The sequence below is a fragment of the Bradyrhizobium sp. CCBAU 45394 genome, from assembly GCF_028128655.1.
Taxonomy (GTDB): Bacteria; Pseudomonadota; Alphaproteobacteria; order Rhizobiales; family Xanthobacteraceae; genus Bradyrhizobium; species Bradyrhizobium diazoefficiens.
In genome coordinates this window covers 94,622-149,775 of sequence record NZ_LBIX01000008.1, presented here as the reverse complement: position 1 = coordinate 149,775, position 55,154 = coordinate 94,622, and the positions used below count along the sequence as shown (strand labels likewise).

The window sequence follows — 55,154 nt, the reverse complement described above, 5'->3', positions numbered from 1 at the left end:
GACCCGTATTATTATGGTACCGGCTACGATAACGGCGGCTATGGCGGCTGCTATGTCGTGCGCAAGCGCGTGATGACGCCTTCGGGATGGCGATACCGGCGCGTCGACGTCTGCGAGTGAGGCGGGAAGACCTGCCAGCCTGCTAAAAAACAAGGTCGTTGACGCAGTATACCGTCAACGACCTTGCCAGCCCCGGATATTGAAATCGGCTCACGCCATCCGGTAGCGGAGAGCATGGCGTGGAATCATACGGGCAAATGTGATCCAGTTCACAAGTGGAGAAAATTAAACCCGCAGGCCGTGATCCGCTCAGCCGCGCGAGCGCTTGCGCGCGCTGGCATGGACGCGGTGGCGTGCCGGTTTCCTGCGGGTAACCGACGGCGTTTCGGCCTCGGTGGCCCGGGCGCTGGCAAAGGACTGGCGCAGGCCGTCGATGGACTCGTTCAGGGTCGCCACCTGCTCCGACAGGCGCTTGGTATCGGCCTGTTGAGCTGCGAGCAGCCGCTTCACGGTCTGGAGCTGGTCCTGCACGACCTGGAGCTGGTCGATCGATTCCTGCTGGGTTGCCTCCAGCCCCTTGGTCTTCTCGACCAGCTGCTCGGAGGCCTGGGCGGTGCGGGCCTGGAGCTGCCGTGACGCGACCACCCGGTCGGCCTCCGGCGCAGCGCCGGTATAGGCGCGCCAGATCGCGATCGAAGTCACACCGGCGATCAACAGGAGAAGGGCGGCGGCGGTCAGCGCGATGGGCTGGGCGCCGAGGCGAAGCAGGGGGTTGGACGGTGTGTCCTGTGCGAGATCGATCATCGCTGACAAAACCCAAATTGAAACTTGGTGAGTGGCGAAGACCGGCAGCCCAAGGGCCGCCGGGATGTCCCGAAAACGTAACAGTTCGGCAACAAATGGGACCAAAAAGAGGCTGAGGGCGAAAAAACCAGCGATCTTCTGGCCTTGAGACCTCCTAAGGCCCCCGCCGGAAGCAGCGATCAGGGCTGAAACGGCGAAAACGGCCCGGAATAGGTCTTCGATCGTGGCGCAGCGTAGGGCCCGAGCCGGGACGTCTTCAGGCCGAGTCGCACCAGCGCTTCCGCCAACGTCACGGCGGCGGCGACGCCGTCGACCACGGGCAGGCCGTGCGTCGCGGCGAGCTCAGCGGCGAGATCCGCCATGCCGGCGCAGCCGAGCACGACAGCCTCCGCACGGTCGTCGCGGATCGCGGCCGTGATCTCCGCGGAGATCTTTGCGAGCGCATCGGCATTGCGCTCTTCGAGCGCGAGTACCGGCACCTCGGCGGCGCGGACGCGGGCGCAGCGCCCGGCGAGACCGTACTTCGTCAGATTGTCCTCGATCGGCACGATGGAGACACCGAGCGTCGTTACCACGGCAAAGCGCGCCGCGATCAGGCTCGCCATGTGAAAGCCCGCTTCGCCGATGCCGATCACCGGCGCCTTCGCCACCGCGCGTGCCGCGTCGAGGCCGGTGTCGTCGAAACAGGCGATGATGTGCGCGTCCGCGCCGTCTCGGTCGGCCTCGCGGATGCAGCCGAGCATGCCGGGCACGGCGAAGGCCTCGTCGTAAAAGCCCTCGATCGAGACCGGGCCCATCGTCGGCTGGCGCGCATCGATCTCGGTGCCGGGCAGGGCGACGCTGCGTGCCGCAGCGGCGATCTTCGCCGTCATCGACGCGGTGGTGTTGGGATTGACGACGTGAAGTCGCATCGGATCAGACCAGCCCCTTGCCGGCGTCCGAGCCCTTGGCCGCCTGCCGCTTGTTCAGCACGTGGATGGTGCCGAGCGCAAGCGTGATCACCGTGAACGAGACGGCGGAGATCACGGTGCCGAGCGCGTAGATGTCGGGGTTCGTCACGGTGGTGGTGAGGCCCTGGAGATCGAGCGGCAGAGTGTTCACCGCCCCGATCGCCTGGCTGGAGCGCGCGAGCTCGTCCCAGGACAGCGTGAAGCCGAACAGGCCAATGCCGATCACGGAGGGCAGGATGATCGGCAGCACGACATGACGGAACGCCTGCCACGGCGTCGCACCGAGATCGCGCGCTGCTTCCTCGAGCCTGGGGTCGAAGCGGTTGAAGATCGCGAACATGATGAGCAGCCCGAACGGCAGCGTCCAGGTCAGATGCGCGCCGAGCCCGGAGGTGAGCAGGCCCATCGAGGTCTCGAAATTCTCGTTCCAATGCGCCTTGATCAGATCGTCGATGATGCGGAATTCAAGCGAGATGCCGAGCGAGGTGATGATCGAGGGGACGATGAGGCTCGCGATCGCCGAGTAGAACAGGATGCTTTGCGCCTTGAACCTGCGGCGGAAGGCCATACCGGCTGCGACGGACAGCACGACGGTGACGATCATCACGATGAGACCGAGCAGCAGTGAGCGGCGGAAAGCCGCGCCGAGATCGACGATGCCGGTGCCCTGGAATAATTTCGCGATCCAGAAGGTCGACACCCCGTTCATCGGGAAGGTGAGGCCGCCCTGCGGCCCCTGGAACGACAGCACGTAGATCGCGATCATCGGGCCGTAGAGAAACAGCACATAGGCCGCGAAGAAGATCGCGAGCACGTAGAAAGAGCGCGGGCGTCCTTCCTTCATGCTCAGAGCTCCTTCTTGATGTCGACGATGCGCGACATCATGGTGATGATCAGGAAGGTGATCGCGAGCAGGATGACGGCGTTGGCCGCTGCCGCGGGGAACTGCAGCGCGTTCACCCGCGTCTCGATGATCTTCCCGGCCGCCGCAATCTGCTGGCCGCCCATCACGCCGATGGTGATGAAATCGCCCATCACGATGGTGATGACGAAGATCGAGCCGATCACGATGCCGGGCTTGGCGAGCGGAATGACGACGTTCACGAGCGTCTGGAAGCCGGTGGCGCCGGCGTCATAGGCGGCCTCGATCAGCGACTTGTCGATGCGCACCATCGAATTGAAGATCGGAACCACCATGAAGAAGGTGAAGAGGTGCACCAGTGCCAGCACGACCGAGAACTCGGAGAACAACAGCCATTCCAGCGGCTGGTTGATGAGACCTGTCTTGACGAGGCCGGAATTGACGAGGCCGTTGCGGCCGAGCAGCGGAATCCACGCGATCATGCGGATCACGTTGGAGGTCCAGAACGGGATCGTGCAGAGCAGCGACAATCCCATCTGCCAGGTCTTGGACTTGATGTGGAAGGCGAGGAAATAGGCGACCCAGAAGCCGATGAACAGCGTGATCGCCCAGACCAGGAAGCACAGCTTCAGTGTCATCAGATAGGTCTTGCCGATCGTGCAGAGATCGGGGAGCTGCGCGATGCAGCCTTCGAACGTGTCGGTGTAGCCGCGGCCCGAGAAGGCCGGCAGCAGCTGGTATTCGTTGTAGTCCCAGAACGAGACGATGACGACGAATACCAGCGGGATCAGGAAGAAGGCGAGGAACACCAGCATCATCGGCCCGGCCTGGAGCCAGGAGATGAAGGACGGCGACAGGCGCGTCGGCTTTGCGGCGCGCGCTGTGCCCGACCCCGGGATCAATCCCGGGGACGCCTGTTGCAGGATGTCCTCTGACGTGTCCATCAAATTACGCCGCGATGAACTCGTTCCACTTGCGGACCATGTAGTCGTTCTCGTCCATCACCGCGTTCCAGCAGGCGACGCCGCCCATGCGGTCCTCGTAGGAGCCGCCGTCGCGCACCGCGCCGGCTTTCTCCAGCAGCGAGCCGTCGGGCGCCTTGATGTCCTTCTCGGCCGGCTTGCCTTCCATCCAGTAGGCCCACTCGTAGGGCTCCATATGCGCCTTCGCGGTGGAGAGCACGGCGGAGTAGTAGCCCTGGCGGTTGAGATAGGCGCCGGCATAGCCGGACAGGAACCAGTTCACGAACTCGTAGGCCCATTCGAGCTTGGCGCCCGACACGCCCTTGGAGACGCAGAAGCCCGAGGCCCAGGAGCGATAGCCCTCCTTGAGCGGCTGGAAGGTGCAGGGGATGCCCATCGAGCGCACCTTCGTGACTGCCGGCGACCACATCGACTGGATCACGGTTTCACCCGAGGCCATCAAATTGACGCTCTCGTTGAAGTCCTTCCAGAAGGCGCGGAACTGACCGGCCTTCTTGGCCTCGGTCATCACCTTCATGGTGAGATCGATCTCTTCCTTGGTCATGTTGCCCTTGTCGGCATATTTGTACTTGCCGGTGGCTTCGACGACCATCGCGGCGTCCATGATGCCGATCGAGGGGATGTTGAGGATCGACGCCTTGCCCTTGAATTCGGGATTGAGCAGCTCGGACCAGGAGCTGATCGGCCGCTTGATCAGGTCGGGACGGATGCCGAGCGTGTCGGCGTTGTAGACGGTGGGGATCAGCGTGACGAACTCGGTCGCCGAGGTGGCGAACTTCTTGGAGTCCTTGCCTTCGAGATAGAGCACCTTCCAGGGCGCGGTGCCCTGGTTGCCGATCTTCTTGCCGCCGGGCGTCTGGCCCTTGGTGAAGACCGGCGTGATGTTGTCGAATTCCTTGATCTTTCTGGCGTCGAGGGCAAGGATGTTGCCGGACGGCACCAGCTTCTTCAGCGAGAAATATTCGGTGTCCAGCACGTCGAAGGAGTTCGGCTGGGTCATCACGCGCTTGGTGACGTCGTCGGTGGTCGCGGTGATGTATTCGATCTTGATGCCGGTGTCTTTCAGGCACTGCTTGGAGATGTCGTCACCCTCGTTCACGGCGGTGCCGAGATAGCGCAGCACTTTCGCATCGGCCGACTTCACATAGGGAAAGCCGGTGATGGCGCCGGAGCCGGCGGCAAGGCCGGCGAGACCCGCGGTGCCCTTGAGCAGCGTGCGGCGGCTGACGCCCTTTGTCCTGGTGGTCTCGGTCATATCAGTCACTCCTCTGTTGCGCATTCCAGTGATCGATCGGCGCTATTGCAGGCGCTGCGCCTTGGCGGGATCCCAGGTGGCCAGCACGCGATCGCCCGGTCGGAACGGGTGAACGTCGAAGGCAGCCTCGGGGAGGTGGGAGAACAGGGCGGTGCCGTCGTCGAGCGTGAGCGAGACGGCGATGTAGGAGCCCTGGTACTCGGTCTGGGTCAGCAGCGCCGGCGCGCCGTACGCACCGTCGGCGAACGGCACGATGCCGAGCTGATCGGCGCGCACGGCGATGAGTTTGCCGGCGTCGCTGAGGACGTTGTGGCCGCCGATGAAGCGCGCCACGAATTCGGTGCGGGGATGGTGGAAGATGTCGCGGGCGGTGCCCTGCTGCTCGATCTTGCCGTGGTTCATCACCACGATGTGGTCGGCGAGCGCCATCGCCTCTTCCTGGCCGTGGGTGACCTGAATGAAGCTGATGCCGAGCTCGCGCTGCAGCCGCTTCAGCTCGCCGCGCATCTTCACCCGCAGGAACGGATCGAGCGCGGAGAGCGGCTCGTCGAGCAACAGGATCTGCGGCTCGGTGATCAGTGCGCGGGCGAGCGCGACACGCTGCTGCTGGCCGCCGGAGAGTTGCGCCGGCAGCCGGGCCGCATAGGGGGTCATGGCCACCAGCTCGAGCAGTTCGCCGGCACGCTTGTGCCGCGTCGCCCGGTCGATCCCGCGCATTTTCAGGGCGAATGCCACGTTGTCGAGCACGGTCAGATGCGGAAACAGCGCGTAGGACTGGAACATCATCGCGGTGCCGCGCTTGGCGGGCTCGAGATCGGTGACGTTCTGCGCACCAAGGATGATGTCGCCCTCGCTGACCGCCTCATGGCCCGCGATCATGCGCAGGGTCGAGGTCTTGCCGCAGCCGGAGGGGCCGAGCAGGCAGCAATAGGTGCCGGCCGGGATCTTGAGGTTGACGTCGTCGACCGCCAGCGTCGTGTCGTAGCGCTTGGTGACGGCGACCAGTTCGAGAGCGGCAGGAGTGGCCATGGCGTGTCCGCTGGGAGGGCGATGCTCCGGCTTTCTCCGCAAGGTCCGTGCCAACCGCCCGGAGACTGCCGAATTCCAAAACTGTGCAGTGGAGTCAGGTCGTTAGATCGAATCCGGCGCAGCGGCGCGGCTCGCCGGGTAGGCAGTAATATGCACACAAAATGTGCTCAGATTGTATAAAGTTTCGCCTGTGATTGGATACAGCTGGTCGACTACCATGCGGGGCCGAACGTCGCCGATCGAGCCCTCAAACCCAAGCCCCTCGAACCGATGGCCGCCAAGACCCGCCAGAAATCCGATGCGCCAGACGCGAGCGATCGCGTCAGCCGGATCAGGGAGGGCGTGACCGCGGCGATCCTCGAGCATCGTCTGCTGCCGGGCACGAAGCTCGGCGAGGACGAGATCGGCGAGATCTACGGCGCGAGCCGCACGCTGGTCCGCACCGCGCTCCAGCAGCTCGCGCATGAGGGCATCGTCAACATCGAGAAGAACCGCGGCGCCTTCGTCGCGCGCCCGACGCCCGCCGACGCGCGCGAAGTGTTCGAGGCGCGCCGCCTGATCGAGCCCACTATCGTCGACCACGCGTGTGAGGCGGCGTCGCCGGCCTGGCTCGAGCGCCTCGGCCGACATCTCGCTGAAGAGCGCGAGGCGGAGCTGCGCGGTGACGCGCGCGCCTCGGTCCGCCTCTCCGGCGAATTTCACAAGCTCGTCGCCGAGATGAGTGGCCACAGCATCTATCTCGGCTTCCTCAAGGAGCTGATCGCGCGCTCCTCGCTGATCATCCTGCTCTATCGCCGCCACGACACGCCGGCCTGCGGCACCGATCACCACGCCGGGATCGTCGCGGCGATCCGCAAGCGCGACAAGCAGGCCGCCCGCGCGCAGATGCTGTCGCATCTGAACGAGATCGAAGCCGAGCTGTTCCTGAAGGATCCCGCCGCCGACGAGACGCGGCTCGCGGATGTGCTGGGCACCTAAGCGAGCCGCACGGTCTTCTATGGCAGAGAAGATCCTTCGTTTCGCCTGACGATCTTCAGCACGAGCAAACCAGCGCCAAGCACCAGGAAGAGGACGCCGACGAAAGTCGTGCCGCTGGATTCAAAGGTCACGCCGACCGCGGTCAGCAGGCATCCGATGATGATTGCGAAGAGTCCGCCGAGCTTCTTGACCAGCAGGACGTGTCCGTCACTCGTTTGTGTCACCATGTTACGCCTCGTCATTTGAGATGCTGCAAAATCCCCTCTGCCAAAAATCCCCCTGCCAAGTGCCCGCAGTCGCGTAGATCGCGCAGGATCGTACTCCTGAGCGAAGACGTTGCAATCTGTCGTTGATCACGCGCCTGGTCGGATATTCGCGTTTTGATTTGAGTTCGACGCATGTGCGGCAGTCGCGCTTACCCATTGTCTGTAGAGCTTGACGCCGGGCAGGTCGCTCATCGCGTCGTATGGCTGATTTGCATAATCTCCTGTGGTTGCAAATTGACTCGATGCGGTTTGCGGGCATCAATCCGCAGATAACATCGCACACCGCGCGGCTGGCTGATTTTCGCTCCGGCAACTTGCGGCCAGAACTGCGCAGCGGCGTATCTGCGTGGAGATTGGATATGCGGAATTTGACCACGCCGGCCGGACTCTTCAGAGTCGCCGCACTGCTCATGTCGGTTGGAACGAGCCTCTGTCTCTCGTCGCAAACGCGGGCCCAACAGGACTCCGCCGTTCTGTTCCGCAACGTCCGGATATTCGACGGAAAGAGCGGTGCGCTCTCCGCCGCGTCCAATGTTCTCGTCAGGAACACGAAGATCGAGAAGATATCGACCGCGAACATCACGGCTGACGCCCAGGCAATCGACGGCGGCGGCCGGGTGCTGATGCCGGGGCTGATCGACGCGCATTGGCACGCGATGCTGGTCCGTCCGACGCCGGCCGCAGCCCTCGGCGACGTCGGCTACAACAATCTGCTCGCCGCGAGCGAGGCGACCGCGACGCTCATGCGCGGCTTCACCACGGTGCGTGACATGGGCGGGCCGAGCTTCGGCCTCAAGCGGGCGATCGACGAGGACCTCGTCGTCGGTCCGCGCATCTATCCCTCCGGTGCCATCATCACCATCACCAGCGGTCATGGCGACTTCCGGCAGCTCTCCGACCTGCCGCGAACGATCGGCGGCATGCTCAGCCGCATGGAGCAGGTCGGCGGCAGCATGGTCGCCGACAGTCCCGACGAGGTGCGCGTCCGGGCGCGCGAGCAGCTCATGCAGGGCGCCTCGCAGGTCAAGCTCACGGCGGGCGGCGGCGTCGCGTCGCCCTTCAGTCCGCTCGACGTCTCCACCTTCACCGAGCCGGAGCTGCGCGCGGCGGTCGAAGCCGCCGACAATTGGGGCACCTATGTCGCCACGCACGCCTATACGCCGGTCGCGATCCAGCGCTCGATCGCAGCCGGCGTGAGATGCATCGAGCACGGTCATCTCATGGACGAGGCGAGCGCGAAGCTGATCGCGGAGAAGGGCATCTGGCTCAGCACCCAGCCGTTCCTGGATATGTCCATGGCTGCCGCGCTCGGACCTGCGGAGCAGGACAAGATGCGGCAGGTGGTCACCGGCACCGACCGCGTCTATGCGCTGGCGAAAAAGTACGGCATCAAGACCGCGTTCGGCACCGACGTCCTGTTCTCGAAGGCATTGGCGGACAGACAGGGCTCAATGCTGGCCGCACTGACGCGCTGGTACACGCCGGCCGAAGCGCTGGCCATGGCGACGTCGGCCAATGCCGAATTGCTGAGCCTGTCCGGTCCGCGCAACCCCTATCCCGGCAAGCTCGGCGTGGTCGAGGAGGGCGCGCTCGCCGATCTCCTCCTGGTCGACGGCAATCCGCTCGACAACATCACCCTCGTTGAAGATCCCGCGAAGAATTTCGTCGTGATCATGAAGGGCGGCAAGGTCTACAAGAATATCGTTCCGCGCTGAAAACCGTGTTTCCCAAGAAAGTTGCGGCCAGCCATTGGGGGATGGCTGGCCGCGCGCGAACCGGTCTGGGACGGGGAGGGGTGGGGATGTGACCGGGTCGCGTAACTCGCTTGTTCCTGACTGCTAGTCCCTGGCGCTGGCGGTGGAGACCGCCGGCCGGGTATCGCCGAGCGAGACCCAGACATTGGGATCGCTCTGCGACTGGCGCTTGACGAAGCGGTAGCCGGTCTCCGTCCAGGCAACGACGTTCTCGTTCTGATTGTCGAGAACGAACTCGCCCTTGTCGGTCTTCACCGTCAGCACCGCGTGCCCTTCGCCCTTCTTGTCGCGCACGACGGTGATGAGCAGCGCCTCGCGAGGCCAGCCGGCATCCATCAGCATCTTGCGCTTCAACAGCACGTAGTCTTCACAGTCGCCGTAACCGTCCGATGGCAGCGACCACTTCTCGATCACGCCCCAGTGCTCCTGGTCGGTCAAAGGCTTGACGGTCTCGTTGACCCAGCGATTGACCTTGACGAGGTCGCGCCATGCGGTCTGCGACATCACGATGTCGCGCGGTTGCGTCGACCCGCCCTGGCACTGAGCGGCATTGTCGGCACAGAACTCGACCCAGCCGATCGGCGCACGCGTGGTGTCGCCAAGGCTCGCGTAGAGCAGACGGTTCTCACCGGCCTGCACCGTCGCGCTGATTCCGAAGAGCATGGCGGCGATCGCCAGCCTCTTCCCCTGTCCCCTGAAATCAAACATTGCGGCCCCCGTTTCTTGTTGGGACCACATTTCGCACGGAGCTTTTGCGTTGCCGCTAAGTCAGCCAAGTCAAGTCGAGACGAATGCAAGTAAAATGAGCGGCGAATTCGATCTATACTTGAATCGAATTCGAATAAAATTTGAAATGACTGCAATTGATTCAAGTTTTATCGATTAACGCGGAAACGCTGGCGGAACGGCCGTTCCGAGGCGCAAACAGGTCCCGCGTTAACCCGCACAGACCCGTCCCCGCGCACGAAAAAGGCGGCGTCCGCATCGCGGAGGCCGCCTTTGAGGCTGGAAAATCAGTGGTTTTGGCGCGCTTTCGCTTTACCGCGCGGTAACGCTCTCTTCGAGTGTCTCGATCGGCTGCTCGTGCATGAACTCCAGCGCGAAGCCGTCTTCGAGGTTCCGGACCACGCGGCCCTGGACCCGGCCGAGCAGCACGATCGATTTCAGTGGCGGGCGGTTCTCGGCGGCGATGGCCGCGCCCGACAGCGACAGGTCGATGATGCGGCAGGTCATCTTGGTGCCGTCCTCGAGCGTCAGCACCGCGATCGGGTTGCGCGGCACGATACGGTCGTGGCGGCGATCCTCCGGCAGGTTGAGGATGTCGCGGTTGGCGAGCCAGGTGAGCTGGGCGGCGAGCTTGTCGCGCTTCCTGGGCGTCGCCCCGATCGTCATGGCGAAGCCATTGTCGATGATACGGGTGATCTTGCCCTCGACGCGGCCGATATGGTCGAGATAGGCGACCACGCGGTCGCCGACATTGCCGATGCCGGGGGCGAGCAAAGCGAGGCCGCCCGGCGACATGTTGATCACCTGGCAAGGGAATTCCCGGCGGTCCGGCAGCATGTAGCGGCCGAGCAGGTGCACCTTGACCCGCTGGAAACGCCGACGTTCCTCGGCGGCCGGAAGAAATTTTTTGTTCGCCAACGCCATTTTCACAACCCGACCCCCCGCCTGGCGGAGTCCGGGACGACCCTAAGGTGCATAGGGTTAATGCCGCGTTAGGATCGGGTGCAGCGATGTTGGACGCACGCAATACGCGCGAAAAGCCACATCGGCGGCCGCCAGGCCGGCCACCGTCAGCGCGACCGGGGTCGAGGGAGACCGGTCAGGCCTGTCTTGTCCCCCGCCGATACAGCCACAGCAGCAGCGCCAGCAGTACCGCGGCCGAGAGGCCGAGCGACCAGTGAATGCCGATCGCCGCGCCGAACAGCCCGACGGTGATGCCGCTGAAGGCCCGCATCCCGAGCCCGGCCATATTATAAAGGCCGACGACGCGGCCGCGGATGTCGGACGGCGCGTTCAGCTGCACCAGCGCCTGCGCCATGGTGTTGAAGGACAGTTCGAAGAACCCCGCAAAGAACAGCAGCACGATCGCGATGGGATAGATCCGCACCGCGGCGAAGCCGAGCAGCGCGGCGCTCCACAGCATCGCCAGCAGGATCGCGGTGCGCGGCGTGCCCTTCAGCCGCCCCCAGGATTCCAGCGCGATGCCGGCGAGCAGCGCGCCGGCGGCGTCGGCCGCGAGCAGCACGCTGTAGGACACGCCGGGATCGCCATGGCCGAGATCGCCGGCAAAGCCCGGCATCTGGGCGTGATAGGCGTTGCCGATCATGAAGGAGGTGAGGCCGGCGAGCCACGTCATCGCCGTCAACACCGGCTGGGTGCCGATGGCGCGCATCGTCAGCACGATGTCGGCGAGACCGCGCACGGCGAAGCGCCGTACCGCGACGCTCTTGTCGCGGACCGGCGCCCAGAACAGCCAGATCAGCATCGGCAGGTAGAACAGCGTGTTGAAGATGATGCCGTGCGAGGTGCCGAGCGTCAGCATGATGACGCCGCCGACCGCCGGGCCCACCAAAATGCCGAGATAGCGCGCCATCGCGTTCAGCCGCACCGCGCTCGGCAGATCGGCGGGGCCGACGAGGTCGTAGAGCAGCAGCTGGTTCGGCGTCTGCCACAACACGCCGGCGCAGCCGTGGATCACCAGCAGCAGCATCGCGTGCCACATCTGGATGCTGTCGGTGATGAAGAAGAAGCCCCAGCCGCTCGATGCCACGATGAACAGCAGCATGCCGCACTGGATGATGCGGCGCGGATCGAACCGGTCGGCGAGCCCGCCGACGGCGACGGAGAACAGCAGGAACGGCAGCCAGTGCGACAGCACGGCAAAGCCCCCCAGCGTCGGCGAATGGAATTTCTGGAACACCACCCAGTAGCTGATCACGTGCTCGATATTGTCGGCCATCATCGCCAGCACGTAGGCGATGAACTGGAGACGATAAGGCACGGACTTCATCGCCGCGAACGAGCCGGACGCGACCACGGGATTTTGGGGAAGGGGGTTCAAGGGGCACCTGGGTGGGACTTAAGTCGTCCCTACACGGTCGGCGCCGACCGCTCAAGACACTTGGGTGTGCTTGAAGATCAGCCATGCACTGCGGCCGCAAGCTCAACCGTCATCCTGACGCAGACGCGTCGCAAGGCTCGCACCTCGTGACGGTTGAGCTTGTGGCAGGCAGGCGCTGTAGCCCGGATGGAGCGCGGCGAAATCCGGGACCGCTGCTCCCGCGTGTCGCTTTGCTCATGCGGGCTGCGAGACTCGCGCTTGGCACGACTGCGCATCTCACATACGCTTTGCCTCAGCCCGCGCCAATCAATCATAACAGACGGGCATCGAGGACACACCATGGAGCACATCCGCGTCTGCATTCACGCAGGACCGGGCTCGGAGCCTGTGATCCGCACCGTGCCGTGGCCGAAGGTCGGCCGCAAGGCTGCGCTGATCAAGATCGGCGCCTGCGGGGTCTGCGGCACCGACCTGCACATCCTCAAGGGACACTGGCCGAAGCCGCTGCCCTGGCCGTTCACGCTGGGACATGAGCTCGGCGGAATCATCGTCGAATGCGGCGACGAGTTCACCGAGGACTTCATGAGCAAGCCGCTGACCGTCGGCTCGAAGGTGATGATCCCGCCGCTGATGCCGTGCGGCCGCTGCTATTACTGCATCCATTATCCGCAGACCGCCAACAAGTGCCTGACGCCGGTCTATTACGGCCGCTATCTCGGCTTCGACAAGGCGCCGCACATGTGGGGCGGCTGGGCCGAATATGTCTATGTCGACCTCGACATGCTGCCGGGCACCAAGATCTACAAGCTGCCCGACGACATGTCGTTGCGGCTGGGCGCGCTGTCGGAGCCACTGACTTCCTGCATCCGCGCCTTCAACCGCGCCAGCCGTGCCGGCGGTTTTTCCTGGGGCGACACGGTGGTGATCCAGGGCTCCGGCCCGATCGGCATTCTCGCAGTCGCGGCCGCAAAAGAGATGGGGGCAGGGCGGGTGATCTGCGTCGGCGCGCCGGAGGAGCCGCGGCTCAAGCTCGCGCGTGAGTTCGGCGCGGAGGCGACGGTGAATATCGACGAGCTGAAGTCACCGCAAGAGCGCATCGCGCACGTGCGCGAGATCGTCGGCGGCTTCGGCGCCGATCTGGTGATGGACTGCTCGGGCCATCCGACCGCCGGCCCCGAAGGCATCGAGATGCTGCGCGACGGCGGCACCTATGTCGAGATGGGCCAGTTCACCGATGCCGGCTCGATCGAGACCTCATGGCATCGCATCTGCACCAAGGACCTCAACGTGCTCGGCTCCTGGGGCTTTACCGGCAACGACCTGCCGCTCGGCGTGGACATGCTCTACCGCACGGCGGGCAAATACCCCTGGCTGAAGATGCAGACGATTTACCCGTTCACGGAAGAGGGCGTCGCGCAGGCGGTGAGGGATGCGATGGCGATGAAGACGGTGAAGTCGACGATCGTGCCGTGGCCGGAACTGGTGGAGTGAAGATCTGTAGCTCGGATGAGCGAAGCGATATCCCGGGCCTTGGCGGGGATTTCCTGCTTCCGCGACCCAGACGGCAATCTATTGGAGGCTACGCGGAGATCTGAGCAGGAGCGATGCCCCAAAAGTTCCATCCGATATCCCCGAACTATCCACGCAGAGGTGAAACTTAGGCCCAAGTTCCGACTTTCACTTCGCGGGAGAGGTGCCGTGAAGCAAATCCTGAAACCTGTCACTTACATCCTGGCTGCGATCTACTTCCTGGTGGATGCGGTCTTCATGGCCGTGGCGAGGCCGATTGGGCGCTGGATCGGGGGGCATTTCGAATTCAGGCGATTGCGCGCCTGGATCAAATCGCTGCCGCCTTATCCGTCGCTCGCCTTGTTCTCCGTGCCCGTCGTTCTTCTGGAGCCGGTCAAGCCGGTTGCTGCGTACCTCGCCGCAACCGGTCAGGTCCTCAGCGGTGCCGTGACTTTCATTGTCGGCGAATTGCTCAAGCTGGTGCTGGTCGAGCGCCTGTTTCATCTCACGCGCGACAAGCTGATGCGAATTCCCGCTTTTGCCTGGACGTACGGAAAATACGCAGCGGCAAAGGCGTGGCTGCAGGCGACCGAAGCCTGGCGCGCCATCCGAGCCCTGGCCCGCGCGGCCAAGAACACTGTTGCGCGCGCAAGAGCCAAGCTGGTCGGCAGCTTCAGCAAACTGGCGACCTCCAGGGATTAAGGTCGCGCCAGGCGCGTTGCTCGCTACGCGAGTTTGCGCGCCGCGGCGGTTGCCTTGTCGCCCGTGTTCGGCGTGCCGGTCGGCTCGATCAGCATCAGGTGAACCTCCTCGCGCGCCACCGGGCGATGCTCGACACCTTTGGGCACGACGTAGAGCTGGCCCGGACCGAGCGTCACCGTGCGATCCCGCAATTCGATGTCCAGATTGCCCTTCAAGACGAGAAAGAAATCGTCGGTGTCGTCGTGCTTGTGCCAGGTGAATTCGCCCTTCACCTTCACCACCATCACGTCGCAATCGTTGAAGGTCGTAATCGTGCGCGGAGACCAATAATCCCCAAAGGTCGCGAGCTTGTCGGCAAGCGATATGCTGTCGGTCATGTTTCACCCGTTGCTCTCTCGTGAGGCACGATTTGGGATCAAGTGGCGGGCGCGACAAGACTTGCATCCGGTCAATCGCGTGATCCTGGCTGGCGAGATCCAAGGGGCGCCGGCTAAGTCGGCGGGGCGCCGCTCCCCGTATCGATCTCGCTTTCCTTCACCACCGCCGCACCCACCACCTTCGTGCCCTCCAGCTCCCGCACGATCCGCTCATCGGGCCCCACGACACCGAGATCGAATTCGCGATCCGGCGTGACGAGGATCATGCGCTGGCCGACGATCACGACCACCGTCATGTTGCTGGTCTCGCCTTCGACCGCCCATGCGCGGATGTCGTCGGCGAAGGGCTGCTTGCGCCAGGCGTCGGGAAAGCCCGGGTCGGATCGGACTTCGATGCCATCCTCGGACGTGGTCAGGACCAGCTTCGACCGGCTCGGCTTCCAGCGCTCGTCGAGGAGATCGTTGACCAGCCACAGGCAGGCGAAGTTCTCACATTCGGCCGGCCGCTCGGCGTAGATCGCGCAGCCGCGGCCGGGCTTGCAATGCCGGCACCAGGCATTCGCGGGCTTGGCCAGCGCCTCGATGGCCATCACCTTGCAGCAGAGCGTGCAATCGCCGCAGGTGCGTTTGATGGAAGAGATCATGCGCGCATTCCCGGCACGTCCAATCGCGCACAATTTAAGCGAGGCGGCCGCGAAAATCAGCCGCTTTGGAGCAAAAGCTCACTATATGCAGCAAAACGGCCCGGAAACGCTGCATGTAGTAGGTCGGACCGCCGGTAAGCTTATTCGCGATGTCGCCAAAGCCATGCGTCATAGGCATGGTGATTTGCCCGCGCTTGGCGTAAAGAGCGTCCAAATCAAATCACCACGCGTGCGGCCGGACCATTTGCCGAGCACGCAGCTTCAGGTCGCGCGGCTCGACGTTCCGCGCCTGGACCAACCAAGGTTTATCCCGTGTCATTCCCGACCATGAGTCCGCCGCTCGCCCGAGCTTTGGCCGAGCGCAACTACGACCGTCCGACCCCCGTTCAGCTCGCCGTGCTCACCGAGGAGGCCGCAGGCCGCGACCTCCTGGTCTCGGCCCAGACCGGCTCCGGCAAGACCCTCGCTTACGGACTGGCCCTGGCCAAGGATCTGCTTGATGGCATCGAGCGGTTCGAGCGGGCGGGCGCGCCGCTCGCCCTGATCGTGGCGCCGACCCGCGAGCTTGCCTTGCAGGTTCAGCGCGAACTGGCCTGGCTGTACGAGCATGCTGACGGGCGCGTCGTCTCCTGTGTCGGCGGCATGGATCCGCGGCGCGAGCAGCGCGAGCTGGCCGCCGGCGCGCACATCGTCGTCGGCACGCCGGGCCGGCTGTGCGATCATTTGCGCCGCGGCCGTCTCGACATCTCCGAATTGAAGGCCGTCGTCCTCGACGAGGCCGACGAGATGCTCAATCTCGGCTTTCGCGAGGACATGGAGTTCATCCTCGAGACCACGCCGGAGACGCGCCGCACCCTGTTGTTCTCGGCGACCTTTCCGCGCGGCATCGTCGCGCTGGCCAAGCAGTATCAGCAGCAGGCGTTCCGGATCGAAGTCGCGGGCGACGAAGGCGGTCACGCCGATATCGAGTATCGCGCGATCCGGATCGCTCCCGCCGATGTCGAGCACGCGGTGGTCAACGTGCTGCGCTTCTTCGAGGCGCCGAGCGCCCTGGTGTTCTGCAGCACGCGCGATGCCGTCCGGCATTTGCAGGCGGCACTGCTGGAGCGCGGCTTCTCCGTCGTCGCGCTATCGGGCGAATTGACGCAGAACGAGCGGACCCTGGCGCTCCAGTCGCTTAGGGACGGGCGTGCCCGCGTCTGCGTGGCAACCGACGTCGCCGCCCGCGGCATCGACTTGCCGAGCCTCGACCTCGTCATCCAGGCCGATCTGCCCAACGACGCCGAAGTCATGCAGCATCGCTCGGGCCGTACCGGCCGTGCGGGGCGAAAGGGCACGAGTGTCCTGCTGGTGCCGCCCGCACGGCGGCGGCGTGCGGAGCTGCTGCTCAATCTCTCAGGCATCGACGCGGTCTGGGGAACGGCACCCCAGGCGGACGAGATCCGCAAGCTCGATCACGAGCGCATGAAGGACGTGCTCTTCACCGAGGAGACGACCGCCGACGATCTGGTGCTGGCGCAGGCGCTATTGGCCGAACGGTCGCCCGAGGATATCGCCGCGGCGCTGGCGCGGCTCTATCGCGCGCGGCTCCCGTCGCCCGAAGACATCATCGATCCCGGCGAGCGGGCTGGCCGGCCGCGTGACGATCGCGGTCGCGACAATGTCCGGGCCCAGGGCGGCGATGATCGCCCCGAAAGAGTCCGCCCCAAATCGGGGAAATCGTCGCCGAAGCACGGCATGGCGGAGGGCAGCGTCTGGTTCCGGGCCAACATCGGACGAAGGAAGAATGCGGAGGCACGCTGGCTGTTGCCGATGATTTGCCGTCGTGGCGGCATCGACAAGAGCGACATCGGCGCCATCAAGATCATGGACACGACGACCGAGTTCGAAATTTCCGAGCGGGTCGCGGACTCCTTCGCTGCCAAGATCAAGCGTCCGGACAAGGAAGATAATATCCGCCTCGAACCGATGGCGGATGCGCCGCAGCGGCAAGCGCCTTCGGAAGAGCGGTCAAAGCCGCCTCGGCGCGAGAGCGGCGACAGTGATCATCGTGAACGTCGCGACGATCGCCCGCGCGAGGCGGGATTCAAGCCGCGCAGCAAGGCTTTCGGCGAGCGCGGGCCGAAATTCGACGATGCTTCTGCTTTCGGGAAGAAAAAGAAGCATAAGAACAAGCCCGGCCACGCCGGACAGCCGCCTGCGGTCACTGCGTGGCCTGTGAAGGGCGCGCCCGGAAAGAAGGCAAAGAAGAAGCATCGGGGCTGAAGTACCCCGCGTGTCCTGGCCCGAACGAATGAACGCCGCTGGCACGAACCAGCGGCGTTCCCGCAAGATCGGGTGGGCTTAGCGGCCGCCGCCGCCACCACCGCCGCCGCCTCCGCCACCACCACCGCCGCCGGCATCACGCATAGCCGAATTGTAGCGAGGGTCGGTCTGCTTCATGTAGATCGGCGAGGTATCGTGAGTGAGGCGAACGACGCGCCGTCCGGCCTGCTGCTGCGGCACTTCGACAAAGCCGGCGCAGCCCTCGAAGAAGGCCGTGTCGCAGCCATAGGTCCGCAACTGCACCGCGTTGGCGCTGGTCGCCGTGAACGCGGTCGCCGCAACGCATGCAATGAAAGCAACTTTCGACAATGAGAGTCTCATGAAATTCTCCAGCCTCGGGTCGGCGAGACCGGAACGGCTCGCACGAACCTTCGACGGAATCTGATCGAAACCGGTTCGAGCCGGTGGCTTCACGCCCGCGTGAGCGGGGAATCGGACGGCGAGCTCATGTGCCGGCGCTCGACGGCTCCGTGAGATCGCGGAGCATGTAGGTCGCGCTGGCGCCGTAGGATTCGAGCTTTGCGCGCAGCTCCGCATCCGCCGTAACGGGCCGAAAGCCGAAACGTTCCCACAGCGGTCGCGTGGCGTAGACCGAGACCAGGGCGAGGGTCGCGATGCCCGACGCGCGCGCCAGGTTCTCGATCGTTTCGACATAGGCACGCGCTATGCCGCCACGATGATCCGGCAGCACGGCGACGTCGTGCACATAGAGGCAATCCGCGTCATCGGGCAGGCGTTCGAGGAATCCGTCGAGCGGCGGAATCCGGGACCGCCGCCAGGGATGCGAGAGTCCGTAGCCGGCGATCTCGTCGTCCGCTATGAGCACACGGCAGCCATCAGGATAGAGCCGCATCTTCTCCGCGAACACCTCGAGGCGTTCAGGCAGACCAGGATGGATGCGCGCTGCGATCGCGCCGATCGCGGGCAGGTCGGAGGCGTGCGCGGGACGCCAATGCAGCTTGCTCATGTCGGTCCGTCTCACTCATTCCAGTTTATTCCGGCGCAATGATGCGTGCAGCGAAAAATTTCTTTGCCGCGCTCAAAGGAATACGACGGCTCGCGCGGCGTCCTACCCATGCAAGCCAATTGCATGACAGGAGAGATCATGACGACATCCCCGATCCGCCTTGCGCTCACGCTCGCCGTGTCGCTCGCAATCATTCCCGCCGCGTTCGCCGCGCCGCCGACGAAAACCGGCAAGACCGACAAGGGCAGCGTGCTCACTGACGCCAAGGGCATGACGCTCTACACCTTCGACAAGGACGCGGACGGCAAGTCGGCCTGCAACGGTCCGTGTGCGACGAACTGGCCGGTGCTGAAGGCCGAGGCCAGCGATGCCGCCGGCGACGGCTACACCATCATCACGCGCGACGACGGCTCCAGGCAATGGGCCTACAAGGGCAAGCCGCTCTATACTTTCGCCAAAGATACCAAGCCCGGCGACATCGCCGGCGACGGTTTCCTCAACGGCGCCTGGCATCTGGCGATGCCGTGAGCGATTGACAGCACGGGCCGGGGATCGCCGTGGCACGCGATGTCCGGCCCGATAGCGCAGGCGGCGTGTCGCGCGACGGACTCTATCGCGCCGGGGGAGGGCTGGCGGCCGCTTCCGGCAGTTCCGGCGTCGCGTCCTTGGGGTCGTACCAGCTTGCCGCGTCCGAGCGCCAGATGTGAGCGCGCGCGGGGCCCGCGACCGGCGTATCCAGGCATCCCATGCGCAACAGCACGTTCGGCTGCGCGATCCGTTCCGCCATGATGTGCGAGCCGCAGCGGGTGCAGAAGCGGCGGAATTTGCCGGGCGAGGACTCGAACGCGGCGAGCAGCTCGTCGCCGCGCACCCACCGGAACGCCGCGCGCGGCACCGGCATCACGCTGGAAAACGCCGAGCCGTGCGTCTTGCGGCAGGTCTGGCAATGGCAATGCACGAAGGGCGCGGGCTCCGCATCCACTTCATACGCAACGGCGCCGCATAGGCAACTTCCGGTCAGCATGCTCTTCCCATAGATCAAATCCTTTTGGAGCGCACAGCTTAGCCGCGCGGGCCGCGCCGGTGAAGCTGTCAAAACGAACTCGCCAGCCCGGGCGCGAAGTGCAATGATGGCGCGGAGCACGCGCAAGTTCGCCTGCATGCCTTGCAATCGGCGGATTCATCGCCATTTCGAGATGACACCCAGCAAAAAGGCATTTCGAATGAAATTCCGTGTCGGATTCGAAATGCTCTACGATTTCCCGCAACCGACTCCGATGATCATGGTGCTGGGCACGCATTTCACGCGCGCCTCCGATGTCATCGTGCCGGACTTCCTGACCACCACGCCTGCGGTCGAGATCACGCCCTATCGGGACATGTTCGGCAATTGGTGCAGCCGCATGGTCGCGCCGGCCGGTCGCATGCGCCTTGCAGCAGATGGCGTTGTTCGCGACAGCGGCCTGCCGGATCCCGTGGTTGCGTCGGCGGTTCAGCACAGGATCGAAGAGCTGCCTTCCGATACGCTGGTTTATCTGCTCGGCAGCCGCTACTGCGAGACCGACCGGCTCTCGGAGATCGCCTGGAAGCTGTTCGAGAAGACGCCTCCGGGGTGGGCGCGGGTGCAGGCGATCTGCGATTTCGTTCACGGCCACATCGCTTTCGGCTACGAGCATGCGCGCGCGACCAAGACGGCGTGGGAGGCATACCAGGAGGGCAAGGGCGTCTGCCGCGACTATGCCCACCTCGCCATTGCGTTCTGCCGCTGCATGAACATTCCCGCACGGTATTGTACCGGCTATCTGAGCGACGTCGGCACGCCGCAGCCTTGGGCGGTGGGCGATTTCGCCGGCTGGTTCGAGGCCTTCATCGGCGGGCGCTGGCACACTTTCGACCCGCGCAACAACGTGCCGCGGCAGGGCCGCGTCCTGATCGCTCAGGGGCGCGATGCCTGCGACGTTCCGATCACGCAGACCTTCGGCCCGAACGAGCTGGTCAGCTTCAAGGTCTGGACCGACGAGATCGCATGATGCTCGGTCATTTCCATTCGCCGGCGAGCTTGGCTCACGCAGCCGGCGCCGGCACCAGTCCGTAGCGCAGCATTGTCTCTTTCATCTTCACGGGATCGGGTGGCGCGCCGGCCGACAGGAGCGCTGCCATCTCGGTGAAATATTGCGGTCCCAGCACCCCGGGGCTCAGGATGCACAAGCATGTCGCAGGCCCCGTCGAACGGTTGGTAAAGCCGTGCACGATGCCGCGCTTGATGAAGACTGAGGCTCCGGGGCCAACATCGGTCTGCTGGCCGTCGATCGTCCAGGTCGAGACGCCGGACAGCCCGTAGATCGTTTCGTCCCAGCGGTCGTGATAGTGCGGGATCGGCATCCGCGCATTCGGCTGCAACGTCATTTCGAAGATGTCGACGCTGCCGCCGGTGTCGTCCTTGCTGTGCAGGAAGCGGAGCTCGAGCGTACCGAAATTGATGATGTCGGGCATGGCTGCTTCGTCCAGGTGAGAGAGGCTGCATCGAGATTGTGGCGCTCGCTCGCGTCGAAACGAAATCTACCGCAGCCCTTCATACACCATCAGCCCGCGTAGACCGGCCAATTTGTCGCACAGGGTCCGTTGCAGGCCAACTTGCCGGCTGCGCAGGCGGTAGAACATTCCGGCTCAAACGGCTCCGGGGATCGACGCCTCTGAATAGCTCGCCGGCGCTGATCTGAAGTTGGCGCATGCAATTGCCGCAACTTTAAGGGCGCAGGATTCTCGCTGCGCCGCTTCGTCGCAATATTCGAATAAATTCAAAGCGAGAGTCCGAAAGCGAACCGAAGCGTCGATTGTCGTCGGCCATAGTTGGCTCCGGCAGGGGGCGAGAGCGGAATATCCGCAGCAGCATCCCTCCATCGTGAAAGTAGGGGCAGTGGCGTCCCGTTGCAGCACGCACCTGGACGCGTCGGGGAGTCTTCAATCCATCATCTAGTTTCGCTTGAAAGGATGAAAGCCCGTGAGTGATGCCGATATGAAAGTCGAGACGAAAGCCGCTCCGCTGAATGGGACGGCGAACGGAAATACAAAGCTCAAGTTCGACATGCCGTTTTTCAACATCCAGGCGATCTTCGGCGATCTCGCCGCGCCGGCCGCGACACGGGCCAAGGCAAATTTCGAGCAGATGAAGGTGACGTCCGAGGAGATTACCGCGGCACTCTGCGACGCCTGTTCGACCAGTGCCAAGCGTTCCGCCGATTACGGCACCAAGGTCATCGAAATATCCAACGCCAATACCAGCTCCGCGCTGGAATTCTTCTCCCAGCTTGCGGATGCGAGGTCGTTTGCGGACCTCGTGAACCTCTCCACCGCCCACGGTCGCAAGACCTTTGAAGCGGCTTCCGCCCAGAATCGGGAGCTTTGGGATCTGGCCCAGAAGGTCGCGACCGAGGCGGCCGAGCCGATCAAGAACAGCTTCAACCGGGTTCTGCATAGGGCTGCTTGAATCGAAGCTACTGGCCACGTGGATCGGCTGGACGAGCGTCTTCGCGAGAAGAGACGCCGTCCAGCCGATGGCGGCCAGCCTCGCCGTGAGGTGATGCCAAGCTGGAGGGAAATCAGGGATGGGTATGGTGATGATCAAGTGCCCGGAAACGGGGAGCGCTATTCCGACAGGCATCGAGGTGGATAGCGACAAGTTTCGCTGCAGCGCGGTCTTTTTCTCGCGCACCTATTGCCGGATGTGCGCGGCGACGCACGAGTGGTTCGCCAGGGAGGCCTGGGTCTACGAGTCGGTCTTGGCGAACGGGAAGTCCGGGGGCGGGCAGCCATTCCGCGCCGGCGCGGCGTGAAGGAGCCTTACCGCATCCTGCGACACGATCCGATCGATCCTGCGGCTCATCACCTTGTAGCATTCGCAAGCGACGACCTCGAGCCGTTGCCTGTCGATCTCGAGCTGGCCGCGCCGATTGGATTTGATGGCCCTTGATGCTCGCAGTGCGCTCACGACGTGCGTGACCGTGGTGCGCCGGACGCCGAGCAGTTCCGACAGCGTCTCCTGGGTCAGGGGCAGGATGTCACCGCCATCCGTCCGGTCGTGAATGTGAAGCAGCCAGCGGGCGAGGCGCGCTTCGACGGAGTGCAGCGCGTTGCAGGCCGCGACGTGCAGGAATTGCGTCATCATCGCCCTGGTGACAATCTGAACCGCGTTTGCGATGGCGGGACTGCGTTCGAGCGCCGCTTGAAATCGCGCGGGTGAGATCTGCAGTGCGGTCCCGGCCACGCGGACAACCGCCGTCAGGGGAGATCGGACGGGGCCGAGCGCCGTCATGAGTCCGACGGCGCCGTCGTTGCCGATCACCGCGGTTGCGGCCGTCTGTCCGTTCGGCAACTCCATGATGAGGGCGATCGCGCCGCTGCAGGGGAAGTAAAGGTGCTCGATCCGGTCGCCCGATCGAACGAGCACTGCGTCGTGCAGGAGCGGTACTTTCCGTAAATGCGGTGCAAGCAAAGCGAAGTCGGCCGGCGGTAACGCAGCTAACAGGCGATTACCAACTCTTGTCGCGCGCTCCATCACGGGAGTAGCCCCTCGACGGAGGCTCGGCGGCGGGCGAAAGCATCGTCACCGGCCGAGCCGCGTTGCCGCGCCGACACTTGCCACGGCAAGTGGACAAACGCACTTCGGCAGGTAAGGTTCCAATAACGGATCGCGCGCCGCGCGCCGACGCGGTCTGACCTTCAATCGACTCGCGCGCTGAAAACTTGGTCGGCCGTTTGCAAAGACTGCGCGCGCGACACGAGGGCTGCTCCTACCGCAACCCCTCATACACCATCAGTCCGCGTGCGATCTGCAATTTGCGGATGGCGCGCGGCAGTAGCTTCTCCGGCTGGTGCAGATAGCGCCAGGAGGTGAGGGTGAACGGGCCAAGCGCGCCGCATTCGTCGTCGAAGGGGGCGAGCACGCCGGTCACGCTCACGGGGGTGTGCGGGCGGGCGTTGAAAGGCAGCAGCAACAGTTCGAGATGCGCCTTGCTGCCGTCCTCGCGCGCGGCGGTGACGCCGGCGATGGCGCCGAGCGTCTCGTCGGCGACGACAGTCGTGATCTCCCCGATCTCGCTGCGGCTGGCCTCAGTGAACAGCGCCGCAAAGCTCTGGTCCTTGAGGTCGAGCCCGGCGAGCGCACAGACGCGCGTGCCGGCGACGCGGAACGGAAACCCGAGGTTTTGTTCGCAGGACAGCACGAAGATGTCACCGAGCAGGCCGCGGACTGCGGCCGGGTCGATGTCGGCCCGGTCGGGGGCCCGCGCAGCGCCGCGCTTCTTGTCCCAATACGCGAAGAATGCGCGGCTCGACGGATGTTTCATGACTGAACGCTTACCCCGGGGCCACACCATGTGGGACAGACCTGTCCCGCTTCAGTGCACCCGCGATCCCTTCTGTTGTTGTGCAGGAGGGGATTTGCAGCGTCCATGCCGCAGGGGCGCTTTCACGCCTGTTAAGCCGGTCTTTGCGTTGTTAACGTTAAATTAACTATGCGCTTTGCGCCTCCCGCAGCGCTGCTATGGTGACCGCGGTCGCAAGCCTCGCCGCTTTTCTCCAGGTTCTCGGCGGGGCCTGTACACAGGCGTCAAACAGTTTGGTCACGGGCCGCGGGGAGGGGTGGGGATACACCTTAATCCCTGGGGGTACCGGAAGTCCGACACGGACAGGCAGGGCTTTCCCAGGGCCCTGCCTTTTCCTTTCTCAGGCACACTCTCTCGTGCCCCGGACGCAGGGCAGGCCGTTTCGTTTGCTCGCGAGGATATAGACGAAGAAGGCGGTTTGCATGGGCGTGAGGCAGATCGTTGCAGCTACCTAAAGTTGTGCAATTCGAACCCGCTGCCAATCTGGCTCCCGGCTCGGCGGCGCGTCACTTCGTGCCGCACCTTGTCCGGGACACGAGATCGGTCCGGATCGCTAAGGCTCCGTGTCCCGGACGCAGGGCAGCGCCTTAGCGATGCACTGCTGAGCCGGGACCCAGTGCCTCGCTCGGTTCGAGACGAGCCCTCTTCACGATTTCCTTTTGTGCACTTGCGCGAGGCCGGCAAAGGCGACTATCTCCAAGCGTATCGCTCCGATTGCGCCTGAAAGCGAAGCCGCCTTGGATTCCCCGCAAGATTCGCACGATGCTCAGCCGGACGTGCCGGCCCTTGTTGAGGCGGCTCCGCGCGAGCCGATCCTGACGCTGCCGTTCGCGCTGACCGCCTATATCGTCCTGCTGGCGCTGATCCATCTGCGGGTGCTGCTGCCGCCGGAACTGGAGAACTGGACCATCGACGTCTTCGGCTTCATCCCGAAGCGCTACGATTCCTCGCTGCTCAACCTGCAGATCCCGGGCGGCGCCGGCGCCAAGGTCTGGAGCTTCGTCACCTATTCGCTGCTGCACGCCAATCTGACCCATCTCGGCTTCAACGTGCTGTGGCTGCTGCCGTTCGGCAGCGCGCTGGCGCGGCGTTTTGGCGCGATCAGGTTCTTCCTCTTTCTCGCGGTGACGGCGGCGGCCGGCGCGCTCGCCCATCTCGTCACCCATGAGCATGCGGTGGCGCCGATGATCGGCGCTTCGGCCTCGGTGTCGGGCGCGATGGCGGCGGCGATCCGCTTTGCCTTCGTCCGCGGCAGCTTCCTGTCGTTCAGCCGTTCGGACGCCGATACCGCCGCAAAGGTTCCAGCCCTACCGCTGTCGCGCGCGCTGCGCGACGGGCGGGTGGTCGGCTTCCTCGCGGTGTGGTTCGGCGTCAACATCATCTTCGGCGTCGGCGCGATCGGGGTCGATGCCGAGACCACGAGCGTCGCTTGGCAGGCGCATATCGGCGGCTTCTTCGCCGGCCTGTTGCTGTTCGCGCTGTTCGATCCGGTACCGCGCGTGCGAAGCGATGCTGCGGATGCGTCATCACAGGACGTTTCAGACCGTATTTGAAGCGGCGCTTGCGGCGCGGCCCGAATTCATCCATCATTCACGTGAAGAATGTTCCGAAGCGACAAGCGGGTAGCGGCTTTGCTTCGTAAAGCGCCTGAGCGTGAAACCGGCGCTAAAACTGTTAGTTGAAGACTCGAGGAACTAGTCCCGACTGCCAAAAGGCGGACGGCTCCGATTCAGGGAGGCGACAATGACGGTACGTTCCATTCTCAACACCAAGGGCCACCAGATCATGAGCGTCGAGCCCGACGCCAAGCTGGCCGCCGCGATAAAGCTGCTCGGTGAGAAGAAGATCGGTGCGGTGCTGGTGATGAACCAGAGCCGGCTGGAAGGCATCCTGTCCGAGCGCGACATCGTGCGCGTGATCGGCGAGCGCGGCGCCGGCGCGCTGGACGAGCCGGTCTCCCAGGTCATGACCCGCAAGGTCGTGACCTGCAAGGAGACCGACACGGTTGCCGAGCTCATGGAGACGATGACGACAGGCAAGTTCCGCCATCTGCCGGTGATCGACAACGGCAAGGTGGTCGGCCTGATCTCGATCGGCGACATCGTCAAGCGCCGCGTCCAGGAATACGAGTCCGAGCAGGAAGCCCTGCGCGACTACATCAAGACGGCCTGACCGCCGTCACTCGCCGGCTTTGGGCGCCGCGCCCTCGGGCGGCGGCGCCAGCGCGTGGATCGCCTCCTGGATCGAGTCCAGCGCACGCTCGGCGGCGCGGGTGCCCAATGCGATGAGGTCGTCGGTGCGGTGGAAGTCGAACCAGCCGAACTGGCCGACCCGCGGCGTGATCAGCAGGTCCGGAGGATCGCCGGCGAGGCGGGCGCGGGTGATGCGGTCCTGCATGATGTTGAAGGCATCGACCATCACCGAGGAGAGGCCGGGCCGGTCCCCACCGCCGAAGAACTCGCGCTTCACCGTCTTCTCAGGCGAGAAGAATCTCGGGAAGCGCCGTTTTGGCGTCGTCTCTTCGGCCGCAGGTGCGGCCGGTCCGGGTGCCGCGCCGTGCGAATAGACCGTCGTCGAATAGGTGAAGATGTCGCTGGAAAGATTTGCAGCGATGACGATTTCAGCGCCGAGCGCCCGGGCGGCGGAGACCGGCACCGGATTCACCAGCGCGCCGTCGACCAGCCAGCGATCGCCGATCAGCACGGGTGAGAAGATGCCGGGCAGGGCGTAGGAGGCGCGCATCGCGTCGACCACGCGGCCGCGTGTCAGCCAGATCTCGTGGCCGGTGCGAACCTCGGTCGCGACGGCGGCGAACTTGATCGGAAGGTCCTCGATCAAGGTCTGGCCGCACGCTGCCTCGAGCCGGGTCGCCAGCTTCTCGCCGCCGATCAGACCGGAGCCGTTGAGGCGGATGTCCAGATAACCAAGGATGTTGCGCATGCCTTGCAGACCGCGGCCCCACTCCTCCAGCGTATCGAGCTTGCCGGACGCGTAGAGGCCGCCGACCACGGCGCCAATCGAGGTGCCGACCACGACATCGGGCACGATGCCGTTGGCGAGCAGGGTCCTGATGATGCCGATGTGGGCGAAGCCGCGCGCTGCGCCGCCGCCAAGGGCAAGGCCAATGACCGGCCGACGGATGCTGCCGAGGCCGATCTTCTCGCTGTTCGAGCCATTCGCTCCGCGGCCCTTCAATCTGTCCAGCACCAAAACTCTCCTACGCGTGGCCAGCCGCACCACCAGACTAGGCATAGCACCTGCTGTGCGCCAGAACCGGGGCGAAGCATGGTTTATGCCGCTTTGGAAAGGGCGCTGGGCAGGAGTATGGCGAGGGGCGGTTGCCTCCTGTCTAATCACGCAGGCGTCAACCAGGTTCCATCAAACCGTGGCGGGGCCGTATTTCCTGGGGCTTCAGAGGCTTGAATTTGCCGCGTTTTCGGTGAAAAGCAGGTGGCATGACTATCGGGGGTGACGGCATCATCGGATGGCGGCGCAGCGTATCGCTGCTGCCGGCGCTGATCCTTGCCGTGTGCCTCGTCATCCTGGGGCAAGGTGTTGCCCAGGCGCAGCTTTTCTCCGATCGGCCGCCGCCGGTGCCCCCCGCATCGGTGCCCGACCCCGGCGGCGCCGTCAGCCTGGCGCCGCCCTCCGGGCCGGGGGCGGCTCCCCCCAGCCTGCCGCCGACCCTGACCCAGCCGATTTCCCCCAGCATGCCGCCCCCCGCGGTCACGACCGTGCCGCCGGCCGCGCCGCTCAATGCGGCGGCGCCGGGACAGGGTGTGCTGTCGCTGACCGCAAAATACGGCAAAGACTCGGCCCCGATCACCAGCGGCCTGGTCTGGCGTGTCTTCGCCGACCGTCCCGACGAGAACGGCACGTTCAAGCTGATCCGGGAGGACCGCAACGCGACGCCCAACATCGTGCTGCCGCCCGGCAATTACGTCGTGCACGTCGCCTTCGGGCTCGTCAGCGCGGTGCGCACCGTCAGCCTGAAGGCCGAGACCGACCGCGAATCCTTCGTGCTGCCGGCAGGCGGCCTGCGCATCGAAGGCCGCGTCGGCACCAGCCGCATCCCGCAGAACCAGATCTCGTTCGCGATCTACAAGGGCAGCCAGTTCGAGTCCGGCGAGCGCGCCTCGCTGGTGCCGAACGTCGCGGCCGGCGACGTCGTGCTGCTGCCGGAGGGCACCTACTACATCATCTCCAACTATGGCGATGCCAACTCGGTGGTGCGCTCGGACATTCGCGTCCAGGCCGGCAAGCTCACCGACGTCACCATCACCCATCGCGCCGCAGTGATCACGCTCAAGCTCGTCAGCGACAGGGGCGGCGAGGCCCTCGCCAACACCGCCTGGTCGGTTCTGACCCCCGGCGGCGACGTCATCAAGGAATCGATCGGCGCCTTCCCGCGCGTCGTGCTCTCCGAAGGCGAATACCGCGCCATCGCCAAGAACGAGGGCAAGGTCTACGAGCGCGGCTTCAACGTCGTCAACGGCGTCGACGGCGAAGTGGAAGTCGTCGCGCGCTAATTAGCCCGACCGGTGCGGCTACTTCGCCTCTCCCCGCTTGCGGGGGGAGCACACCGTCTGCGCGGCCCCTCACTTCCGATACCGTAACGCCTCCACCAGCACGGCAAACGCCGGCGTCGGCTGCCGCCGGCTCGGGTAATAAAGGTGATAGCCCGCGAACGGCGCGCACCAGTCGGCGAGCACGCGGATCAGCCGCCCGTCGGCGATCTCCCGCTTCACCAGATCTTCCGGAATATAGGCAAGACCAAGCCCCGCCAGCGCGGCATTCATCCTGAGCAGGCCGGTGTTGAACACGAGCTGGCCGTCGACCCGCACCTTCATGGCGTGGCCGCGCTTCTCGAACTCCCAGGCATAGAGCCCACCATAGGTCGGCAGGCGGAGGTTGATGCAATTGTGCTCGGTGAGATCCTGCGGCTGCTTCGGCTTGCCGCGTGCGGCGAAATAGGCCGGCGCGCCCACCACCGCCATGCGCATCTCCGGCCCGATCCGCACCGCGATCATATCCTTGGCGACCTGCTCGCCGAGCCGCACGCCGGCATCGTAACGCTCGGCGACGATGTCGGTGAGGCCGTAGTCGACGACGAGCTCGACCTTGATATCTGGATAGCGCGGCAACAGCCTGGCGAGCGTCGGCCACAGGATGGTCTGTGCCGCATGCTCGCCGGTGGTGATCCGGACGGTGCCGGCCGGCGTCTCGCGCAGCGCGGTCAGCGCCGACAGCTCCGCGTCGATCTCCGCAAAGCGCGGTCCGATATTGCGCAGCAGGCGCTCGCCGGCTTCCGTCGGTGCGACGCTGCGGGTGGTGCGGGTGAGCAGCCGCAGGCCGAGCCGCTCCTCCAGCGCGCGCACGGTGTGGCTGAGCGCGGATTGCGAAACGCCGAGCTGGGCGGCCGCGCGGGTGAAGCTGCGCTCGCGGGCGACCGCGAGGAAGGCGAGGAGGTCGTTGACGTTGGTGCGGGCCATTCATGAATCCGGATCATGAGTACATGCCGGTTTTATCACCTAATCGCAGGCTCGCGCGCGACCTAAATTCGCAGCCGAACGTGATTTCAAGGAGAGCTGCGATGCGGATGCGTAAACTGGGCAAGAGTGGTCTGGAGGTCTCGGCGCTTGGCCTCGGCTGCATGGGACTGAGCTATGGCTATGGTCCGGCGACGGAGACCTCGCAGGCGATCGCGCTGATCAGGACCGCCTTCGAGCGCGGCGTGACTTTCTTCGACACCGCCGAGGCCTACGGCCCCTTCATCAACGAGGAGCTTTTGGGCGAGGCGCTGGCGCCATTCCGCGACAAGGTCGTGATCGCCACCAAGTTCGGCTTCAAGGGCGGCAAGGTCGAAGACGGGCTCGACAGCCGGCCCGCCAACGTCAAGGCGGTGGCGGAGGCTGCCTTGAAGCGGCTGAAGACCGACCGCATCGACCTGTTCTATCAGCACCGCGTCGATCCCGATGTGCCGGTCGAGGACACCGCTGGCGCGGTGAAGGACCTGATTCGCGACGGCAAGGTCCTGCATTTCGGCATGTCGGAGGCGGGCGCGCAGACCATCCGCCGCGCCCATGCGGTGCAGCCCGTGACCGCATTGCAAAGCGAATATTCGCTGTGGTGGCGCGAGCCGGAGCAGGAGATCCTGCCGACTCTGGAAGAGCTCGGCATCGGCTTCGTTCCCTTCAGCCCGCTCGGCAAGGGCTTCCTGACCGGCGCGATCACCGAGAGCACGACGTTCGACAAGAGCGACTTCCGCAACATCGTACCGCGCTTCTCATCCAGCGCACGAAAATCGAACCAGACGCTGGTCGATCTGCTCGGCGAGATCGCAACAGCGAAGAAAGTGACGCCGGCGCAGATCGCGCTCGCCTGGTTGCTGGCGCAGAAGCCGTGGATCGTGCCGATCCCCGGCACCACCAAGCTGCACCGGCTCGAGGAGAATGTCGGCGCGGCCGCGGTGACGCTGTCGGATGCGGATCTCGCTGCCATCGCGGCCGTGCTGGCCAAGGTGGCGGTGCAGGGCGATCGCTATCCTGCGCATCTCCAGGCGCGAGTCGGCCGCTGACATCGTGCATGAACGCCCGGTGAGCGTTCGCTTACCGGGCGTCCTCGTCCTGTGTTCTGATTTGAATACCTCTGTCAGCGCTATCAGGCGCCCGAGCGGCCGCAAAACACCGCAAACATCGGCTTATTCCACGGGCGTCGCGACTTCGTCACAGCCGGTGCAAGATACGCATTTCCGATAATCAATTTTATTCTCTTTCCATCCTGCTGCGTTATATGTCGGGCATCCGTCTAATGGGGGAGGCCGGAGCAGGCGTGTGCGCTTGCGAGACCGGCAGGAGCAGGGACCAAGCCCGTCGGTATGTTCGAAGTGATCCTCACCAGGCGTAAGCGGTTTGGCTGGCGATGGCAGGTGTGCGACCAGTCCGGCAAGATATTTGCCGACGGCTTCGAGCGCACCCGGCCGTCCGCCAAATATCATGGCGAGCGCGCATTGTTCTTCCTGTTGTCGCAGGCCTATTTGCGCAACCGCTCGGCCGCGTCCAGCGAGGACTAGCGCGACCGTCGTTCCGTGGCCCGGACACGCGCGCTCCATCCGGGCTACGAGCCCAACCTCAGACGTCAACGACCAGCTTGCCCTTCGCAGCACGATCCCTGATCAGTGCGTAGGCGTCGCCAACGCTCTCCAGCGTGAAGTGCCTTGCATCGAGCAGCGGCACGAGCTTGCCGGCCTCCACCAGGCGTGTTGCCTCGCGCATGATCTCCCCGTGATGCGCGCGACCTTCGCCTGTCAGCAGCGGCAGCAGTGTGAACACGCCGGAATAGGTGGCAGCGCGGAACGACAGCGGTGCCAGCGCATGCGTGCCCCAGCCGAGCGCGCTCACGACATGACCGAAGCGGCGCACGGCTGCGAAGGAGGCATCGAGCACCTTGCCGCCAACGGTGTCGTAGACGATGTCGAAGCCGCGCCCGCCGGTGTGCTGCGCAACGTAAGTCTCAACCGCGATGTCGCGGTCGATGAAGACGGCGCCAAAGCCTTCTATCGTGGCGCGCTGCGACGCTGAGCCCGTCGCGAACACGTTTGCTCCGAACGCATGCGCGATCTGGATCGCGACATGGCCGACGCCGCCCGCACCGCCATGGATCAACACCTTCTGGCCGGCCTTCAGCGAGGCGCGGTCGATCAGGCCTTCCCAGGCCGTGATGAAGATCAGGGGCAGGGCGGCCGCCTCGCGCATGCTGAGATTGGCGGGCTTGGTTGCCAGCAGATCGGCATCGACGCTCGCGAATTCGGCGAGCGATCCCGGCACACCACCGACGCCTCCGGTCATGCCGTAGACCTCGTCGCCCGGCTTGAACCGCGTGACGTCGCGCCCGGTGCGTTCGATGACGCCGGCGAGATCAAGGCCGAGAATAGCAGGCATTGGATGGCGCGCATGCGCCGCGGAGCCTGCATGGATCTTGGTGTCGAGTGGATTGGTCCCGCTCGCGCGCACCCGGACCAGCACCTGATTGGTGCCAAGCTCCGGCGTGGAAATCTGTGAGACGCGCGGCGGTGCGTTGTACGCCTCCAGGACGCTTGCGCGCATGGTCGAGTGTCCGGTCATGATCGTCTTGCTCCGTTGTCGGCCTCCAATATGCCCATTATTTTTTGCATGGAAAGAAACGAAGATGTACGGTTGTCGTGCATTTGTGTATGGGATGGTTTTGATGGACTGGAGCGATCTGCGCATCTTCCTCGCGATTGCCCGCGAGGGTACGCTCGGCGCTGCCGCGCGAAAGATCGGTCAGACCCAGCCGACGATGGGCCGGCGGCTTCGCGCGCTCGAGACGGCGCTTGGCCAGACACTGTTCCAGCGCACCGCCGACGGCTTTGTCCTCACCGACGAGGGCACCGCCGTGCTGCGGCATGCCGAGCGGATCGAGGAGGAGGCGCTCGCGTTGGAGCGGCATGCGACCGGCGCGGAGACGCAGCTCGACGGCTTGCTGCGCCTCTCGTCGTCGGACTGGTTCGGGACGGTGATGCTCTCGCCGGTGATCGCGGCCTTCGGCAAGCGTCACCCCAAGGTGACTGTCGAGCTCCTGACCGACGCGCGCCTCTACAGCCTGCCGCGCCGCGAGGCCGATCTCGTCTTCCGCATCAAGCCGTTCAGTGAACCCGAGGTGATCTCGCGAAAGCTGCTTCACATTCCCTACGCGCTTTACGACAAGAAGGGCAGCAAGCCGCCGCGCGCCGGCGACGGCAGCGGCGTCCGCGTCGTCACCATGAACGCAGAATTCGCCGACATGCCCGATGCAGTGTGGCTGAAGCGCGTGCTGCCGAGGGCGGAAATCGCCTCGCGCAGCAATAACCGCCAGGCGCAGGCCGAACTCTGCGCCGGCGGCGGTGGATTGGCCGTGCTGCCGCGTCCGCTCGGCGACCGCGACCGCCGCCTCGTCGCGCTCGACATCGGCTCGACGCCGCCCGGTCGCGACACCTTCGTCGGCTATCACCGCGACCTCAAGCGCCTTGGCCGCCTGCGCGCGATGCTCGACCTTGTGATCGAGCGGCTGGCGGGGTGATGGTCTCGTAGCCAGGGTGAGCGAAGCGATACCCGGGACCGGTGGTGATCGAGAATCCCGGATGTCGCTTAGCTCGCCCGGGCTACAAGACCTTGCGTTGCCCGTCGGGCAAAACACGCAAGATGCGGGTCAACGCCCATCGTCGAAAATATTCCACTTTACCGAAATTCGGAAACGGCGTATGTGTCGCCTCACTCCGGCCCAAGGAAGAGGGGCGTATCGCGATCGTCACGAACGCGGGCCGGGCGGCGGTGGACGTGGGTCACATCGGCGCGATCGACTTCGCAGGGCAGGCGACTGTGAGCGGAGACCTCGCGCGCACGACCGGTGTGATCGGCGTACGGCCAAATCGTGTCGTCCTGGCGCCCGGGGTCTGTGCGCCAAGTTCTGCGGTGATGTGTGCGGCCCGACCGGACCGCGCGCGTCAGCCATCCGCAGGGCGACGGGGGCAATAGTGCATCGCTCCCCGGGGAGAGCACGACATAAGCCGTTCCAACCATTGCGCAGGGAAGGCCGGGATGTCTCCGGTTGCCCTGTTACCCGCTGTGCATCGTAGCGCAATCTGCATCTCGCATGGCGGTCGATGGGAGCCAACCGGCTCCCGGCCTTCCCTGCGCTCTCTTTCATCTGAGGGTGAAGTGACGAAGCAAAGCTCGGGCGAGATGAGCCGCGAGAGGGTGAAGGTGTGTCTGCGATGGGAATGCGAGTTGAAAGAGCGACGTTGTCACCCACACTCCGTCATTGCGAGCGCAGCGAAGCAATCCAGAATCCCTCCGCGGTGACAGTCTGGATTGCTTCGTTGCGCTCGCAATGACGGTGGTGATGCAGTTTGTACACACCTCTCCAATGTCGTCCTGGCGAAAGCCAGGACCCATTACCCCGGTCGGCGTTGCCGAAGCGCGATGTGGCCACCAGCGTTCGCAGCAACCAAGTTCGGTGGGTATGGGTCCTGGCTTTCGGCAGGACGACACTGAGAGTGGCGCGACGCTATCGCCATCTCATCGCGCAGCCCGCAAAAACAAAACCGTCATAGTCTCTAACGGCTACTAACCAACGCCTGACTTAAAACTGTCATAATCGCCGAATGGAACCCGCGCCCGCGCGCTCTTTACACGCCGTTAAGTGCACCTGCATTGGATGCGCTCGGAAAGTGCGTTGGGGACTGCGATGAGTGCCGCGAAGAAGATGCTGGGAAAACCGGCCGCCGAAATGTTTGACGACATCCCGGTGCTTCAGCGCAAATGGCGCGCCGCGTTGAAGCCGGGCGAACGGCTGCCGCGCTACGAGGACGTGATGCTCGGCAGCCTCGGCCGGCTCGCCGACCATATCGCACTGCTGAAGAACGACGGTGCGCTCGAGCTATCGCGCAGCGGACGCTACGTGCAGAAATGGCTCGGCGAGGAGCGCTGGGACATCCCCGTCGCCGAGCTCTCGCCCGATTGCGCCACGGCGCTGTCGGAAGCGGCGGCGAGCGCGCTTGCGAACGGACGGCCGCACCAGGCGAGCGCGCATTGCGTGCGCGACGGCATGGTCAGGACCTACGATGTGCTGGCGCTGCCGACCGCCTCGCGCTGGGGCGCGACGCTGGTCGGCGCCTATGTCAACGAGCGCGGCACGCAATACAATCTGCTCGATGCGATTTTCGCCTCGACCGACGACGCGGTGATCTCGCTGGCGACGCTGCGCGATGCCGGCGGCAAGCCGTTCGATCTCCAGATCGTGCATCACAACCAGAGCGCCGCCACGCTGCTGAAGGTCGCGAGTGCCGGCCTGCTGTGGCGCCGGATCGGCGAGGGCAACACCCTGCTGGCTGCGTCCGACATCATGGAATTCCTGCTCAAGGCCGTCCGCGGCGGCCGCGGCGAACAGCTCGAGATCGAGCACGATGGCCGGCATCTCCGGCTCAGCGCCACTGCCTTCGCCGACGTGCTCTCGCTGACGATCTCCGACGTCACCGCGCTGAAACGGCGCGACGCCTCGTTCCGGCTGCTGTTCGACAACAACCCGATGCCGATGTGGGTGTTCGACGCCGAGACCAAGCAGTTCCTCGGCGTCAACGATGCCGCGGTCCAGCATTACGGCTACAGCCGTGCCGCCTTCCTGCGCATGAAGCTGCACGAGATCTGGCCGGAGGACGAGTGGGACAGCCACGCCGAAGCGCTCGATCGTGTCGGCGACACCTATCATTCCTCGCGCAACTGGCGGCACCTGCGTGCCGACGGCAGCGAGATCGAGGTGCTCACCTTCGGCCGCCGCGTGGCCTTCGACGACCGCGACGGCTATCTGGTCGCGGTGGTCGACATCACCGAACGGCGCAAGGCCGAGGCGCGCATCGCCCACATGGCGCACCACGACGGGCTCACCGACCTGCCGAACCGCGAATATTTCCAGGAGCGCCTGAAGCAGGCGCTCGACCAGGCCGGCGGAAAGCGGGTCGGCGTGCTCTACATCGATCTCGACCTGTTCAAGAACATCAACGATTCCTTCGGGCATCCGGCGGGCGACCGCCTGTTGAAGGAGGTCGCCGAGCGCCTGACCACCGCGGTCCGCGGCGCCAATCTCGCAGCCCGGCTCGGCGGCGACGAGTTCGCCGTGATCCTGGCGGCCGACGTCTCGCCGAACGAGGCCAGCGCCTGCGCGACGCTGTTGATCGACATGCTGAAGGCGCCCTACGAGATCGACGGCCAGGAGATGGTGATCGGCGCCAGCATCGGAATCGCGCTGTCGCCCGGCGACGGCGTGACGTCGGAGGAGTTGATGCGCAACGCCGACATGGCGCTGTACCGGGCCAAGTCCGACGGCGGCGGCGTGCACCACTTCTTCGAGCGCGAGATGGACCTCCAGGCGCAGAAGCGCCGCGACATGGAGCTCGATCTGCGCCGCGCCTTCGCCAACGGCGAGTTCGAGCTGCACTATCAGCCGCTGGTGTCGATCGCCTCCGACCGCATCTCCGGCTTCGAGTCGCTGCTGCGCTGGCGTCACCCCGACAAGGGCATGATCTCGCCGGCGGAGTTTATCCCGGTCGCCGAGGACATCGGCCTGATCACCCAGCTCGGCGAATGGGTGCTGCGCGAGGCTTGTAGCGAGGCGGTGAAATGGCCCGTCGACGTCAAGGTCGCGGTCAATCTGTCGCCGGCGCAATTCCGCAGCCGCAACCTGGTGCAGGTCGTGATCTCGGCGCTGGCGCAGTCCGGCCTGTCGCCGAAGCGGCTCGAACTGGAGATCACCGAGTCGATCTTCCTGGCCGAGACCGATGCCAATCTCGCGATCCTGCATCAGCTGCGCGAGCTCGGCGTCGGCATCTCCATGGATGATTTCGGCACCGGCTATTCCAGCCTCAGCTATCTCCGCAGCTTCCCCTTCGACAAGATCAAGATCGACCGCTCCTTCGTCAAGGACCTGGCGCAGCGGCCCGATTGCGTCGCGATCGTGCGTGCGATCTCGGGGCTCGGCCGCAGCCTCAACATCACCACGACTGCGGAGGGCGTCGAGACCGAGGACCAGCTCGACTGGCTGCGCGCCGAAGGCTGCAACGAGGTGCAGGGCTTTCTGTTCAGCGCGGCGCGGCCCGCCGCCGAGATCGAAAAGCTGCTGGCCGATTTCGGCCAGCGCGCCTCACGGGCGGCGTAACGCGGGTGGAAAGCAGTCGTAGACCAGCGCCTTGAAGGCGGGCGTGATGCGGCTGCGTTCGTTCTGGGTCTGCTGCATCATCAGGTAGACCATGTCGAGCTTGGGATCGACGCCGAAATAGGTGCCGCTGCCACTGTCCCATTTCAACTCGCCGATCGAGCCCGGGGGCGGCGGCTTCGCATTGCCGGGATCGGTGCGCACCGCAAGGCCGTAGCCATAGCCGAAGCCGTCACCCGGGAAATAGAAATAGTCGCGTCCGACGCCGGAGCCGGGACCGACGTGATCGGTCGTCATGGCCTTGAAGGCGGCCGGGCTGAGGTAACGCCTGCCCTCGAACTCACCGCGGTTGAGCAGCATCTGCGAGAAGCGCTGATAGTCGGTGATGGTCGAGAGCAGGCCGCCGCCGCCGGACTGCCATTCGGGATGGTCGAGCCGGTCGCGCTCGGCGGCGAGCAGGATGTAATCGTTCGGCAGCGGCCGCGCCATCCGAGCCAGTTCGTCTCCCGTCGCGAGTGCAAACTTGGTGCTGCTCATGCCGAGCGGGTCGAGGATGCGCTGCTTCAGGAAGTCGTACAGGGTCTGGCCCGAGATGATCTCGATGATGGCGCCGAGCACGTCGGTGGAATGGCCATAGCGCCACAGCGTTCCCGGCTGCCGTGCCAGCGGCAATTTTGCGATGCGATCGGCGAATTTCCTGTTGTTGAAGGGATCCTCGAAAATGTTGGCAGCCTTGTAGGCCTGCTCGACCCATTTGCCGCCGATATAATCGTAGCTGATGCCCGAGGTGTGTCGCAGCAGATCCTCGATGTTGACGGGACGGACCGGGGGCACGAGGTCCAGCTCCAGCTTGCCGTCCGGCTCGGTGACCTCCAGTCCCACCTTGGTGCCGGCGAAGAGGGGGACGTATTTCGATGCGGGATCGGTAAGCGCAAGCTTGCCCTCGTCGATCAGCATCATCGCGCCGAGGCAGGTGATCGGCTTGGTCATCGAGTGGATGGCGAAGATCGTATCCGGCGTCATGGCGAGGCCCGTCCTGACGTCGCGCACGCCGAATGTCTTCAGATAGACCGGCTTGCCGTGCTGCTGGACCATGATCACGGCGCCCGGCAACCGGCCGCTCGTCACTTCGCTGTCGAAGAACGCCGTGATGCGGTCGAGCCCTTCGGGCGCAGGTGCAGGGATATCGGCGGCCCGGCTTCGCGCCATGGTGCCGGCGAGCAGCGCGGCTCCGACCAGAAATTCACGCCGCTTCATCTGGGCTCCCTCCCTCGCCGGGATCAAAGCCGCAAGATATTCAGGGCGTCAACATGTCATCGATCAAAATCGTGTCACGATTTCCGAAAGGAACGGTCGCGGACGGTCCTCGCTCGGCTTGGTCGGCGTGCCGATATGGATGAAGCCGGCGAGCTTTTCGTCCGGCTTGAGGCCGAGGCCGTCGAGCACGTCGCGGTCGAACGAGAACCAGCCGGTCAGCCAGCATGCGCCGTAGCCGAGCGCGGTCGCGGCCGTGACGATGTTCATGGCGCTGGCGCCCGCCGACAGTTCCTGCTCGAAGGCCGGTACCTTCGGATGCGGCCTGGTGAAGCTGACGATGCCGATCACGAGCGGGGCATCGGTGAGCCGTTTCCGCTCGATGTCGACATCGGCCGCCGGCGCGCCGGGATTCTTCCGCGCAAAGACCTTCGCAATCACCTCGCCGGCACGCTGGCGCGCATCGCCTTCGAAAATGATGAAGCGCCAGGGCGCGAGCTTGCCGTGATCCGGCACGCGCGCGCCGATGGTGAGGATCGTCTCGAGCTCGGCCTCCGAAGGGCCGGGCCCGGTCATCTCGCGCGGCTTGACCGAGCGGCGGGTCTTCAGGAGTTCGATGGCGTCGGGCACGGGCGTCTCTCTCATGGAACCAATTGGGCACCGCATAGCATGCGATCCTCCCGGCCACGAGACTGAACAGGCTCATTTAGACCGATTGTGATCGGGGCCTATTTGTGCCTCGTCGGCGCAGCGACAGCTGGCGTGCCCGGCATACAGTTGATGCTACCGATGCCGTTCGGGCCGTATTGTACGAAACCCGTTGCCGTCGTCGGCGAGTGCGGCGCCGAGATCGGCAGATACAGATAGCAGATGGTGCCGTCGACCGGATCGCGCAAGCGCTGGACCACCGTATCCTGGAGCGGGCCGGCGAATTGCCGTTCCAATTGCATGCGCGGAAGCTTGGCCCATTCGCCCGATGGCTGGAATTGTTGCGGCGGCGGTTGTTGCGGCTGTTGCGCGACGACAGGGCGGGAGCCGAGCACGACTGCGGCCAGCACGAAGGCCGGGAAGGGAAGCTTCATCTGCGGCACCAACGTCAGAACTCGACCGCCATGCCGGCGCGGCCGATATGCTCGCTTCCACCGCCATTGGAATAGCCGCCAAACAGCACCGTCGGCGTCGTCCAGTCCAGGCGATGTGAGATGCCGATGCCCACGCCGGATTGGCCGCGATAATATCCGGCGTTCACTGCGACTGTGGTCCTGCCACGCGCCGACGGCATCAGCACCGGTGCGGCTGACACCGCGGCGACGATGCCGCGCCGGGCCTCCTGCTGGTTGGCGGCGATCTCGCTTTGCAGGCTGCCGATCTGCGACTGGAAGCCTGCGACAGCCGACTGGAGCTGGCCGACATTGACTGCATCGGTCTGGTTGACGCCGGCGGCGACATTGGTGAGGCGGCGCTCATTGCCGGCCGAGCCGAACGACACGGTGTTGGCGACGGTGTTGGTCGAGCCTGTGCCGATCGCCACTGAGTTGGCCGCGGTTGCCGAGGCATTGGTGCCCAACGCGGCCGAGTTCGAGCCCGTCGCAACCGCACCGTCGCCGAAGGCCGCGCCGCCATTGCCTGCGGAGGCTGCTGCGCCGACGGCTACCGAGCCGGTTGCTACCGCACCGGTGCCGATCGCAATCGCATTGGTGCCGGTCGAGGCGGAATTCAACCCAATTGCGATCGAGCCGGACTGGGTGGCCTGCGCATTGCCGCCGATCGCGATCGCATCGGTACCGGAGGCGTTGGCCGCTGCGCCAGCGCTGTTGACCTTGGTGTACTGAGTTGTCCCGGCGATGCCGGCCACCGTCGCACTCAGCGAGGCAACGGTCTGGTTCGTGGCGTAGAGCTGGCTGCCGTTGACGGCGTCGGTGCTGGTCGCGTCAACGGCGCCCGCGGCTACGCCAGTCACGGTGCGGTTGCCCGATGTGCCCGACACGTCGACCACGGTGCCATCCGTGCTGCTGCCGATACCGATGACCTTAGTCGACGAATTCTGCTGCACGAGGCCGATCGACCCGTTGTCGATCTGCGTCTGCAAGTTGCTGATGCTGGTCGCCGTGCTGCTTAGCGCAGCGTTCACGGCAGAGAACGCGCTGCCGACGTTGTTGTAGGAGACGCCCTGGATCATGTAGCTCGGCGCAACCATCTGTCCGCCGGCATCGAGCGTTGTGCCGAATGCTGCGGCGACCCTCTGGTTTGCAGTGTAGAGCTGGCCGCCATTGACGACATCGGTGCTGGTGGAAGACAGCGTGCCGGCGGCGACATTGACGATCCTGCGCTCTTTGCCGGCCGAGCCGACCGAGATCGTGTTTGCGACATTGGCGACGGACTTGGAACCGAGCGCAACCGCGTTGGATGCAGTCGTTTGCGCACCTTCACCGATGGCGACGCCCGAAATTGCCGCCGCTGAAACATTTGTATTGAAACCAAGAGCGGTCGAGTCCACGGCGTTGGCGCGCGCGTTCCAGCCAAATGCCGACGCAGCTGTGGCGCCCGCGACACTTGTGTAGCCGTAGGCCGAACTCCCCTGGCCGGTTGCCGCCGCGGCTTGCCCGACGGCCGTACTGTAGTCGCCATAGGCGTGCGCCGTCCGTCCGACAGCGGTTCCGGCGAGATGGGCTTGGGCGGAACTGCCGATTGCGATTGCGCCTGAATTGTCGGCAAGCGCATCCGAGCCGAGTGCGACGCTGTCCGCTCCGGTTGCCTCGGCGCTCTGCCCGATCGCCAGCGCGCTCTGCATCGTTGCCTGACTCTGCCGGCCGAACGCAATGGCGTAGTCACCACTGGCGCTCGCGGCGTAGCCGACGGCGACGGAGGCTACGCCAGTCGCTGTGCTTGAAGCGCCGAAGGCGGAGGACTGTGTCCCGCTCGCCGTGCTCGAATTACCGAAAGCCGAGGCTTGCTGGGCGGTCGCGCTGCTGTAGGAGCCGAAGGCGGAAGTCTGCGCTGCGGTCGCCTCGCTTCCGTAGCCTACCACCGTCGAATCCGTTCCGCTGGCATTGCTCGTCGCTCCGACCGCGGTGGCGTGGCTTTGCGACGCACTACTCAGAAAACCGACCGCGACACTATAGGCTCCCGCGGCATCTGCATGGTTCCCCACTGCCGTACTGCTGGAAGCCGAAGCGGATGCAGCGTTGCCACAAGCGAATGAATCGGCAACGGGCGCGCTGCCACTGCCGGAATCGAGCAGGCAGGTTTCGGCGTAGACAGCTTCGGGAAAGACAATGAACCCGAGTGCGAACATGACAAGAGCGACGACGGCACCTGAAGCCGGCCGCCGAAACCCGGCCGCCTCGGGCTCGGCTCGCAAATTCGTATCGAGTTCACCAAACATGACCAATGTTCGCGCGGAGCCCGGTACGTCGGTATCCCCAATTCATGGGGTAGTGCTCCGGAAGTCGGGCTGGTATCGCGCTCTGAGGGCGGCCACCTTGCTGCGCAGACGCGCAGAGCGCGCCGGCAGGCGCGCCCTGTTCGTCAGGTTCAGTGGCAGGTTCTAAACGATGCCCCGTGCCCGCACGACATCAGGCGGGGTCGCTTCCTCGACCAAGGCGGCGATCGCCTCCGCCGTCGTCATCACCTTCTGGCCGTCGCTGCCGAGCCGGCGGACGGAGACCGAATGCGTCTCGGCCTCCTTCTTGCCGACCACGAGCAGTGCCGGGATCTTGGCCAGCGAGTGCTCGCGGACCTTGTAGTTGATCTTCTCGTTGCGCAGGTCGATCTCGACCCGAAGCCCCGCGCGCCGCGCCTGCTCCAGGACCTGCTTGGCGTACTCGTCGCCTTCGGAGGTGATGGTCGTGACCACGGCCTGCACCGGCGAGAGCCAGAGCGGGAAATTGCCGGCATAGTGCTCGATCAGGATGCCGATATAGCGCTCCATCGAGCCGCAGATCGCGCGATGCACCATCACCGGCGGTTTCTTGCCGCCGTCATGGTCGATGTAGAACGCACCGAACCGCTCCGGCAGGTTGAAGTCCACCTGCGTGGTGCCGCACTGCCAGTCGCGGCCGATGGCGTCGCGCAGCACATATTCGAACTTCGGCCCGTAGAACGCGCCTTCGCCCGGGTTGATCTCGGTCTTGATGTGGTTGTTCTGCGACTGGATCTCGCGCAGCACCGTCGCCATCACGCGCTCGGCGTGATCCCACATCGCATCCGTGCCGACGCGCTTGTCGGGCCGGGTCGACAGTTTCACGGTGAGATCGCCGGTGAAGCCGAAATCCGCGTAAGTCGACAGGATGAGATCGTTGATCTTCAGGCATTCCTCGGCGAGCTGGTCCTCGGTGCAGAAGATGTGCGCATCGTCCTGGGTGAAGCCGCGCACGCGCATCAGGCCGTGCATGGCGCCGGATGGCTCATAGCGATGCACCACGCCGAACTCGGCGAGCCGCAAGGGCAGGTCGCGGTAGCTCTTCAGGCCGTGCTTGAAGATCTGCACATGGCCCGGGCAGTTCATCGGTTTCAGAGCGAACCAGCGCTTGTCCTCGGCCTCGTCGCCGGCCGACTGTGCCGCGAACATGTTTTCGCGGTACCAGCCCCAATGGCCCGAGGTCTCCCACAAAACCTTGTCGAGGATCTGCGGCGCATTGACCTCGCTGTAGTCGCCGGTCAGGCGGCGGCGCATATAGGCGATCAGCTGCTGGAAGATGGTCCAGCCCTTCGGATGCCAGAACACGACGCCCGGACCTTCCTCCTGGAAATGGAAGAGGTCGAGCTCGCGCCCGAGCTTGCGATGGTCGCGTTTCTCGGCCTCCTCGATCTGCTTGAGGTAGGCGTCGAGATCCTCCTGCTTGGCGAAGGCGGTGCCGTAGATGCGGGTCAGCATCGGGTTGTTGGAATCGCCGCGCCAATAGGCACCGGCCACCTTCATCAGCTTGAAGGCATTGCCGACCTTGCCGGTCGAGGTCATGTGCGGGCCGCGGCACAGATCGAACCAGTCGCCCTGGTAGTAGATCTTGATCGGCTCGTTGCCGGGAATGGCGTCGACCAGCTCGACCTTGAACGCCTCGCCCTTGTCGCGGAACACCTGCTTGGTCTTTTCGCGATCCCAAACCTCTTTCGTGAAGGGTTTGTCGCGCGCGATGATCTCGCGCATCTTCTTCTCGATCGCGGCAAAGTCTTCCGGCGTGAACGGCTCGTTGCGGAAGAAGTCGTAGTAGAAGCCGTTCTCGATCACCGGGCCGATGGTGACCTGGGTGCCCGGCCACAGCGTCTGCACGGCTTCGGCGAGCACGTGCGCGCAGTCGTGGCGGATCAGCTCCAGCGCGCGCGGATCGTCGCGGTTGATCAGCTCGATCTTGGCATCGGCTTCGATGGGATCGTCGAGGTCGGCGACCACGCCGTCGAGCGCCATCGCGACCGTGCGCTTGGCCAGCGACGGCGAGATGCCCTTGGCGATCTCGAGGCCGGTGATGCTCTTGTCGTATTCGCGCCGGGCGCCGTCGGGGAAGGTGAGGGTGACTTTGGCTGCGGGGGTCACGGGCTTCAGATTCGAGAGGCTGTACTGGAAGCCGGATTCGGATTTGGGCTGGTCGGTCATTGCTTTTCTCCTGAAGCTCACTCCTGCGAACGAGCGCAGGTAAGCGGGAACGAGCGATATATCAGGCGATTCGGCCTGCGCAATCCGGCATTTCCAAGAAAGTGGCACGCAAAAGCTGCGGCCTTGCACCAACTATTTCGGGCAGCGGCCTTTAACAGGCGGCAAGCCGGCTCTACATGCAGTTGCATGCAAAAATCCCCCGCCGCCGGCCGTTTCGCGCCAACCGCCCTCATGCTCGGCAATCTCGTCACCGGCTGTTCGGTGCTGGCGCCGGCGGGGATGCTGCCGGAATTGTCGGCGGGGCTCGGCATCAGCATCCACGCGGCCGGGCTCCTGATCACCTTCGGCGCGATCACGCTATGCATCGGCTCGCCGCTGACGGCCTGGCTCACGAGCCGCATCGAACGGCGGACGCTGCTTGCGACCACGCTGGCGGTGCTCGCCTTCGGCAATCTCGCCTCGGCGTTCGCGCCCGACTATGCGAGCCTCCTCGTCATCCGCCTGGTGATGCTCGCGGTCGGCGCGCTCTATACGCCGCAGGCGGCCGGCACGGCGGCGCTGATCGTGCCGGCGGAGCGGCGCGGCAGCAAGATTGCCTATATCTTTCTCGGCTGGTCGCTGGCGGCCGCCGTCGGCCTGCCGCTGATCACCTTCATGGCCAGCCGCTACGGCTGGCGCGCGGCCTATGGCGGGATCGGCGCGCTCGGCTGCATCAGCTTCTTGTTGTTGCTGCTGCGCCTGCCTGCCGGACTGAAGGGCACGCCGGTGGACCTGAAGACCTGGAGCGCGGTCGGCCGCGACAGGACGGTTCTGCTGCTGCTTGCGATCACCTTGCTGCAAATGTCCGGGCAGTTCGTGGTGTTCACCTTCATGGGCCCGCTGCTCAAGAAGCTGACCGGGGCGGGGCCGGACGCAATCGGCATGGTGTTCGGCATCTACGGCCTCTGCGGTTTCCTCGGCGTCGTGATCGCGACCCGCATCGTCGATACCTGGGGTCCCTATCGCACCTCGCTGCTGTTCACCTGCCTGCTGCTTGCGGGCATTGCGGGCTGGGCGCTCGGCGCCGGCACGTTCGTCCTGATGGCAGGTGCCGTCGCGATCTGGGGCCTCGGCTTTGCCTCGACCAATTCGATGCAGCAGGTGCGGCTGGTCGCGACCGCGCCGCCGCTTGCGTCCGCCACCGTCGCGCTCAACACCTCCGTCCTTTATATCGGCCAGGCGGTCGGCTCCGCCATCGGCGGGCTGCTGTTCGCCCACGAGCTCCTGCACCCACTCGGCTTCGTTGCGGTCGGCTTCGTCGTGCTGGCGCTGGTGCTGGTGATCCTGACCCGGCCCGGGCCGGCTGCCGCCGCCTGAACCTGCGTTTTCGTGCGTGCAAGGTGCTTGGCAAACCGCGCGCGGGAGCGCTAGAAGGCCGGTCATGGGGACCAAAGAGAGTTGACTGAGATGAGGATGATTCTGGCGGTTGCCGCGGTGCTCTATTCAGCCTCCGCGTTTGCGCAAGCCGACAAGCCACCGATGGTGGGGGACAAGCCCTTGGTGCAGGTCAAGCCCAAGGGGACCAAAGCGGGGACCAAGGAGGCAGCGGCCAAGCCGGCCGCAGCGCCGAAGGGCAAGCCGCAATCGATCGCCGCACGGCTCCAGGCCTGCCTCGATCTCGATGACGGCACCAAGGACCGCCTCAATTGCTACGACGCGGTGATCCCGCCGGCGCCGAAGCCGAAGCCGGCGAAGGCCAAGGGCTACGCCGATTGCCGTTTCTTCAAGGAAGAGGACGAGCGGCTGGCCTGCTTCAACGGTTTTGCCGAGAGCATTCCGAAGCTGCCCAAGACCTAAGGTCAAGACGCCGGACGGCTAGTCGCTGATCCGGCTCAGCACAGCCCTGAAGGCAACGCCCGGCGCTTGCAGCGCGTTGCCTTCGAATTCCGCCGCGTCGCCGTCCTCGCGGCCGGTGAGCGTCAGCGTGATCCGGTCGATGCCGAACAGCCCCTTGAAGGACGGGTCGTCGTTGTAGCGCTGGGTCGAGATCTTGACCTTGATCGCGTCGCCTTCGCCCGTATAGGTGCCCATGAAGGCGAAGGCGGAATTGCCGCCGCGCATTTTGCCATCCACCACATAGACGACACCGCACCCGGTTCCGTGAACCGTGTGGAAGTCGACCTTGTACAGTCCCTGACGCACGACCTGTCCCCGCAGAAATTCCAAATCCAACTTGGCCGGCAAACTATGATCGTTGCCAGCGGAAACAATCCGGTGGCTCACGGGGATGTCGGCCATCAACATCACATTTTGATCATGGCTTGAGAGAATTGCAGGCAGCGCACGGAAATACCGGCTGGCGCAATATCGGGACTATCGGTTCGATGCCGATGGAGTGGTCGCCGCCACGCGCGTCAGCGCCAGCGCCGGTGTCGCCGACATCTTCACCAGCACGTCCTTGAGCGGATACTGCGTCCACGCGCGGTTCACGTAGTCGCGATGGGTGATGCCGTCGCCGGTTTCGACGAACACCACGCTGCCGGGACGCAACGGGCCGTCCATGTCCTCGGAGACGTTGATGCCCTTCTGCCTGAGCATACTCATCAGCTCGCGGTCGCGCCGCGCCGTGTAGTGAGTGTACGAGCTGACGAAGAAGCCCGAGCGGTGGCTCGCGATCCAGGAGGCGAACTTGTCCATTTCGCCATAGACGGCGTCGAGCAGCACGACGCCGCGAACGCGGTCGCTGATGCCGCCGACCTCGAGGCTCCAGGCCGTCGGCAGGAAGCCGCCGCTATAGCCGACGATGACGATCGGCATGTTGGCGAACGCGCGCGCGCTGTTGGGATCGCTGGTGAGGCGGGCGAGGTGGCTGGCCGATTCATCCATGAAGCGCTTGAGGCCGCCCGCCTGCCAGAATTTTCCGGCGCTGGAATCGGCGGCGTCGACGGCCATCTGCGGCGCAAGCAGGATGGCATTGGCGCCGGAATCGGTAATCTGCTGCGGCACCAGCTGCCGGTCGCGCACATCGCGCTCGAGCGTCGCGCCATTGCCGTGGAAGAACACCACGATCACGCCCGGCTTGCGGGCGTCGAAATGCTCGGGCACGTGCACCAGCACGCGGCTGTCGCTGTAGGTCTCGTCCTGCCAGTAGACGCGCCCCGAATAGCTGCGGTGGCCGCGGCGGTCACCCTTGGAGATGTTGAGGAACGGCGCGTCGGAGGCAGGGTTGTTGCCGAAATAGGGGAAGGCCGACGACTTCATGCTGACGAGCGTCGTCAGGTCTTCGCGGGGCGGACGCTGGTAGGGCGCCTGCGGTGCGAGCGAAGCGACCTTGTAGGGTGCCTGCTCCGGCTGCGGCTGCTGCTGTACGGCGCGCTTGGGCGAGAAGTCCGACATCTGCCGTTGCAGGAAGCTCTCGCCCACCGAGGGAAAGCGCTCCTTGAACTGCGGGGCAGGGAAGCGATCCTCGAACGTGTCGCCGCTCGCAACTTGCGGATTGGTCTTGGCGACGACCTGGACATTGGCCTGCGAGTTGGCTGCGAGCGCCGTCGGATTCGGCGCTTGGCCGCATTGAACCAGCGTGAGCGACAGCGGCACCAAGGCTGAGATCAGGCCGATCCGGAGCGCACGACCGCGCCGATCGGACGGCGTCCGATCGGCACGAATGTCAGCTCTCGTTTTCGGAACGGCCCCGACCATCCACCCATGACCCCAAGTCATGACCACAAGCCCAGCGGCAATCTTGAGATAATTGAGCCGACTGGCGTTTAGGTGACGTTAAGTGTCCGGAGAAACTTCCCCACATCCGGAACGCTCAAAAGGACCACGCAATCGTGTCGTGATTGTGGGGATCGGAAACGGGATTCTCCGGTGTTTGCGCAGCTTTATCGCCTAGGACCGTGCTAAGAAGGTGCTTTGATACCTATTTCCCTTGCCTCATTTAACCCTTGTTAACCCTGCTTGAATTGACTGGATCAAACTGCACGATGCTTCCCACGAGACGTGAGGCCTGAGGTTAAGGACCCCGATGACGGCATCAGATGCGGGTACTGCGCCCTGGACTGGCCGGTTGACCGGAAGAGGGGCGGGTGTCTCCGTTCTGGTCGCAACCGCCATCGTCGTTGCCGACATGATCGGGGTCGGCGTCTTCACCAGCCTCGGCTTCCAGGTCAAGGACATCCCGTCCGGCTTCTCGATCCTGCTGCTGTGGAGCGTCGGCGGCATCGTCGCACTGTGCGGGGTGTTCTCCTACAGCGAGCTCGGCGCGATGTTTCCGCGCTCGAGCGGCGAATACAATTTCCTCGGCCGTGCCTATCATCCCGCCTTCGGCTTTCTCGCCGGCTGGGTCTCGGCGACGGTCGGCTTTGCCGCGCCGGTTGCACTCGCCGCGATGGCCTTCGGCGAATATGCCAAGTCGGTCGTCCCCGACCTGCCGCCGATCCCGCTCGCCATCGGCGTGGTGTGGCTGGTCTCGCTCGTGCAACTGACCGGCGTCAGGCACTCCTCGACCTTCCAGCTGATCTCGACCATCCTGAAGGTCGTGCTGATCGTCGCCTTCCTGGTCGCCGGCTTCATCATCGGCGTGCCGCAGCCGATCGCCTTCACGCCGCAGCCGGGCGACCTCGCGCATATCGTCAGCGCGCCCTTCGCGATCGGCCTCGTCTTCGTGATGTACTCGTTCTCGGGCTGGAATGCGGCGACCTATATCATCGGCGAGATGAACATGCCGCAGCAGAACCTGCCGCGCGCGCTGCTCGCGGGCACGCTGATCGTGCTCGTGCTGTATGTCGCATTGAATGCGGTGTTTCTCTACTCCACGCCGGTCGGCGCGCTCGCCGGCCAGCTCGATGTCGCCAGTGTCGCCGGCAGCGCCATCTTCGGCAGCCTAGGCGGCCGGATCGTCGGCGCCATGATCTGCGTCGGCCTGATCTCCTCGATCAGCGCGATGATGTGGATCGGTCCGCGCGTGATGATGACGATGGGGGAGGACATTCCGGCGCTGCGCGTGTTCTCGCGCAAGTCGACGAGCGGCGCGCCGGCCTATGCCATCCTGTTTCAGCTCGCGGTCGCGACCCTGCTGCTGTTCACGCGCAGTTTCGAGGCGGTGCTCGACTTCATCCAGTTCGCGCTCTTGTTCTGCTCGTTCTTCACGGTCGCCGGCGTGATCAAGCTGCGCATCACCGATCCTGACCTGCCGCGGCCCTATCGCGCCTGGGGATACCCCTTCACCCCCCTCGTTTTCCTGCTCGTGACCGCGTTCATGATGTACTACCTCTTGACCGAGCGGCCGGTGCAGTCGCTGTCGGGGATGCTCGTCATGCTCTCGGGCCTGTTGATTTATGCTGTTTTCCGCAGGCGGCCGGTCGCCGCTGGCACGTCACACAATCGCGAATAGACATGTTTCGACCCTTGAGAATTGCGGCCGTCGCTGTTGCCCTCCTGGCTGCGGCCGTCTCGTCCGTGCGGGCCGCCGACGTCACCTTCGACGACACCGCGCGTTTCCTTGCGGGCATGCAGCCATCGGCGGACTCGCCGCTGGTGGCGCTGACCAGAGACCCGTCCTGGCAGCATCACGCAAAATTCTTCGACGGCGCCTTTGCCCAGCTCGAGCAGCGGCAACTCTCGAAGATCCGCACCTGGTCCGACGTCAACCTGGCCGCGCCCAGGCCGACCATGTTCTACATGTTCAGCGGCCCGGACTTCCTCTACGCCGACGCCTTCTATTCCAAGGCCAGCACCTACGTGCTCGGTGCGCTGGAGCCGGTTGGCGCCGTGCCCGACCTGACGCGGGTGCCGCGCGGCTCGGTCGGCGCCGCGCTCTACAATGTCGAACGCTCGCTCGGCTCGATCCTGAGCTTCTCCTTCTTCATCACCAAGCAGATGAAGGTCGACCTGCACGCCAACCAGGTCAACGGCACCTTGCCGATCCTCTATGTCTTCCTCGCCCGCTCCGGCAAGACCATCCGCAACGTCGAGATGATTGCGCTCGACGACAAGGGCGGGATTCACGCGGGCAACGACAATCCGGGACCGAACGCGACGCGCGGCGTCCGCATCACCTTCGCCGGCAGCGATGGCGAAGTGCGCACGCTGTATTATTTCTCGACCGATCTCTCCAATCCCGGCGCGCGCGCGGCCGGGTTCCTGAAGTTCTGCGAGACGCTCGGGCCCGGCAACAGCCTGCTCAAGAGCGCGTCCTATCTCTTGCACTCCGGCAACTTCACCGTCGTCCGCGACTGGCTACTGGCCAACAGCGCCACCATCATCCAGGACGATTCCGGCATTCCGCTCGCGAACTACAATGCGCGGCAATGGCGGTTCTTCCCGTTCGGCCGCTACCTCGGACCGATCGCCGAATTCCCCGGCCGTTACCAGGAGCGCTATGCCGAACTGTTCGCGCGCGCCCAGCCGATCGATTTCGGCGTCGGTTATCGCTGGCGCACGCATGAATCGAATCTGCTGCTGTCGGTGAAGGTGCCGGGAAGCGACACCGCGCCGGGGGCGGAGACCACCTCGTCCGCTGAACCGACGCCAAAGCCACCGCGCCCGAAGCGGCCGCGTCCGCCCGAATCCGTCCCGCCGTCCGGGCGTTTCTTCTGGTTCCGCTAGGCTATTTGCCGAAGTCCGGGGTTACGTCGTCGCGTTCTGGGCGACAACGACCAGAACCTCCGCCTTCTGCCGGCCGAGGCTCCGGACCTCGTGCGGCGTCTCGCCCGAAAAATACAGACAATCGCCCTTGCCGAGGACGAGCTCTTCGCCGTCGAGCTTGATCGCAATTTTCCCGTTGATCACGAAGAGCAGCTCCTCGCCGGCATGCGAGGCGCGCGTCGCCGATTTGTGCGGCGGGCTGAGGAGGAACGGCTCCATCATCTTGCGGGTGCGGCCGGTTGCCAGCGGCACCACGCCAAAGGTGTCCTGGAACAGCGGGACATTGCCGCCTTCGCGGCGGAACAGCGTGTAGCGCGGCGCGGGCTCGGCGTTCGGGTCGAAGAAGTTCGCGACGTTGACCTCGAGGGCGGCGGCCATCCGCAGCAGCGCGGCGAGCGAAGGGATCTTGAGGTTGCGCTCGACCAGCGAAATGTAGCCGCGCGTGAGGTCGCTCTGCCTGGCAAGCTGGTCCAGCGTCAGGCCCTTGGCAATCCGCGCCTGGCGGATATTGGCCCCGACCGCTGTCGCTTTGCTGACGTCAAGCACGCATGAGTCTCCTGAACTGCTGATGCTTCTTTTGCATCAGATGCTGCCGAACTGCCAGCCCGGTGGCGCGCGCAGGGCAGTTCCGGGGGACGTGCAGGTGTATTCCAAAGGAAAACTATCGCGCAGAAATTTCGAGCAGCGCCGCGGATATTGTGGGCAGGCGAGCTGGTATATCGCGAAAATCAGCCGAATAATGGTGCAATTGATGCGCTCTGCCGCGATCGGCGGCATTTGCCGCATTCCGTGCCGTTGATTTCCATTAGTAAACATGATCGATTTTACCGCCGCGGCTGCCGATGGGCTCCGCGACAGAACCAACTGCTTTCCCAGGCGCCGGTACCTTTTGGAGAGATCGATGACCGTGGCAGACGACGTAACCCTGAGCGTAGCGCCGGACGAGGCGGCGAGCTTGCGACGGATCGTGTGGTCGAGCGTGATCGGCACCGCGGTCGAATGGTACGATTTCCTCATCTACGGCACGGCGACCGCGCTGGTGTTCAACAAGGTCTTCTTCGCGGCCGGCAATCCCACGCTCGCCACCATCGCCGCCTTCGGCACCTACGCGGTCGGCTTTTTGGCGCGGCCGCTGGGCGCTGCGATCTTCGGTCATTACGGCGACCGGGTCGGCCGCAAGGCGATGCTCGCGATCACGATCATGGTGATGGGCATCGGCACCTTCCTGATCGGCTTGCTTCCGACCTATCAGCAGATCGGCATCGCCGCGCCGCTGCTCCTGATCGGCCTGCGTTTCCTCCAGGGCATCGGCCTCGGCGGCGAGTGGGGCGGGGCGGTGCTGATGGTGGTGGAGAACTGCCCGACCCACCGCCGCGGCCTGCTCGGCAGCATGGTGCAGGTCGGCAATCCCATCGGCAATCTCGCCGCGATCGGCATGTTTGCGCTGGTGGCGAGCCTGCCGGAAAGCGACTTCATGGCTTACGGCTGGCGCATTCCGTTCCTGATCTCGATCCTCCTGGTCGGCGTCGGGCTCTACATCCGCCTCAACATGGAAGAGACCGCGGCCTTCCGTCAGGTCCAGGCCAAGAAGGACGTCGCAAGCATGCCGCTGGTCGAGATCTTCAGGCATCACCGCAGGCCGTTCTTCACTGCGGTTGGTCTGAAGATCTCCGAGATCGCCTATGCCAGCATCGGCGGGGTGTTCGTGATGTCCTACGCCACGGCCAATCTCGGCCTGTCGCGCACGGTGGTGCTGAACGGCGCGTTCGCCGCATCGCTGGTCGCGCTGCTCGCCATTCCCTTGTTCGGCTGGCTGTCCGACCTCGTCGGCCGCAAGACGATGTTCTATGCGAGCTGCCTGTTCTCGGCGCTGTTTGCCTTTCCGCTGTTCTGGCTGCTCAACACCCGCGATCCCGCCGTCGTCATCTGCACCATCGTGGTCGCGATCACCTTCGGCCAGATGGTGATGTTCGGCATCGGCGCGCCCTGGTACTCCGAGCTGTTCTCCGCGCGGCTGCGTTACAGCGGCGCCTCGCTCGGATTTCAGGTCGGCGCGGCCCTGAGCGGCGGGTTGACGCCGCTGATCGCGGCGTCGCTGATGGCCTGGAGCGGCGGCGCAACCTGGCCGGTCTCGCTACTGCTGATCGCCTGCGCGGCCATCACGGCAACTGCGACCACGTTCGCGCCGGAAATGGCGAACAAGGAACTGACCTGATCCCGCGGCGCGCCAACGCCTCTCACAAGGATTTTGTCATGCTCGACACCATCAGCGCCGGCTCGGCGCAGACGACAGCGCAGCTCGGCTGGACCGGCGTGGTGCGCTTCCTCCATCTCGCCCCGCGTGCGTTCCTGCCGATGCGCGCAGCGGAAACGATCACGCTCGTCGCAGGCCGGGGGATCGAGGGCGACCGCTACATGATCGGCAACGAGGAGGGGTTTTATTCGCACAAGCCCGAAGAGGGCCGGCAGGTCACCCTGTTCGAGCTCGAGACGCTGGTCGCGCTCAAGCGTGACGCCGGCATCGAGCTTGGCCCGGAGGAGCATCGGCGCAACGTCACGGTCGAAGGCGTGCCGCTGAACCATCTGGTCGGCCGCCGCTTCTGGCTCGGGGAAACCCTGCTGGAAGCAACCCGGCTGTCGGTGCCGTGCCGGCATATCGAGGAGATCACCGGCAAGGCGATCTTCGATCCCCTCATCAATCGCTCCGGCCTGAACTGCAAGATCCTGCAAGCCGGCATCGTCAAGGTCGGCGATACCGTGCGGAACGCGGCATGAAGGTGCGTCCGATCACGACGATCAAGACGATCGTCACCGGCATCGAGGAGGCGGGGGCAGGCACAAAACTGTTCACGCTGGCCGATCCCGATCGCTGGGAGCTGCCGCCCTTCAAGCCCGGCGCGCATATCGACCTGCATCTGCCGAACGGACTTGTCCGCACCTACTCACTGTGCAACGAGCCCGCCGACAATGCGCGCTATGTTGTTGCGGTCAAGCGTGAGGCTGATGGGCGTGGCGGTTCGCGCGCGCTTCATGAGGTCGGTATTGGCGACGTGATCGGCGTCTCGCTGCCGCGCGGCGGGCTCGATCCCGGTGCAGGCATTGCGCGCCATGTGTTCATTGCGGGCGGCATCGGCGTGACGCCGTTCCTGTCGATGGCGCGGCACCTCGTGCAGACGGGCGATGCCGGCTTCGTGCTGCATCTGATCGTGCGCGAGGAGGTGCCGCTCGCCGCGCATCTCGCGCCACTGATCGAAGCGGGCCGTGTCGTCGTGCACTGCACGTCCCGGATCGGGCGTCCTGATCTCGCTGCGCTCATCGGGGAGGGCGGGGCGGACACGCTGGTCGCCTGTTGCGGGCCGGAAGGCATGACTGAGGATTTCGAGCGGGTCACCGCGGGCTGGCCAGCCGCCAATGTCCATATCGAGCGTTTCGTCGCGCCGCCGCCGGTCATCGATCCCGACACAAAGCCCTTCACGCTGTCACTGGCGCGCTCGGGCGCCGAGATCCAGGTCCGCGCCGGCCAGACCATGCTGGCCGCGTTGCAGGAAGGAGGCATCGACATCGCAACCTCCTGCTGCGGGGGCATCTGCGGCGCCTGCAAGGTCGGATGGATCGAGGGCAAGCCCGTGCACCGCGACCGCATCCTGTCGCCATATGAGCGTGAGCGCTATCTCATGGTTTGCGTCGCCGGATCAGACGCGGAGCGGCTGGTGCTGGATCTCTGAGCTACCAGTGCACACTCTGGCTCGGCACGATGAACGCCGTGTTGCTGGGCGGCGTGGCCAAGCTCGTCGCCAGATACCAGCCGGAGCCGAGCACGAGCGCCAGCAGGGCGACCATGGCGAGCACATCGATTGTTCTTGGATCGTGCTCCCTTGGACTGAATTTGGGATGCGGACCAAGCCTGAAGTGAAGATGAGGGCTGATTTTCCAGCGCATTGTTGTTTCCTCCCGCGGGAGCATCAAAACAACGCGAGGAGAATGTTCCGGTTCCACTCCGGGCAGCGATGCGCAAAGCACCGCAACAAACTTAGGGTGCGTTGACGCCGTGCCAGCGGCCGTAGCGCCAGGGCAGATACCAGCGTGCGTCTTGCGGCGCGGCGAGGGGCACGTTGTCGATGCCCGACGTGCCGAACGGATTGCAGCGAAGCAGGCGCGCGAGCGTCATCCAGCCACCCGCCCAGAGCCCGAAACGTTCGATCGCCTCGTCGCCGTAGACGGAGCAGGTCGGCAAATGCCGGCAGTTGTAGCCGACCAGCGGCGAGAGTGTATGGCGGTAGAGCCAGATCAGCGCGCGACCGAATCTGCGCGGGAGGCGAAGCGCGCCCTCGAGGGGAGTGGAGCAATGTTCGCAGGCTGAATGCTTCATGTGCGCTTTGCTGCGACGTTAAGCGAGGTGTTGCGCGGTTCCCGAGCAGGGAACAGCAAGCTGTTGTTTGCGCGCCATATTTTACGTGCTTTTTGGGAGCAGTGCAGCAAGTACCTGTGGACGATCTGTATTCCCCCGGATACCATTTTTATGACGCCCGCGTGTAGAAACATACGCCTGTATGATGGACTCAGAGGGCGCTACCGGGGATTGTTGGGGGACCTTTGGGGCTTGGGGAAGGAACCAGATTGAGACTTCTGAACTCCCTTGATCGTCGCGGCTGGTTGGTGCTTGGGGCCGCCGCATTCGGCATCGCCCTGACCGGAGCTGTCGCTACGACCGGCACCAAGGCTCACGCCGGCGCGGCCCTCGAAGAGCGCAAGCTGCCGATGAAGTTCAGCTGGGTCGCCTGCGAGCCGAACTGCCGCGGCTGGGTCAGTGCGGTTGGCATCATTACCGCCGATACGCCCAAGGATTTCGAGGAATTTTCGCGCGGGCGCCAGCTCGGCGGCGCCACTGTCGTGCTCGATTCCAGCGGTGGTTCCGTCAACGACGCGATCACGCTCGGCAGGCGCTTCCGCAATCTCGGGCTTTTGACCACGGTCGGTATCAGCGTTCAGAACCGCGGCGGGCAGTCGGCCCGTCCGGCGGTCGCGCCCGAGGCCTATTGCGAATCCATGTGCGTGTTCCTGCTGCTGGCCGGCAAGAAGCGCTACGTGCCGGACGCCGCCCATGTCCGCGTCCACCAGATCT

57 protein-coding genes (2 of these 57 running past the window's edge) are annotated in these 55,154 nt (G+C 64.8%); 25 read left to right on the top strand and 32 right to left on the bottom strand.

Translation table 11 applies throughout. The annotated features are described in order from the left end of the window. On the top strand, nt 1-120 hold the 3' end of the coding sequence (locus WN73_RS04945; RefSeq protein ID WP_060908083.1) for a hypothetical protein. Its footprint begins 279 nt before the window's first position; the window shows 120 of its 399 coding nt (coding positions 280-399); its start codon lies beyond the left edge, outside the window; its stop codon occupies nt 118-120. 189 nt (nt 121-309) lie between these two features. Here the strand turns inward: WN73_RS04945 and WN73_RS04940 are convergent, their stop codons facing one another. The 6 genes from WN73_RS04940 to WN73_RS04915 form a co-directional block, all read right to left on the bottom strand. Continuing rightward, entirely contained in the window at nt 310-804 is a 495-nt protein-coding gene (locus tag WN73_RS04940; RefSeq protein ID WP_028175404.1) for a hypothetical protein, read from the bottom strand. A gap of 179 nt (nt 805-983) precedes the next feature. Next, a complete protein-coding gene (locus tag WN73_RS04935; protein WP_271551875.1) occupies nt 984-1,715 on the bottom strand; it encodes an aspartate/glutamate racemase family protein in 732 nt (243 codons plus the stop codon). Between the two features lie 4 nt (nt 1,716-1,719). Then, nucleotides 1,720-2,598, bottom strand: a complete 879-nt coding sequence (locus WN73_RS04930; RefSeq protein ID WP_011088324.1) for an ABC transporter permease — start codon at nt 2,596-2,598, stop codon at nt 1,720-1,722. A gap of 2 nt (nt 2,599-2,600) precedes the next feature. After that, nucleotides 2,601-3,560: an ABC transporter permease gene (locus WN73_RS04925; protein WP_011088323.1), complete on the bottom strand. Its 960-nt coding sequence runs from the start codon at nt 3,558-3,560 to the stop codon at nt 2,601-2,603. 4 nt (nt 3,561-3,564) lie between these two features. After that, nucleotides 3,565-4,854, bottom strand: coding sequence for an ABC transporter substrate-binding protein (locus WN73_RS04920; RefSeq protein WP_028175401.1), 1,290 nt, complete (start codon nt 4,852-4,854; stop codon nt 3,565-3,567). A 42-nt stretch (nt 4,855-4,896) separates the two neighbouring features. Next, complete coding sequence (locus tag WN73_RS04915; protein WP_028175400.1) at nt 4,897-5,883, bottom strand: ABC transporter ATP-binding protein; 987 nt, start codon at nt 5,881-5,883, stop codon at nt 4,897-4,899. Between the two features lie 270 nt (nt 5,884-6,153). On the opposite strand from WN73_RS04915, the gene WN73_RS04910 reads away from it, so the two are divergent. Next, on the top strand, nt 6,154-6,861 hold the full coding sequence (locus WN73_RS04910; protein ID WP_161534453.1) for a GntR family transcriptional regulator: 708 nt from the start codon (nt 6,154-6,156) through the stop codon (nt 6,859-6,861). Nucleotides 6,862-6,878: 17 nt separating this feature from the next. Here WN73_RS04910 and WN73_RS04905 read toward each other — a convergent pair whose 3' ends face one another. Next, nucleotides 6,879-7,088 (bottom strand): hypothetical protein, encoded by a 210-nt coding sequence (locus WN73_RS04905; protein ID WP_028175399.1) that lies wholly within the window; start codon nt 7,086-7,088, stop codon nt 6,879-6,881. Between the two features lie 398 nt (nt 7,089-7,486). Here WN73_RS04905 and WN73_RS04900 point away from each other — a divergent pair, with 398 nt between their 5' ends. Beyond that, complete coding sequence (locus tag WN73_RS04900; protein ID WP_161534454.1) at nt 7,487-8,842, top strand: metal-dependent hydrolase family protein; 1,356 nt, start codon at nt 7,487-7,489, stop codon at nt 8,840-8,842. Between the two features lie 123 nt (nt 8,843-8,965). On the opposite strand, the gene WN73_RS04895 is transcribed toward WN73_RS04900, so the two are convergent. The 3 genes from WN73_RS04895 to WN73_RS04885 form a co-directional block, all read right to left on the bottom strand. Continuing rightward, nucleotides 8,966-9,589: a transglutaminase-like cysteine peptidase gene (locus WN73_RS04895; RefSeq protein WP_038967896.1), complete on the bottom strand. Its 624-nt coding sequence runs from the start codon at nt 9,587-9,589 to the stop codon at nt 8,966-8,968. A 330-nt stretch (nt 9,590-9,919) separates the two neighbouring features. Continuing rightward, nucleotides 9,920-10,531 (bottom strand): PilZ domain-containing protein, encoded by a 612-nt coding sequence (locus WN73_RS04890; RefSeq protein WP_028176079.1) that lies wholly within the window; start codon nt 10,529-10,531, stop codon nt 9,920-9,922. Between the two features lie 175 nt (nt 10,532-10,706). Then, on the bottom strand, nt 10,707-11,948 hold the full coding sequence (locus tag WN73_RS04885) for an MFS transporter (protein WP_271551868.1): 1,242 nt from the start codon (nt 11,946-11,948) through the stop codon (nt 10,707-10,709). Between the two features lie 339 nt (nt 11,949-12,287). Between WN73_RS04885 and WN73_RS04880 the strand changes: the two genes are divergently transcribed. Together WN73_RS04880 and WN73_RS04875 are read left to right on the top strand one after the other, a co-directional pair. After that, complete coding sequence (locus tag WN73_RS04880; RefSeq protein WP_161534455.1) at nt 12,288-13,439, top strand: zinc-binding dehydrogenase; 1,152 nt, start codon at nt 12,288-12,290, stop codon at nt 13,437-13,439. A 207-nt stretch (nt 13,440-13,646) separates the two neighbouring features. Continuing rightward, complete coding sequence (locus tag WN73_RS04875) at nt 13,647-14,159, top strand: hypothetical protein (protein ID WP_161534456.1); 513 nt, start codon at nt 13,647-13,649, stop codon at nt 14,157-14,159. A gap of 23 nt (nt 14,160-14,182) precedes the next feature. Here WN73_RS04875 and WN73_RS04870 read toward each other — a convergent pair whose 3' ends face one another. Then, nucleotides 14,183-14,536, bottom strand: coding sequence for a cupin domain-containing protein (locus tag WN73_RS04870; protein ID WP_161534457.1), 354 nt, complete (start codon nt 14,534-14,536; stop codon nt 14,183-14,185). Nucleotides 14,537-14,649: 113 nt separating this feature from the next. After that, complete coding sequence (locus tag WN73_RS04865) at nt 14,650-15,126, bottom strand: hypothetical protein (RefSeq protein ID WP_246740586.1); 477 nt, start codon at nt 15,124-15,126, stop codon at nt 14,650-14,652. Between WN73_RS04865 and WN73_RS04860 the strand changes: the two genes are divergently transcribed. Both WN73_RS04860 and WN73_RS04855 read left to right on the top strand, forming a co-directional pair. Then, the gene (locus tag WN73_RS04860; RefSeq protein ID WP_202633247.1) at nt 15,119-15,511 is read left to right on the top strand and encodes a hypothetical protein; all 393 of its coding nucleotides are present in this window, start codon (nt 15,119-15,121) and stop codon (nt 15,509-15,511) included. The genes WN73_RS04865 and WN73_RS04860 overlap by 8 nt on opposite strands. Continuing rightward, a complete protein-coding gene (locus WN73_RS04855) occupies nt 15,508-17,445 on the top strand; it encodes a DEAD/DEAH box helicase (RefSeq protein WP_271552084.1) in 1,938 nt (645 codons plus the stop codon). The genes WN73_RS04860 and WN73_RS04855 overlap by 4 nt, the downstream gene beginning before the upstream one ends. Before the next feature lie 78 nt (nt 17,446-17,523). Here the strand turns inward: WN73_RS04855 and WN73_RS04850 are convergent, their stop codons facing one another. Continuing rightward, nucleotides 17,524-17,826 carry a hypothetical protein gene (locus WN73_RS04850; RefSeq protein ID WP_038967893.1) on the bottom strand — a complete coding sequence of 101 codons (303 nt, stop codon included), beginning with the start codon at nt 17,824-17,826 and terminating at the stop codon, nt 17,524-17,526. A 124-nt stretch (nt 17,827-17,950) separates the two neighbouring features. Next, the gene (locus tag WN73_RS04845; RefSeq protein WP_161534459.1) at nt 17,951-18,472 is read right to left on the bottom strand and encodes a GNAT family N-acetyltransferase; all 522 of its coding nucleotides are present in this window, start codon (nt 18,470-18,472) and stop codon (nt 17,951-17,953) included. A 138-nt stretch (nt 18,473-18,610) separates the two neighbouring features. On the opposite strand from WN73_RS04845, the gene WN73_RS04840 reads away from it, so the two are divergent. Next, nucleotides 18,611-19,000 carry a COG4315 family predicted lipoprotein gene (locus WN73_RS04840; protein ID WP_161534460.1) on the top strand — a complete coding sequence of 130 codons (390 nt, stop codon included), beginning with the start codon at nt 18,611-18,613 and terminating at the stop codon, nt 18,998-19,000. Nucleotides 19,001-19,082: 82 nt separating this feature from the next. Here WN73_RS04840 and WN73_RS04835 read toward each other — a convergent pair whose 3' ends face one another. Continuing rightward, on the bottom strand, nt 19,083-19,496 hold the full coding sequence (locus tag WN73_RS04835; protein ID WP_025575720.1) for a GFA family protein: 414 nt from the start codon (nt 19,494-19,496) through the stop codon (nt 19,083-19,085). Nucleotides 19,497-19,695: 199 nt separating this feature from the next. On the opposite strand from WN73_RS04835, the gene WN73_RS04830 reads away from it, so the two are divergent. Continuing rightward, nucleotides 19,696-20,502 (top strand): transglutaminase-like domain-containing protein, encoded by an 807-nt coding sequence (locus WN73_RS04830; RefSeq protein ID WP_011088305.1) that lies wholly within the window; start codon nt 19,696-19,698, stop codon nt 20,500-20,502. A 34-nt stretch (nt 20,503-20,536) separates the two neighbouring features. Here WN73_RS04830 and WN73_RS04825 read toward each other — a convergent pair whose 3' ends face one another. Further along, entirely contained in the window at nt 20,537-20,965 is a 429-nt protein-coding gene (locus WN73_RS04825) for a cupin domain-containing protein (RefSeq protein ID WP_161534462.1), read from the bottom strand. A 508-nt stretch (nt 20,966-21,473) separates the two neighbouring features. On the opposite strand from WN73_RS04825, the gene WN73_RS04820 reads away from it, so the two are divergent. Beyond that, nucleotides 21,474-21,959 (top strand): phasin, encoded by a 486-nt coding sequence (locus WN73_RS04820; RefSeq protein WP_161534463.1) that lies wholly within the window; start codon nt 21,474-21,476, stop codon nt 21,957-21,959. 279 nt (nt 21,960-22,238) lie between these two features. Here WN73_RS04820 and WN73_RS04810 read toward each other — a convergent pair whose 3' ends face one another. Further along, the gene (locus WN73_RS04810; protein WP_011088302.1) at nt 22,239-23,030 is read right to left on the bottom strand and encodes a Crp/Fnr family transcriptional regulator; all 792 of its coding nucleotides are present in this window, start codon (nt 23,028-23,030) and stop codon (nt 22,239-22,241) included. A gap of 232 nt (nt 23,031-23,262) precedes the next feature. Then, entirely contained in the window at nt 23,263-23,817 is a 555-nt protein-coding gene (locus tag WN73_RS04805) for a PAS domain-containing protein (RefSeq protein WP_028175850.1), read from the bottom strand. Between the two features lie 776 nt (nt 23,818-24,593). Between WN73_RS04805 and WN73_RS04800 the strand changes: the two genes are divergently transcribed. Together WN73_RS04800 and WN73_RS04795 are read left to right on the top strand one after the other, a co-directional pair. After that, nucleotides 24,594-25,409 (top strand): rhomboid family intramembrane serine protease, encoded by an 816-nt coding sequence (locus WN73_RS04800; protein ID WP_060908042.1) that lies wholly within the window; start codon nt 24,594-24,596, stop codon nt 25,407-25,409. 190 nt (nt 25,410-25,599) lie between these two features. Then, complete coding sequence (locus WN73_RS04795) at nt 25,600-26,028, top strand: CBS domain-containing protein (RefSeq protein WP_011088299.1); 429 nt, start codon at nt 25,600-25,602, stop codon at nt 26,026-26,028. Between the two features lie 6 nt (nt 26,029-26,034). Here WN73_RS04795 and WN73_RS04790 read toward each other — a convergent pair whose 3' ends face one another. Next, nucleotides 26,035-27,063 carry a patatin-like phospholipase family protein gene (locus tag WN73_RS04790; protein WP_028175852.1) on the bottom strand — a complete coding sequence of 343 codons (1,029 nt, stop codon included), beginning with the start codon at nt 27,061-27,063 and terminating at the stop codon, nt 26,035-26,037. Nucleotides 27,064-27,311: 248 nt separating this feature from the next. Here WN73_RS04790 and WN73_RS04785 point away from each other — a divergent pair, with 248 nt between their 5' ends. After that, entirely contained in the window at nt 27,312-28,385 is a 1,074-nt protein-coding gene (locus WN73_RS04785) for a hypothetical protein (protein ID WP_271551850.1), read from the top strand. A 69-nt stretch (nt 28,386-28,454) separates the two neighbouring features. On the opposite strand, the gene WN73_RS04780 is transcribed toward WN73_RS04785, so the two are convergent. Continuing rightward, the gene (locus tag WN73_RS04780) at nt 28,455-29,348 is read right to left on the bottom strand and encodes a LysR family transcriptional regulator (protein ID WP_271551848.1); all 894 of its coding nucleotides are present in this window, start codon (nt 29,346-29,348) and stop codon (nt 28,455-28,457) included. Between the two features lie 101 nt (nt 29,349-29,449). Here WN73_RS04780 and WN73_RS04775 point away from each other — a divergent pair, with 101 nt between their 5' ends. Beyond that, entirely contained in the window at nt 29,450-30,433 is a 984-nt protein-coding gene (locus WN73_RS04775; protein ID WP_271551846.1) for an aldo/keto reductase, read from the top strand. Between the two features lie 300 nt (nt 30,434-30,733). Beyond that, nucleotides 30,734-30,928 (top strand): hypothetical protein, encoded by a 195-nt coding sequence (locus WN73_RS04770; protein ID WP_018322145.1) that lies wholly within the window; start codon nt 30,734-30,736, stop codon nt 30,926-30,928. A 58-nt stretch (nt 30,929-30,986) separates the two neighbouring features. On the opposite strand, the gene WN73_RS04765 is transcribed toward WN73_RS04770, so the two are convergent. After that, the gene (locus WN73_RS04765; RefSeq protein ID WP_333937943.1) at nt 30,987-31,979 is read right to left on the bottom strand and encodes a zinc-dependent alcohol dehydrogenase family protein; all 993 of its coding nucleotides are present in this window, start codon (nt 31,977-31,979) and stop codon (nt 30,987-30,989) included. 103 nt (nt 31,980-32,082) lie between these two features. On the opposite strand from WN73_RS04765, the gene WN73_RS04760 reads away from it, so the two are divergent. Both WN73_RS04760 and WN73_RS04755 read left to right on the top strand, forming a co-directional pair. Further along, nucleotides 32,083-32,934 carry a LysR family transcriptional regulator gene (locus WN73_RS04760; protein ID WP_028175857.1) on the top strand — a complete coding sequence of 284 codons (852 nt, stop codon included), beginning with the start codon at nt 32,083-32,085 and terminating at the stop codon, nt 32,932-32,934. Between the two features lie 1,167 nt (nt 32,935-34,101). After that, complete coding sequence (locus WN73_RS04755) at nt 34,102-36,564, top strand: putative bifunctional diguanylate cyclase/phosphodiesterase (RefSeq protein ID WP_271551837.1); 2,463 nt, start codon at nt 34,102-34,104, stop codon at nt 36,562-36,564. Here the strand turns inward: WN73_RS04755 and WN73_RS04750 are convergent. The 5 genes from WN73_RS04750 to thrS form a co-directional block, all read right to left on the bottom strand. Continuing rightward, the gene (locus tag WN73_RS04750; RefSeq protein WP_271551835.1) at nt 36,550-37,818 is read right to left on the bottom strand and encodes a serine hydrolase domain-containing protein; all 1,269 of its coding nucleotides are present in this window, start codon (nt 37,816-37,818) and stop codon (nt 36,550-36,552) included. The genes WN73_RS04755 and WN73_RS04750 overlap by 15 nt on opposite strands. 63 nt (nt 37,819-37,881) lie before the next feature. Then, nucleotides 37,882-38,445 (bottom strand): nitroreductase family protein, encoded by a 564-nt coding sequence (locus WN73_RS04745; protein WP_060908037.1) that lies wholly within the window; start codon nt 38,443-38,445, stop codon nt 37,882-37,884. Between the two features lie 98 nt (nt 38,446-38,543). Continuing rightward, on the bottom strand, nt 38,544-38,897 hold the full coding sequence (locus WN73_RS04740) for a hypothetical protein (RefSeq protein ID WP_271551830.1): 354 nt from the start codon (nt 38,895-38,897) through the stop codon (nt 38,544-38,546). A gap of 14 nt (nt 38,898-38,911) precedes the next feature. Beyond that, on the bottom strand, nt 38,912-41,110 hold the full coding sequence (locus WN73_RS04735) for a YadA family autotransporter adhesin (protein ID WP_333937942.1): 2,199 nt from the start codon (nt 41,108-41,110) through the stop codon (nt 38,912-38,914). A 252-nt stretch (nt 41,111-41,362) separates the two neighbouring features. Further along, entirely contained in the window at nt 41,363-43,405 is a 2,043-nt protein-coding gene (thrS, locus tag WN73_RS04730) for a threonine--tRNA ligase (protein WP_049832605.1), read from the bottom strand. Between the two features lie 186 nt (nt 43,406-43,591). On the opposite strand from thrS, the gene WN73_RS04725 reads away from it, so the two are divergent. Beyond that, nucleotides 43,592-44,761 carry an MFS transporter gene (locus WN73_RS04725; protein ID WP_028175864.1) on the top strand — a complete coding sequence of 390 codons (1,170 nt, stop codon included), beginning with the start codon at nt 43,592-43,594 and terminating at the stop codon, nt 44,759-44,761. A gap of 90 nt (nt 44,762-44,851) precedes the next feature. Beyond that, the gene (locus tag WN73_RS04720; RefSeq protein WP_011088283.1) at nt 44,852-45,241 is read left to right on the top strand and encodes a hypothetical protein; all 390 of its coding nucleotides are present in this window, start codon (nt 44,852-44,854) and stop codon (nt 45,239-45,241) included. Nucleotides 45,242-45,259: 18 nt separating this feature from the next. Here the strand turns inward: WN73_RS04720 and WN73_RS04715 are convergent, their stop codons facing one another. Next, complete coding sequence (locus tag WN73_RS04715) at nt 45,260-45,682, bottom strand: GrlR family regulatory protein (RefSeq protein ID WP_231166515.1); 423 nt, start codon at nt 45,680-45,682, stop codon at nt 45,260-45,262. Between the two features lie 75 nt (nt 45,683-45,757). Continuing rightward, a complete protein-coding gene (locus tag WN73_RS04710; protein WP_028175866.1) occupies nt 45,758-47,083 on the bottom strand; it encodes an alpha/beta hydrolase in 1,326 nt (441 codons plus the stop codon). Nucleotides 47,084-47,411: 328 nt separating this feature from the next. Here WN73_RS04710 and WN73_RS04705 point away from each other — a divergent pair, with 328 nt between their 5' ends. Together WN73_RS04705 and WN73_RS04700 are read left to right on the top strand one after the other, a co-directional pair. Further along, nucleotides 47,412-48,779 carry an APC family permease gene (locus WN73_RS04705; protein WP_097532342.1) on the top strand — a complete coding sequence of 456 codons (1,368 nt, stop codon included), beginning with the start codon at nt 47,412-47,414 and terminating at the stop codon, nt 48,777-48,779. A 2-nt stretch (nt 48,780-48,781) separates the two neighbouring features. Then, nucleotides 48,782-49,993 (top strand): hypothetical protein, encoded by a 1,212-nt coding sequence (locus WN73_RS04700; RefSeq protein ID WP_271551821.1) that lies wholly within the window; start codon nt 48,782-48,784, stop codon nt 49,991-49,993. Nucleotides 49,994-50,014: 21 nt separating this feature from the next. On the opposite strand, the gene WN73_RS04695 is transcribed toward WN73_RS04700, so the two are convergent. Next, a complete protein-coding gene (locus tag WN73_RS04695; protein WP_011088278.1) occupies nt 50,015-50,578 on the bottom strand; it encodes a helix-turn-helix domain-containing protein in 564 nt (187 codons plus the stop codon). Nucleotides 50,579-50,614: 36 nt separating this feature from the next. After that, complete coding sequence (locus WN73_RS04690; RefSeq protein WP_028175869.1) at nt 50,615-50,809, bottom strand: hypothetical protein; 195 nt, start codon at nt 50,807-50,809, stop codon at nt 50,615-50,617. Between the two features lie 124 nt (nt 50,810-50,933). Here WN73_RS04690 and WN73_RS04685 point away from each other — a divergent pair, with 124 nt between their 5' ends. From WN73_RS04685 to WN73_RS04675, 3 genes are read left to right on the top strand one after another with little or no spacing between them, the layout of a single operon-like run. Next, nucleotides 50,934-52,247 carry an MFS transporter gene (locus tag WN73_RS04685; protein ID WP_011088277.1) on the top strand — a complete coding sequence of 438 codons (1,314 nt, stop codon included), beginning with the start codon at nt 50,934-50,936 and terminating at the stop codon, nt 52,245-52,247. A 38-nt stretch (nt 52,248-52,285) separates the two neighbouring features. Further along, complete coding sequence (locus tag WN73_RS04680) at nt 52,286-52,807, top strand: MOSC domain-containing protein (protein ID WP_028175870.1); 522 nt, start codon at nt 52,286-52,288, stop codon at nt 52,805-52,807. Further along, nucleotides 52,804-53,757: a PDR/VanB family oxidoreductase gene (locus WN73_RS04675; protein WP_028175871.1), complete on the top strand. Its 954-nt coding sequence runs from the start codon at nt 52,804-52,806 to the stop codon at nt 53,755-53,757. The genes WN73_RS04680 and WN73_RS04675 overlap by 4 nt, the downstream gene beginning before the upstream one ends. Nucleotide 53,758: 1 nt before the next feature. On the opposite strand, the gene WN73_RS04670 is transcribed toward WN73_RS04675, so the two are convergent. Continuing rightward, entirely contained in the window at nt 53,759-53,971 is a 213-nt protein-coding gene (locus WN73_RS04670) for a hypothetical protein (RefSeq protein WP_028175872.1), read from the bottom strand. Nucleotides 53,972-54,062: 91 nt separating this feature from the next. After that, nucleotides 54,063-54,401, bottom strand: a complete 339-nt coding sequence (gene yidD, locus WN73_RS04665; protein ID WP_028175873.1) for a membrane protein insertion efficiency factor YidD — start codon at nt 54,399-54,401, stop codon at nt 54,063-54,065. A gap of 248 nt (nt 54,402-54,649) precedes the next feature. On the opposite strand from yidD, the gene WN73_RS04660 reads away from it, so the two are divergent. Beyond that, nucleotides 54,650-55,154, top strand: partial view of a hypothetical protein gene (locus WN73_RS04660; protein ID WP_028175874.1) — the 5' portion only. The gene runs 395 nt beyond the window's last position; only the first 505 of its 900 coding nucleotides appear in the window; it begins with the start codon at nt 54,650-54,652; its stop codon lies off the right edge, out of view.

Bases quoted from the DNA above. Each gene is read 5' to 3' on its own strand.
- WN73_RS04700 (WP_271551821.1), top strand. From the start codon at position 48,782: ATGTTTCGACCCTTGAGAATTGCGGCCGTCGCTGTTGCCCTCCTGGCT.
- WN73_RS04895 (WP_038967896.1), bottom strand. From the start codon at position 9,589: ATGTTTGATTTCAGGGGACAGGGGAAGAGGCTGGCGATCGCCGCCATG.
- thrS (WP_049832605.1), bottom strand. From the start codon at position 43,405: ATGACCGACCAGCCCAAATCCGAATCCGGCTTCCAGTACAGCCTCTCG.
- WN73_RS04725 (WP_028175864.1), top strand. From the start codon at position 43,592: ATGCAAAAATCCCCCGCCGCCGGCCGTTTCGCGCCAACCGCCCTCATG.
- WN73_RS04935 (WP_271551875.1), bottom strand. From the start codon at position 1,715: ATGCGACTTCACGTCGTCAATCCCAACACCACCGCGTCGATGACGGCG.
- WN73_RS04795 (WP_011088299.1), top strand. From the start codon at position 25,600: ATGACGGTACGTTCCATTCTCAACACCAAGGGCCACCAGATCATGAGC.
- WN73_RS04940 (WP_028175404.1), bottom strand. From the start codon at position 804: ATGATCGATCTCGCACAGGACACACCGTCCAACCCCCTGCTTCGCCTC.
- WN73_RS04845 (WP_161534459.1), bottom strand. From the start codon at position 18,472: ATGAGCAAGCTGCATTGGCGTCCCGCGCACGCCTCCGACCTGCCCGCG.
- WN73_RS04925 (WP_011088323.1), bottom strand. From the start codon at position 3,560: ATGGACACGTCAGAGGACATCCTGCAACAGGCGTCCCCGGGATTGATC.
- WN73_RS04905 (WP_028175399.1), bottom strand. From the start codon at position 7,088: ATGGTGACACAAACGAGTGACGGACACGTCCTGCTGGTCAAGAAGCTC.
- WN73_RS04830 (WP_011088305.1), top strand. From the start codon at position 19,696: ATGAAATTCCGTGTCGGATTCGAAATGCTCTACGATTTCCCGCAACCG.
- WN73_RS04850 (WP_038967893.1), bottom strand. From the start codon at position 17,826: ATGAGACTCTCATTGTCGAAAGTTGCTTTCATTGCATGCGTTGCGGCG.
- WN73_RS04765 (WP_333937943.1), bottom strand. From the start codon at position 31,979: ATGACCGGACACTCGACCATGCGCGCAAGCGTCCTGGAGGCGTACAAC.
- yidD (WP_028175873.1), bottom strand. From the start codon at position 54,401: ATGAAGCATTCAGCCTGCGAACATTGCTCCACTCCCCTCGAGGGCGCG.
- WN73_RS04685 (WP_011088277.1), top strand. From the start codon at position 50,934: ATGACCGTGGCAGACGACGTAACCCTGAGCGTAGCGCCGGACGAGGCG.
- WN73_RS04735 (WP_333937942.1), bottom strand. From the start codon at position 41,110: ATGTTCGCACTCGGGTTCATTGTCTTTCCCGAAGCTGTCTACGCCGAA.
- WN73_RS04835 (WP_025575720.1), bottom strand. From the start codon at position 19,496: ATGCTGACCGGAAGTTGCCTATGCGGCGCCGTTGCGTATGAAGTGGAT.
- WN73_RS04750 (WP_271551835.1), bottom strand. From the start codon at position 37,818: ATGAAGCGGCGTGAATTTCTGGTCGGAGCCGCGCTGCTCGCCGGCACC.
- WN73_RS04930 (WP_011088324.1), bottom strand. From the start codon at position 2,598: ATGAAGGAAGGACGCCCGCGCTCTTTCTACGTGCTCGCGATCTTCTTC.
- WN73_RS04770 (WP_018322145.1), top strand. From the start codon at position 30,734: ATGTTCGAAGTGATCCTCACCAGGCGTAAGCGGTTTGGCTGGCGATGG.
- WN73_RS04915 (WP_028175400.1), bottom strand. From the start codon at position 5,883: ATGGCCACTCCTGCCGCTCTCGAACTGGTCGCCGTCACCAAGCGCTAC.
- WN73_RS04920 (WP_028175401.1), bottom strand. From the start codon at position 4,854: ATGACCGAGACCACCAGGACAAAGGGCGTCAGCCGCCGCACGCTGCTC.
- WN73_RS04760 (WP_028175857.1), top strand. From the start codon at position 32,083: ATGGACTGGAGCGATCTGCGCATCTTCCTCGCGATTGCCCGCGAGGGT.
- WN73_RS04870 (WP_161534457.1), bottom strand. From the start codon at position 14,536: ATGACCGACAGCATATCGCTTGCCGACAAGCTCGCGACCTTTGGGGAT.
- WN73_RS04865 (WP_246740586.1), bottom strand. From the start codon at position 15,126: ATGGCCATCGAGGCGCTGGCCAAGCCCGCGAATGCCTGGTGCCGGCAT.
- WN73_RS04910 (WP_161534453.1), top strand. From the start codon at position 6,154: ATGGCCGCCAAGACCCGCCAGAAATCCGATGCGCCAGACGCGAGCGAT.
- WN73_RS04715 (WP_231166515.1), bottom strand. From the start codon at position 45,682: ATGGCCGACATCCCCGTGAGCCACCGGATTGTTTCCGCTGGCAACGAT.
- WN73_RS04710 (WP_028175866.1), bottom strand. From the start codon at position 47,083: ATGGTCGGGGCCGTTCCGAAAACGAGAGCTGACATTCGTGCCGATCGG.
- WN73_RS04675 (WP_028175871.1), top strand. From the start codon at position 52,804: ATGAAGGTGCGTCCGATCACGACGATCAAGACGATCGTCACCGGCATC.
- WN73_RS04900 (WP_161534454.1), top strand. From the start codon at position 7,487: ATGCGGAATTTGACCACGCCGGCCGGACTCTTCAGAGTCGCCGCACTG.
- WN73_RS04825 (WP_161534462.1), bottom strand. From the start codon at position 20,965: ATGCCCGACATCATCAATTTCGGTACGCTCGAGCTCCGCTTCCTGCAC.
- WN73_RS04890 (WP_028176079.1), bottom strand. From the start codon at position 10,531: ATGGCGTTGGCGAACAAAAAATTTCTTCCGGCCGCCGAGGAACGTCGG.
- WN73_RS04670 (WP_028175872.1), bottom strand. From the start codon at position 53,971: ATGCGCTGGAAAATCAGCCCTCATCTTCACTTCAGGCTTGGTCCGCAT.
- WN73_RS04740 (WP_271551830.1), bottom strand. From the start codon at position 38,897: ATGAAGCTTCCCTTCCCGGCCTTCGTGCTGGCCGCAGTCGTGCTCGGC.
- WN73_RS04880 (WP_161534455.1), top strand. From the start codon at position 12,288: ATGGAGCACATCCGCGTCTGCATTCACGCAGGACCGGGCTCGGAGCCT.
- WN73_RS04840 (WP_161534460.1), top strand. From the start codon at position 18,611: ATGACGACATCCCCGATCCGCCTTGCGCTCACGCTCGCCGTGTCGCTC.
- WN73_RS04855 (WP_271552084.1), top strand. From the start codon at position 15,508: ATGAGTCCGCCGCTCGCCCGAGCTTTGGCCGAGCGCAACTACGACCGT.
- WN73_RS04690 (WP_028175869.1), bottom strand. From the start codon at position 50,809: ATGCCGCCGATCGCGGCAGAGCGCATCAATTGCACCATTATTCGGCTG.
- WN73_RS04755 (WP_271551837.1), top strand. From the start codon at position 34,102: ATGAGTGCCGCGAAGAAGATGCTGGGAAAACCGGCCGCCGAAATGTTT.
- WN73_RS04805 (WP_028175850.1), bottom strand. From the start codon at position 23,817: ATGAAACATCCGTCGAGCCGCGCATTCTTCGCGTATTGGGACAAGAAG.
- WN73_RS04680 (WP_028175870.1), top strand. From the start codon at position 52,286: ATGCTCGACACCATCAGCGCCGGCTCGGCGCAGACGACAGCGCAGCTC.
- WN73_RS04860 (WP_202633247.1), top strand. From the start codon at position 15,119: ATGGCCATCACCTTGCAGCAGAGCGTGCAATCGCCGCAGGTGCGTTTG.
- WN73_RS04785 (WP_271551850.1), top strand. From the start codon at position 27,312: ATGACTATCGGGGGTGACGGCATCATCGGATGGCGGCGCAGCGTATCG.
- WN73_RS04720 (WP_011088283.1), top strand. From the start codon at position 44,852: ATGAGGATGATTCTGGCGGTTGCCGCGGTGCTCTATTCAGCCTCCGCG.
- WN73_RS04775 (WP_271551846.1), top strand. From the start codon at position 29,450: ATGCGGATGCGTAAACTGGGCAAGAGTGGTCTGGAGGTCTCGGCGCTT.
- WN73_RS04780 (WP_271551848.1), bottom strand. From the start codon at position 29,348: ATGGCCCGCACCAACGTCAACGACCTCCTCGCCTTCCTCGCGGTCGCC.
- WN73_RS04705 (WP_097532342.1), top strand. From the start codon at position 47,412: ATGACGGCATCAGATGCGGGTACTGCGCCCTGGACTGGCCGGTTGACC.